Here is a 57,671-nt window from a genome sequence, read left to right as displayed (position 1 = left end):
AAGGCAAACACACACCCGAACAGCGGCTTTAAAATTGCTCGCTGGTATACAGGGTGAGAAAAGCATGCCGCTGCTTGTGAGCGCGGCCGGCGACGTTGACCCCGAATACCGTGCTGCTGCGCTGCGTTTCGCTGCTCCCTATGTTACCCCCGCCACAACCGCTATGCTGGTAAAAGAGCAAAAGAGAGCGAGTGCAGCCGTGCGGGCTGACATCATCACGATGCTTGGAGACAACAGAGCAACGGCAGCTTTGCCTACAGTTAACAGAGCTCTGCGGAACAGGAATGATGAGATAAGACTAGCAGCTGTTGCAGCAGCAGGTAAAATCGGGCAGGAAGAGGCACTCCCCCAACTGCTCAGAGTCATGAGAAAAGGCAATAAGGAGGACGCCATTGCCGTAAAAAACGCTTTGCTTATTATGAAAGGCGATGGTATGACAGACAAGGTAGCTGATGCCCTGCCAAAAATGCCAGCTGTAGCCCAGGCAGAACTGCTGACGGTATTAGGTGCCCGCGCTGCGCATAACCGGATAGATGATGTGTTCTCCTATGCGGAAAATAAAAACCCGGCCGTGCGCCTGGCCGCCATGTCGGCACTTGGGCAGATGGCCCGGAAAGAAAACCTTCCCCGCTTATATACCTTGCTGAACAATACTTCCCAGCCGGAAGAGCTGAAGGCAGCGCAGCAGGCCGTTATAGCGGCCGTACGGGAGTATGAGTCGCAGCAACAGCAGGCTGAGCTGGTACTGGAGCAAATGGAGAAAGTGCCTGCTGAGAAGAAGCCTGCTTATTTTGATGTGCTGGCGGGTATCGGCGGTGAGCAGGCGCTTGGCGCAGTTGCAGAAGCCTTTCATTCCGGAGATGCAGCCACCAAACAGGCTGCCATCACGGCTTTGTCATCTTGGTCTGACGTAAGCGCGGCTAAAGAGCTGTACCGCATCAGCCAGGACCCTGCCAACGCAGCCTACCTGGATCCGGCACTCAAAGGATACATCCGCACAGTGAGTCTCTCTCAGTATCCTGCTGACCAGAAGCTGCTGCTGTTGCGCAATGGCATGGAACTCGCTAAAACCCCTGAGCAAAAGAAGCTGATACTGCAGCAGGTAGAAAGAAACAGAACCTTCCCAGCCCTGGTCTTCGCGGCGAAGTACCTGGATGACCCTGCTTTGCAGCAGGAAGCGGCTATTGCAGTAATGAATATAGGACTGTCGAACAAAGAATTCTACGGTGATGTGGTGCGGGAGCACCTGAACAAGACAGCACAGGTACTGAAAGGGCCAGACAGTGAATACCAGAAGGAGTCTATTAACAAGTTTCTGGCTGAAATGCCGGAAGGCCCGGGTATTGTGTCACTGTTCAATGGCAAGGACCTAACGGGCTGGAAAGGTCTGGTGGAAGATCCCATCAAGCGCGCGAAGATGGATGCAAAGACGCTGGCCCAGAAGCAGGCGGCGGCCGATGAGGAAATGAGAAGGGACTGGAAAGTAGAAAATGGAGAGATAGTATTTGTCGGAAAGGGCTACAACAACCTCACGACAGAGAAGAAGTACGGCGACTTTGAGATGTTCGTGGACTGGAAGATATATGATGACGGAAGCGGGGAGGGAGACGCCGGTATTTATCTGCGTGGCACCCCCCAGGTGCAGATGTGGGATACCTCCCGCGTGGATGCCGGGGCACAGGTAGGCTCAGGTGGCTTGTATAACAACAAGGTGAACCCAAGCAAGCCGCTGAAGGTAGCAGACAACCCACTGGGCGAGTGGAACAACTTCCGAATACTGATGCAGGGCGACCGCGTGACGGTGTGCTTGAACGGTGAACTGGTGACGGACAACGTGATGCTGGAGAATTACTGGGACAGAGGCATGCCTATCTTCCCTGAAGAGCAGCTGGAGTTGCAGGCACATGGTTCCCCGGTGGCTTACCGGGACCTTTACATCCGGGAGATACCACGAGAGGAACCTTTTGAACTGAGTGCCGCTGAGAAAAAAGAAGGATTCAAGGTGCTGTTTGACGGCACCAACATGCACAGCTGGCAGGGCAATACGGCAGACTACGTAATTGAGAACGGGGAATTGGTGGTGCGGGAGCCGAAGTTCGGCAGCGGGGGCAACCTCTATACCAAGGAGGAGTATGGCGACTTTGTGTTCCGATTCGAGTTCAAGCTGACGCCTGGCGCCAACAACGGGCTGGGTATCCGAACGCCGTTGGAAGGCGATGCCGCCTATGAGGGTATGGAAATTCAGATCCTGGATAACGACGCTGATATTTACAGGAACCTGAAAGAGTACCAATACCATGGCTCCGTATACGGTGTGATTCCAGCCAAACGTGGCTATCTGAAGCCGGTAGGGGAGTGGAACTATGAGGAAGTAATCGTGCAGGGAGACAAAGTAAAAGTAATTTTGAACGGAACGACTATCCTGGACGGAGACATCGCCGAGGCCAGCAAAAACGGCACATTAGATGGCGAAAATCACCCTGGCCTGAAGCGGGACAAAGGGCATATCGGCTTCCTTGGCCACGGGTCCACTGTCTGGTTCAGAAATATACGGGTAAAGGACTTGAGTAAAAAGCAAAAGAGCATCTAGGCAGCGCCAGTACTTGGTGCACCTCAAAAAGCTGAAGCCGGGGCAGTTTTACCTGCTCCGGCTTCAGTATTTAGGAAAGTCAACTTTAACTAAACAGCCACAAACTCAGCCGCCAGAAACTCTTCAACTTTATCTACCATATCAGGTGAACCAATAACTAAAGGGCAACGCTGATGCAGTTCCGTTGGAGTCTTGTCCAGGATACGCTCAGAACCATCAGTTGCCTTGCCACCCGCTTGCTCAATGATCATGGCCAGGGCATTGCACTCATACACGAGGCGCAACTTTCCATTAGGTGATTTGGCTGTTGGCGGGTAAAGGTAAACACCACCTTTCAGCAGGTTACGGTGGAAATCTGCTACTAGTGAGCCGATGTAGCGGGCAGAATAGTGCTGCTCTTTACAGTAGTTCAGGTAAGCTTTAATTCCATCTGGAAAGCTGTTTACATTACCCTCATTGCAGGAGTAAATTTTACCATCCTGTGGCGTCTTGATGTTCGGGTGAGACAGGAAGAACTCACCGAGCGACGGCTCATAAGTAAAGCCGTTTACGCCGCAGCCGGTAGTATAAACCAGCATGGTAGAGGAACCATAGATGATGTAGCCGGCTGCCACCTGCTTGGTTCCGTCCTGTAGGCAATCCTCCAGCGTGCCGTCTTCTCCGTTGTCAGAGAGCCTTCTGTAGATAGAGAAAATGGTGCCTATGGCTACATTTACGTCAATGTTAGAAGAACCATCAAGGGGATCCATGGCAACAACGTACTTGCCCTTGGTATTGCCTGTCTGGATAATACCTTCTTCCTCTTCCGATATAATGGTGCATACCTCTCCACCATTGCGCAGTGCTCTGATGAAACGGATGTTAGCAATCACATCCAGCTTTTGCTGTTCTTCTCCCTGTACGTTCTGTTGCCCAAAAGTACCCGTAACACCTAGCAAACCAGCGCGGTTTATCTCACGGTTCACGATTTTAGTTGCGAGAGCAATGTCCCGAAGTAACTGCGACAGTTCGCCGGAAGCAAACGGGAATTCCTCTTGTTTTCGCATAATAAACCTGTCGAGGGTTGTTCCTACAGGCAATGCCAGTTGATCATCCATAAGTTGTTTTTTTTGAGCTATCTACAAGTTATTAAAAAGCACAGTGCTTAAAGTATTACAGGGTTTGCTGTGTTGCCGGGTATATTGCCTTCGGCAGCAGGTATCAGGAAATTTTCAGGATAGTTACAAACTCTTGAATTAGCCATTAATGTTGATTCTATACTCTTATTATAAGAATAAAGATTCTTGAAAATTAACTAAAGAGAAATACCTCTTTTCCAGGGTATAAAATCATCCTGCCCCAACTGCACCGCTTTTGGCTGAACCTGGCCACTGGCTACTTCTATAATTAAATCCAGCATCTCAGCGCCCATTTCCGCTATGTTCTTTTCACCTGCAATCACAGGGCCTGTATCAATATCAATGATATCAGGCATACGCTGCGCCAACTTCGTATTAGACGACACTTTGATAACCGGTGTAACAGGGTTGCCCGTTGGTGTGCCTAACCCTGTGGTAAACAGAATGATGTTGGCACCGGAACCTGCCATCGCGGTAGTGCTTTCCACATCGTTTCCGGGAGTGCAGAGAAGCGTTAGCCCCGGTTTTGTGGCATATTCACCGTAATCCAGCACATCTGCCACAGGGGAAGTGCCTCCTTTCTTGGCTGCGCCAGCTGATTTAATAGCATCCGTAATTAAGCCGTCTTTGATGTTACCCGGGCTTGGGTTCATATCAAAGCCGGAGCCTACTGCCTCTGCGGCATAGGCATAAGCCCGCATCAGCTGAACAAACCGATCTGCTGTTTTTTCGTCCACACAGCGGTTTATTAGTTCCTGCTCTACGCCGCACAGTTCCGGAAACTCGGAGAGCATGGACTTGCCTCCCAAAGCCACCACCAAATCAGAGGCATGGCCCACGGCCGGGTTAGCGGATATACCAGAGAAGCCGTCGGAGCCGCCACACTCCAAACCTACCACCAGCTTACTAAGAGGAGCAGGTTGGCGCTTCTGCTTGTCTGCTTCCACAAGGGCAAGAAAAGTCTGTTTAATAGCCTTGGCCAATAGCTCATGTTCCGTCCCTTCTTTTTGCTGTTCCAGCATGATCAGGGGCTTTGTGAAATTCGGGTTGAGAGCTTTCAGTTTTTCCTCCAAAAGGCTTGCCTGCGCGTTTTGGCAACCCAGGCTCAAGACGGTGGCTCCTGCCACGTTAGGGTTGTGGATATAGCCGGCTAGCAAAGCGCAAAGTGCCTCAGAGTCTTGTCGTATACCGCCACAACCTCCTTCATGTGTCAGGAATTTGATGCCGTCGATGTTCTCGAAGATGCGTTTGTGCCCGTTGGATGCGTGGTTCTGGAGTGGCAACTGTGCGATAGCGGCTGTGTTGCCTGCTTGATACAGCTCCACCATCTGCTGCACATAGGACTTGTAAATGTCCTGGCGGCCAAAGCCCAGTTCTTCCAGAAAGGCCTGTTTTATAATATTTACATTTCTGTTTTCACAGAATACCAGTGGTATCACCAGCCAGTAGTTGGCGGTGCCTACTTGTCCGTCGGTGCGGTGGTAGCCCTGAAAGGTTTTATCTGCCCACCTCGATACATCCGGTGCCTGCCAGCCTGTGGTTTTGGTTTTTCCGGTGAAGGCAGAGGCCTGGTGCTTGACGTTTTCTGTAGATATTCTGCCTCCTGCAGGGATCGCCGTTACTGTTTTTCCTACAAGAGAACCATACATGATAATTTCCTGCTCCGGCAGCAACTCCTGCTGGGTAAACTTGTGCTTGGCAGGCACATCCTCCACAAGTGTGATAGTAAGATCCTGATAGGCTATTGTAGCGCCTGCAGGCAAATCCGTAAGTGCAACCAGCACATTATCATCGGGATGTATTTTTAGAATCTTCTGAGACATATTATATCCTTTCAATCTGCGCAATCGATTGCGCAGAAGCAATAAACAAAATTTATTTGTAAAATAAGAAAATATTCATGATTATTTACAAAGGTAAGTAAGTCCTTAGTTACAGCTTGCCATGAGAACAATATATGTTCCACCTCACGAGCAGGAGGATAGTGCTTGAGTATGGGAGGCTTCATATAAATAATGTATCTATATATAACTTTGCTATATAAAAGCCGTATAAGAACGCAATTCTTTAGTTTGTTAGGTTAGTTGAATTTGGTTTACTAAAAAGACCCTGGTAGTGAACGGCCAGGGTCTTTTGTTTATACTTACCTTTTGCTCTCTAGCATACTTCAGCATAGCGATATTGCCGGAATTTAGAGAAGCCTGGAAATATTTTGGCCATGGGATCGAAAGCAACGGGATGCAGGGTAGAAGCAATTATACAGTAAAAGGATAGCCGCGGCTATCCTTTTACTGTATAATTGCTGTTAATCTAAGGGAGGTTACGGCGTGACAGTGCCCTGCAGCAAGGTGCTGGTAATAAACTTGAGCTGCGTTTCTGCTGCTTTCGCTTCATACTGTATGTCTGTTAATCGGTTGGAGGCAACAAGCTCGTTCCGCTGTGCTTCACGCAGTTCGATGGCGGTGAGCAGGCCCAGGCGGTATCGTTCCAGCGCGATGGCTGCGTTCTCTTCTGCCAGACGTACATTCGACTCCTCAAGTTGCAGCAACTGCAGGCGGTTGCTGTATATGTTATAAGCACGCGCCACTTCCGACTGCAGCCTGTTCTGCTCCTGCTGGTAGGCAAGGTTGCTGGACTCCATCGCTATTCTGGCATTCTGTAGTTGCCGCCTTATCTCGAAGCCATTGAAGATGGGCATGATTACGCTTGCACCGTAACTAAAGCCTACAGACTCCCGTACGTTTGTTCCTATTTGCTGGGCCACAATAGCAGGGTTCTGTTCTGACTGGTTTTTGCTGTAGCTGCCGTTCAGGTTTACAAAGGGAAGGCGCAGGTTCCGAGCTGCTTTCATGTTAAGAAGAGCAATCTCTCTGTCTAACTGAAGGCGCTGCAGGTTAAGGTTGGCAGCCATTCCAGTACTTATCTGATCATACTGAATGGTAGGATCCACCACAATAGAATCAGTTGGCACAAGCAGAATATCGGGATCGCGGCCAAGCAGTTGGTTTAGAATAATTATAGCGTTTTGCAGTGCTTCCTGCTGCAGCAGAAATTCCGAACGGTCTGTATTATAGTCTACCTGGGCACGCAAAATCTCAACCTTCGCACTCACCCCCACATCATATTGTGCCTGCGTTATCTCTACCCGCTGTTCTGATATGGCGATGGCATCCTCAAGCGCCTTGATTATACGGGCCTGCCGCACTACCTCAAAATACGCATTGCTGATGTCAGCTAAAGAAGCCTCTATTGTAGCCTTTGTAAACAGTTCACCTGACGCTTCAAGTGCTTGTAGGCGGTCATATGCGATGAACATGCCAAAGCCATCAAAAATAGTCCAGTTCAGGAACACCCCCATGTTGGTTTGTTGTGTTTTGAGGTTGTTGATTTCACGAGGCTCGTTGTTACTGAACTGGTCACGGGTATCGTTCCGGTTATAGTTTCTGGTAATGCGGCCATCTACAGTAGGGTAAAAACCCGCATTGCCCAAGGTCACGTTGTTTTCAAGTATCTGCTGCTCTGTAGTTGCAACTTTAATATCAAAATTATTTTCTAAACCAATACGCAGCGCCTGCTCATAAGACAGTTGCTCCTGGCTTAATGCTTTGCCCGGTAGTAAGAGTGCTGCAAAAGAAAGAAGCAGCACTGTAGCTTTTATGGAAGACATAAAAATTTTATGTGTTTAAATGGAGGCTTATGATTTATCTACTCGCCAAGTACTGGCTCTGGCTTTCTTACACGTGGCATCATCTCTTCCTCATGGTCATCATCCTGCTTATGCGCTATATTGGCCTCTGCCGATGAGAAGTATGAATAGATGGCTGGGATGATGTACAGGGTCAGGCCGGTTGCAAAGATAAGGCCTCCTACCACAGCAATACCCATCGAAGCGCGGGTTTCGGCACCTGCTCCTAAGGCCAGGGCTATCGGCAAAGTACCTAAGATGGTAGATAAACTGGTCATCAGGATGGGGCGGAAACGAGATACCGCTGAGTCTACGGCAGCCTCCAGTTTTGTCAGGCCCTGCTCTTTGCGCTGATTGGCGAACTCCACCAGCAGGATACCGTTCTTGGTTACCAGACCTACCAACATAATCATACCGATCTGACTGAAGATGTTCATCGTTTCGTCGAAATACCAAAGGCTGAGCAGTGCACCTGCCAGGGCCAGCGGTACAGTGAACATGATAATAACGGGGTCACGGAAACTTTCGAATTGGGCAGACAGTGCCAGGTAAATAAGGCCCAGTGCCAGCAGGAACGCAAACATCAAACTACCCGAGCTTTCAGAAAAGTCTCTTGACTGGCCCGTCAGAGCCGTCTGGAACGTTTCGTCCAGTACCTGGTCTGCAATGGCATCCATCGCGTCCACACCATCGCCAACTGTCTTACCCTTCGCTAAAGAGGCGCTGAAGGTAGCGGCTGCAAAACGGTTAAAGCGGTAAACCTCCGGCGAGGCACTCTCTTCTGTCAATTCAATCAGATTATCTAACTGGATGATTTCGCCTGTGTTACTCTTCACATACAGACTGCGCAGGTCGAGTGGCTCGCTGCGGTTTTCTCGTGCCACCTGGCCTAGTATCTGGTATTGTTTTCCTCCTTTTACAAAGTAACCGAAACGCTGTCCGCTTAAGCCTAATTGAATCGTTTGTGCTATATCGCGTATATCCACACCCAACGACAAAGCTTTCTCCCGGTTGATTTCTACCCGCAGTTCTGGCTTGTTGAATTTCAGGTTTACATCCACAAAGTTGAACGTGGGGTCAGCTTGTGCCGCCGCCAGAAAGGCTGGGATAACCTCCCGTAGCTTGTCCATACTCTGCGACTGCACCACGAACTGCACAGGCTGGCCGGAACCACGCCCGCCACCGAGGCCCTTGTCTCCAGATGCAAAGGCTCTCGCTCCAGGTATTCTGTTTATTAGTTCCGGTAGTTCGTCTACAATCTGCTGCTGTGATTTAGTACGTTGATCGGGATCTACTAAGCGTAGACGGACAAAGCCGGAATTCGAATTACGCGTCATAGAAGTAATGCTGTTGATGCCTTGCACGGAGTCATTTGCCAAAGCTGTCAACTCATTCATATACTCGTCCATGAACTCAAATGAGGCTCCTTCCGGGCCAGTGGCACTTATTCTAAGCCCACTTCTGTCTTCGTCCGGCGTGAGTTCCGACTGCAGTGTAGTTACCTGCCACCAGATAACTCCCGCCGAGGCAGCTACCAGTAAAAAGGCGACCCAACGCACCTGCATAAAGCTTTCGAGGCTGCTGCGGTAACCATCCGTAAGCGATGTAAAGAACGGTTCTGTCTTTCTGTAAAACCAGTTTGGCCTTTCCCTGTGCTTCAGTATGCGTGAAGACATCATAGGGGTAAGTGTTAGAGACACGAACGAAGAGATAATAACAGAACCGGCCACCACAATACCAAACTCCCGGAAAAGACGACCTGTGGTATCCTCAAGAAAGGCCACAGGCATAAATACCGCTGCCAGGGCAACGGTGGTGGATATGATGGCAAAGTAAATTTCCGCAGAGCCTTTCTTGGCCGCTTTCATTGGCTGCTCACCCCGCTCAATACGGGTATATATATTTTCAAGCATTACGATGGCATCGTCCACCACCAGACCAATGGCCAGCACGATTGCCAATAGCGTGAGCACGTTGATGGAGAAGTCCATCACATACATGATAAAGAAGGAGCCTATTAGTGATACCGGAATAGCCACCACAGGTATAAGGGTAGATCGCCAGTCGCGCAGGAACAGGAAGATGATAACGACCACGAGCCCGAAAGCTACGAAGATGGTTTCCTTCACTTCTGCAATAGAAGCTTTTACATACTGAGAGTTGTCAAAACCAATGATAAGCTCAATATCGTCCGGAACATCTTTTTTAATGCGCTCCAGGCGGCGGTAAAATTCATCTGCAATTTCTACCTGGTTAGAACCTGGTTGCGGCACAAGCACCACACCTATCATGGGTATACCGTTGTAACGTAATACCGTTTTTTCGTTTTCAGGGGAGAGCTGTGCAAAGCCAATGTCACGGAAGCGAATCAGTCGGTTTGCATCCTCCCGTACAACCATGTTGTTGAACTCTTCCACGGTGGAAATACGGCCCATTGTTCTGACAGAAAGCTCTGTGGCAGATCCCTCAATGCTGCCGGAGGGCAATTCCACGTTCTGGCGTGCCAGCGCATTCTGTACCTCCACGGGCGTAACCTGTAAGGCAGAGAGCCTGTCCGGGTCCATCCAGAGACGCATTGAATAGCGTTTGTCGCCCCATATCATCACTTCGCTGACACCTGGTATCGTTTGCAGTTGCTCTTTAAAGACGTTCAGGCCCATGTCCGATAGTTCCAGGAGTGTCCGGGTTTCGCTCTTCACACCCAACATAATTATGGGATTAGCATCGGCATCGGCTTTTGAAACAGTAGGCGGTTCCGCATCCTCTGGCAAGCGACGCTGCGCCCTTGCCACGCGGTCGCGCACATCATTGGCTGCCGTTTCCAGATCTATGTCCAGGTTGAATTCAACTGTGATATTACTGCTACCCTCGCTGCTGGTGGAGGTAAGGGTTCTGATACCGGCTATACCGTTAATGGATTCCTCCAGCGGCTCGGTAATCTCAGACTCAATTGTCTCGGCATTTGCCCCTGTATAAGAAGTTCTGACGTTGACGATAGGAGGGTCTACGCTCGGATATTCCCGCACCCCTAAATAGGTGATGCCGATAAACCCGAACACCATAATCGTGATACCCATCACGATAGCCAGCACAGGGCGCTTTATACTTATATTCGATAAGCTTGCCATATATTCTTGTAGTTTATAGAGGAGGCCTCTACCGTTTCTATATTCGTTTTGCCAGCCAGGTTACCTGCCGCATCACAGGTATTTAACATATCAACCATTTTATTGCTGCTTTGTCTTTACAATACAACCAATATTTTACAAATGGTACGGGAAGTGCTCGCACAGGGAAAGCGGCTGTTTTAAAGCCATTCATAGTGTTGCCACCCGTGCAGCATACCTGTCGCGGTTTACAAGGCTAGTTCCTCAGAAGCCCTTACGTTCCGTATGCTCAGGTCAGAGCCCGGGCGCACCTGCAGTATACCAGAGCGAATGATGGTATCGCCCGGCGCAATGCCTTCAATAATCTGGATAAGGCTTTCAGAGCGCTGCCCAATTTTTACCATCTGAGGTACAGCTTTGCCACCTTTAGCCAAAAACACTTTCTGCCCTGATGCTTCCGGTATAATGGCCTCTGTAGGAATAAGTATCGCCTGTTCCACCTCTTTAAGTGGTAGGTCAATCTTCACAAAAGCACCTGGCTTCACATCTTCATTATTATTATCGTACAGGGCACGCACCTGCATGGTGCGGGTTGCCGGGTCAATGTTTGGTTGTATGGCGTAAATTTTGGCTTTATATTGCTCTGCTACACCTTCTGAGCTAAAAATGATTTCATCACCTACCTTCACCATCTGGCTATAACGGCCTGGTACCGCGAATTCTATTTTAACCGGGTTGATATCGACTATGCGGGCGATAGGGGTGGTGGCAGAAACATAACTGCCTTCGCTTACCTGGCGTAAACCAATTACACCGTCAAACGGCGCATGCACATATGCCTTGTTAAGCGTAGCTTTCAGAGCTTGGATGTCTGCGGTGGCCGTGGCCAGTTGATTGCTTACCTGGTCGTACTCTTGTCTGCTGATGTAATCTTTCTCCAGCAGGGTACGCTGGCGCTCTTCCATGTCGCTGTAGAGCTTCTGGTTAGACTGCAGTTTCTGCAACTGGGCACGCATGTCGGCATCGTTCACTGTAAGCAGCAGCTGGCCTTTTTTTACGCGGGCACCTTCTTTAAAATTAATATTCGTTACCCGGCCGGCAATCTCGCTGCGCAGCTCCACGTCTTCGTTCGGGAGCACCGTGCCGGTAGAGGTAATTCTGTTCTGGTAGGCAGTAGGCGAAACAACAAATACGTCCACAGCTACATTTTGAGCCATCGGGCCGCCTGCCATATTATTAGGTGCTTCTTCCCCTGTAAGTGCTTTATTGACAATGAGGTAGGTGACAGCCGCCAGAGCCGCCAGAATCAGGAGGATTTTAACAGTTTTATTCATGTATGTTTAAACACGGGTTTGGAAAGAATCTGCAATAATATTGAATAAACAGGCTGCTGCAGCTTAAGTTCCTGCTGTAGCAGCTTTAAAATTACGTCCTTTGCAGAATTATTAAAATATTGCGCACAGAATATCTGCAAACAGGCGCTTAGGTAAGACAGAAAGCCTGTTTAAAGGTTTAATCGGTGCAAAAAGATTTTTTTGTATGACAGAGAAACCAGAGAAAAGGAATTTTTTCCAGGATGTGTATGAGGTTGTAGAGCAGATACCAACCGGCCGCGTAACGTCCTATGGTGCCATCGCCAGCTACTTAGGTTCAAAAGGCTCCGCACGCATGGTGGGTTGGGCACTTATTGCCTCGCACCCGGCTACAAAAATTCCGGCCCACCGGGTGGTGAACCGTATAGGCATGCTGACGGGGAGCCAGCATTTTGATGCCCCCAACGCGATGCAGGAGCGCCTGGAGCAGGAGGGGGTAAAAGTGGAGAACAATCAGGTGGTGGATTTCCAAAAGTTGTTCTGGGACCCCGCAAATGAACTGCTGTAGTACGACCAGGATAAATACTAAGGTGCATTGCGCGTGGTCGTATGGGCCACATGCAATGCACCTGTTGCTGTTGTAAATAAAAGTGTGTTTGTCATAGTGTTGCTACACTTGGATGGGAGTAATGATCCTGAGAAATAATAATGCAATTGCCATGCTTGTCAAATGTGCGGGTAAGTCTCATAAACGTACCATCGAGCTTGAATATATACAGGCACTGCAGGTTAGGGTCAATTTTGTTGCTCCACTGTCCCTCTCCTCTCACCGGTTTAAAAGCCAGTGTATCGTATTTTTTGGACCACTTGCCTACCATCATAATAATGCTTTTGCCTCTTTTATCTAGTTGCACATACTCGTACCGATCCAGTGCATCAGAGTATCTAATAAAGCTTTCGCCTTGTATGCTGCTGCCATCAGGCTGGCTGAGATTAAACTGCTCGTGCACATAGTCACCCTGGAAGGCCTTGCTGAATTTAGTATTGCCTTTTGTTTCTATGAGATTATTTGTGCCGGCTTGTCTCACGTAATGGCTTACCTGCCAATTCCCCACAATTCTTCCTAGCAACTGGTTAGCTGCTGCTTGCTTAGGGGTGAAGATATTGTTTTTCTGAGCCTGGCTAGCAGGCGCTGCTCCTATCAGCAGGATTGCTGCCAATAAGAATGTCATTAGTTTTTTCATGGTTTTATTTTGTTAGGTTGATAATAGAATAATGTTCTGCTTGTAAATGATGTAACAGAACATTACAAGTATAATCACTTTTTAAAAGCGCATTTTGGCTTTTAGACCAACATAGCCTAGAAGTAGCCATAGCGATAGTTTGTTTGTACTAATATGGCTGAACACCAGGCTTTTCTCGACGAATATGAGGCAAAGGTGTCTTTAAAGCAGGAAGAGGGGGTGTAGGAGCAGAATATCCGGAGGGTAGGCTGGCAGGAAATGTGGAACAGGAGAGAGGTAAAACAGAATTGACTAGGGGAGATTTTCCAAGTACTTTCTTTGGTAGAGCTGCTATTAATAAAGAAAAACGGGGCACAGTGCCGGTATATATACCACGCACTGTGCCCCGTTTCTTAATGAAGAATGTAACTTACAATTTGGCTACACCCGGTAAAGAAAAGTGATATTGTGAAGTAGCTGTGAGGTTGCCGTTTTTATCGATTGTGCGGTTTATTTTCATAAAAGTACCATCGTGCTTGAATATGTACAGGCAGTGCATGGACGGGTCAATTTTGCTGCTCCATTGTTCCTCTCCTTTCACAGGTGTAAAGGCCAATGTGTTGTACTTAGGTAACCACTTGCCTAACATCAGCACAATGCTTTTACCATTCTTGTCGAGTTGAACAAGTTCAAACTGGTTTTGCTCTTCGGAATATCTTATGAAGCCATCACCTTGAATTACGCTGCCATCGGGCTGTAGCAGCTCAAGCTGCTCATGCACATAATTATCTTTAGAGTCCCTGCTAAAGCTTGCAGTGCCTTTTGTCTCTACAAGTTTTCCTCTTTCAGAATCGTACTGGTTAACCTGCCAGCTTCCTACAATTCGCTGAAGTAATTTATCTGCCTCTTTAGAGGTGAGGGCTCTGTTTCCCTGAGCCTGTGTAACAGGCGCTGCTCCTATCAACAGCACTGCCGCCAATAAGAATGTCATTAGTTTTTTCATGGTTTTATTTTTTTATAGTATTGGGTTTGCTTTTGTTCTTTGGCTTATGTGCTTGAGGAACAGAACAAAGATACTACGGGCAGCAGAGAGGTTGCAGGGGAACTAGACGAAGCGCAACAAAAGATAGCTTTATAGTGATATTGTATATATAAATATGATAGCTATAAAAAGCTTTATCGACGAACATGAAGCCTACCCTGCTGTACAGGGTAGGAATGGTTGAAGCGCGAAAAATTCTGTTTTCTTCCTTTGGATATCAAGGCAAAGGTTTTGAAGAATCTAGAGTGTGATGTATAGAGTAGGCGTTACACTTGATAGTTACCACTTTTAACTTGTGAGTTTGCGCCTGTACGAATTTAGTGCTACGGTTACAGCCTTTTGTTTGGGAGGACATAAGCAAACTGAACGCCCGCTGCAGGATAAACCTGACTCTGATTAAAATCGAAGTCATGGGCAATTCCTAAGCCTATGTGCGTATTGAAAATAAATTTTTGCCCCATAGGCCTTTGTATGCCCCAGTGCACTTCGTTCAGTAATGCTCTGTTCAGAATGTCACCCCCATATTCGTAATATGCAGGGCTTCCAAATACTCTTCTGGTAGTGTACTTTGTCTGGAAAGCAACGTAGTTGCCCGCATTGTTCAGCACAGACTTAGATTTGGAAAGCCTTTTACTGCGGTTATAGGTGTACTTAAACTCCGACCTGAAGTATGCAACAGGATCGTTGATGATAAGGGTGCTTTTGAATTCGTTGCCCCAAACGTAATACCCTCCGCCTAAGCCTGCACTCAAGTTTGCAGACCATTTCTTGCTAAATGGCAGTTCATATGCCAGCCCAATTCCATGAAGCCCTAACTCAACCTTAGCCAAACGCGCCAACCCGGCAGATTCAATTTCTTCGGATAAAATAGGCTCATTTGTTTGCGCAATGGCATGAAAGCTAAAAATAAAGCAGGCAAGCAAGAGTAAGTTCGTTTTCATGTGTGGCTTTTTAGGAGTTGATTTTGGCTTTGATGCAGGTTATAGATTATAATTGATAGTTTGCTTTTTTGTAGCTGATTGTACCTTGAAGATGCCAGACCATAGCCTTTCTCATACATCTATACACCAGGGTATGAATATAGTATTATTTGTTATAATGTCTTCTGCTTTCTGTAGCAAAGTGAAACATTACGGCTTCACTGCCAGCGTAACAGCATTGTAGCCGGCAAAGAGGCCAAAGCCATTCTGGATATTGTTAGTGACCTGCGTCGGAAAATTCCCGAAATCATCTCTGCCCGCCTGCCTGTCCAGCGTCCGGACGTACTCGTAATATTCTTTCGTGATATGCACCACCTGCACGTATGTGGTCTTCTCCGGGTTGTTCTCCAGGTTCAGCGTCAGGGGCAACTGTCGGCCGTTAAAAAGCCGGTCGCTGAAAAAGTGGCGATTCTCCATCCTAAACTCCCTTTCAATTGGTGCGGTAAAGCGAAAGCTTACGTACCTGTTGTAAGGCTGATTATTCAAAAAGCTTGTGTCTGGTGTGTATGCTTCTATATAGTAAAAGCTCTCCTGCTCTGCCACATCATCCAGCTTAAAAGAGAGAATTGTCTGTATACCCCAGTTAGGGTCATAGAGTGCCTTTTCGGCTTCAACATGGGTTATGACAGGCGCGGCAGGTATATAACTGGTAGCACTGGCGCTCGGGAAGCCTGGCGCACTCACCTGCAGCTCATAGTGCTGCAAAGCTTGTGGTTTTGTATCTGATTTATAGATGCCGTTGCCCATATGCTGCAGGTCGAACAGGACCTGCCCTGCCTGGTGCACCTGCACTTTAGCATCGGTAAGTTGCTGAAAAGGTTCATTGGAGAAAGGGCTCCGGCTGGCGCTGACATCCACAGTAAATAAACTGTCGGGGTTGATGACGGCGTTTAAAACCAGCTGCGGCTCGTGTGCAGGCAGGTCCAGTTCCACCACTGTTTCGCAACTGCTTAGCAGCAGGCTCAGCATTAAAGAGTATATATAATTTATCTCTTTCATCATCTTTTAAAATTTAAAGCCATAGCTGAACGAAGGCAGCACCGGGAACAGGGAGACCTGGTAGAGGTCGCGAGTTGGACTGCCTGACGCATTGTAGCCCAACGGCCTGCTTAACCGCAGGAAGAAAGGATTTTTGCGGTTGTAGGCGTTGTAAATAGAGATGTTCCAGCTGCGCTCGCCCCACTTCTTTTTCTTCGTGTGCGTCAGGCTTAGGTCGAGGCGGTGGTAAGCAGGCATACGATAGTTATTGCGCTCTCCGAGATAATCTACATTTTCAATGTAGGGCCATGAGGCTCCTGCATGAAAATTCACTTCGTTATAGGATTTGTAACTGGCGGAGGGTAGTGTGGTCACAAAGCCGGTGTGGTACTGCCAACTGCCGCCAATGCTGAGTTTTTGAGTGAACTGGTGGTTAGCAACTAATGAGATGCTGTGGCGGCTGTCGTAGGTATATGGGTACTTCTGCCCGATGTTAACGCTGTCTAGCTGCCGCCACGACCAGGCGAGGGTATAACCGAGCCAGCCGGTTGTTTTGCCAGTTCGCTTGCGCAGCATCCATTCGGAACCATAGCTCCAGCCTTTGCCACTCACGAGGCGCGTCTCGTAGGGCGGCGATACAAAATTGGCAAAGTTGACTTCCGGGCCTGCACTCAGAAAGTCGTTGATAAAGTTCGCGCCTTCCCTGAACTCCGCCACGTCCTGCATCTCTTTATAGTATAGGTCGGAAGTTAGTTCCCAATGCGGGGCCAGCACCGTAGCCGCGCCCAGTGTGGCCTGCCACGAGCGCTGCGGCTTCACCTTATCAGTGGCGGGCACCCAGATATCGGTGGGAGTGCCTGTGGAGGTGTTGCTGACCAGGTGGAGGTACTGGGCCATGGTGGCGTAGGAGGCACGCACGCTTATACCCGTAGCCGAGGTATAGCCCAGGCCCAGGCGCGGCTGCAGCGAAGAGTAGAGTTTCCCGTTCACATCAAACCCCGACAAGTGCAGCCCTGCATTGGCCTGCAGGCGTTCACTCAACTGGATGCGGTCTTCGGCATAGATATAAAACTCCTGCGCCCGGATTCTGGAGAAAGAGTCAGTGGTAAGGGTGAGCGTGTCTGCCTGCAACGTAACAGACTCCGGACTGAAGCGGTGGTGGGTATAGCTGGCCCCGAACCGGATGCTGTGCCTGGGGTTCAGCAGAAAATCAAAATCAGCCTTGGCACCCCAATCTTTAATGCTGGAGCTGTAGTCGGTAGAGCGAAACAAACTTTGTTCGTTCTCCTGCTGTTTCGCCTCGCTTCGCTGGCTGAAGCCGTAGCGGGTGTGGGTAAGGGTGAGGTTGCTGAACAGCCGGGGCCCGAACACGTGGTTCCAGCGGAGGGAACTGGTGCTGTTACCCCAGCGCATGTCGAAGTTTTCCTCCTCCTCCAGGGTTGAAGTCTGATATTCCTGCTTGTCCGAGAACTTGTCCTGCCCGGCATACAGGCTCAGGTATAGCCTGTCGGTGGGGGAGAAGGTATGATTTAATTTGGCGTTGAGGTCGTAAAAATTGTAATTGCTGATGGTTTCGCCGCTCATCGCGGCCACCGCTCCCGCCAGCAGGTCAAAGTAGGTGCGCCGCGCCGCTATCAGAAACGATGTTTTCTCGTTTTTGATAGGCCCCTCTAAAAGCAGTTTCGACGATATCAGCCCCACGGCACCTTCCCCGGAAAACTCCTGAGTATTGCCTTCCTTCAATTGCACATCCACCACCGATGACAAGCGGCCACCATAAGGAGCCGGAAAACCGCCTTTAATCAGGTCCACAGTTTTGATGGCATCCGGATTAAATACAGAAAACAGGCCCAGCAAATGCGACACATTATAAACTGGCACGCCATCCAGCAGAATAAGGTTCTGGTCCGGGCTTCCGCCGCGCACAACTAAATCTGATGAGCCTTCGAGCCCTGCCTGCACTCCGGGCATCAGCTGGATAACTTTGATGGCATCGGCCTCACCCATGAGTCGCGGAAGTTGCTTTACCTCACTGCCGTGCATCGTCAGGCGGTTAGCCTGCCGCAAATCCGTTACCTTCTCTGCCACCACACTTACTTCCTGAATTTCATTTGAGAGCGGCTGCAGCTGCAAAATCAGGGTGGTGTCCTGAGATATAGATGGAATGTGCAGCTCCAGCGGCTTGTAGCCCAAATAGCGCACCTGCACCGTCGTACCACTAGGAATGCTGAGGCTGTAGAAGCCATAGGTATTGGTGGCGGTGCCCGCTGTTCCACTTGATACGGTGGCTCCAGCCAGATTCTCTCCAGAGGCCGCATCCCGCACATGCCCGCTCATGGTAAAGCGCTCTTTCTCTTTCCTGCTGATTGGTTTCCGGTTTGGTTCTAGGATAATTTGGTTCCCGATAAGGCTGTAGCGGGTGTTGGTGCCGCGAAGCACTTCGTCGAGCACCTGCCGCAGCGGCTTTTGCTCAGCTTGCACACTCACCTTATGCTGCAGCGGCACCAGGTCGTTGCTGTACGAGAAGGTAAGGCTGTAGGCGCTGGTAAGCTCCGCTAGCACCTCTTTTAGGGTTGTATTGTCTTTATGCAGGGAAACCTTTTGGTCCAGTAGCGAGGTTTGAGCCCATACTGTAAAGGTAAAAGCCAGCCAACCAATGCCGAAGCACAGTAACCGTTTGCTCATTTGTTGTTTGTTTTCAGGGTGATATATGTTACTGACAACCTTCGCCGCTCAGGGTATAGGTATTGTTGTTTTGCTTTCTGTATTCCAGCTGCAAGGTAACTTGCAGCACCTGCAGCACCTCCTCCAGGGCTGCACCCGCAAAGCTGCCGGTAAAGCGGCAGTTGGCCAGTGCTTCGCTCTGCAGTTGCAGCCCCACGCCATAATAGCGCTCCAGCTCCTGCACTACCTCTGCCAAAGGCTGCCCTTCAAATCGCAACCTGCCCGACTGCCACGCCCATGCATTCTGGTTTGTTATTGCGTATTGTGTTATCTCATTGCTTTGCCTGTTCAAAGCTGCCGCAAAACCGGGTGTTAAGATTGCCTCAGCGTTGGCTTCAGTGGCACGAAAAGCGACTTTACCTGTTGCCACAGTTAAAATCACCGTTTCCTCCGCCGGGTAAGCTCGGAAATTGAAGGAGGTGCCCAGCACACGGGCGTCTGCCGCCTCCGCCTGTACAAGGAACGGCCTCAGCGGATTCCGCTGCACCTCAAAAAAAGCCTCTCCCTCTAAATCTACCACGCGCTCGTCACCGTCAAAATCAGGATCATAGGCAAGCAGGCTGTTTCTGTTCAACCATACCTGGCTGCTGTCGGGCAGCATAGCTGCAAGGGTGCCGTTTCCTGACCTCACGACCTGCATGCCGTAATAAGGGAAGAAGTAAAGTTTAATCATCCAAGTCAGACCTATCAGCAGAACCACCGAAGCCGCTACACGCAGCAGCGTACGGTACATTGGGATAACTTTTGGCTCCGGCTTCTCCGGTGCTGTCTGCAAACGACCTTTTACTTTTTGCCACGCAAAGGCTGTGTCAACCTCTATCAGAGCGACAGGAGGCGTCAGGTCCCACAGCCGCTGCTGCGCCTGGAATTGCTCCGCATGCGTTGGGTCCTGTGCCAGCCACTGGCGCAGCGCTTCCTGCTCGACAGGAGAGGCCTTGCCTTGCAGCTGTTTGGCGGCAAGGTCCCAGTACTTGCTATCCATGGCAGGCGTGGTTTAAAGAATTAAGTTTGAGAATAGCCTGGAGGCTTTCGCCGAAGGCACCAGTTTTTTTTATGACGTTCTTATACATGACAAGTGAAAGCAGCCTGACCGCTACGCCATCAGGGAAAAAAATCTAAAATAATTTTGAAGAGCACCAGCAGCAGGCTCAGCAGTACTTTGCGCAGCACGGAAAGCGCTTTTTTGATGTGGTTGTCCACGGTGTTGGTGGAGATGCTGAGAAATGCAGCAATTTCCTTATGGCTCATTTCCTCGTACCGGCTGAGCAGGAACACTTTCTGGCACATGGATGGCAGCTTTTCAATGGCTTGCTGTACTTTCTGCTGTGTTTCCTGCAGCTGAACGTCCAGTTCGGTGCTGTTCAATGCAAGTGACTGCTCTTCCCGGTATTGCGCGTCTAGTTCTGTTCTGCGCTTCTGGCTGCTGACGTAGTTCAGTGCTTTGTTGATGGCGGCTCTATACAGGTAGGCTTCGGGGGTTGCAAGATGCGGCCGCTGTTCGCTGTTCCAGAAGCCCACGAAAACATCCTGTACAATGTCCTCCGCTGCATCGGCATCGCGGGTAATGCGGTGCACACGCTGGCAAAGGCGCTGATAATTGCGCCTGAACAATTCCTCATAAATCTAGAGTTCTTCCTGTTCGTCAGGCATAAGGGCGGGCGAAGTGATAAGTAAAAGTATAAAACTTTAAGTGAAAGTATAACGCTGTTCCAGCCGCCGCTGACAGGTGTCCCTGATTACCCGGAGGTGCGGCACCCACAATTATCTACACATATCACTATTTTCGTGATACCTGATACAAGTATTGTGATTCGTGCCCACAAAATGCTGTTGTAATCTTTTTGAACTTGAAGCTGTTGAGGGTGAAGAAGGAGTTGTTGAGGAGACTAAGACAGACAGTTGTCTAAAAGAAAAGGGAGCAGGTTTAAGTCAGCCTCAGAAATCGTAGATTTACAACATGGAAGCTAATTTGAGTCCGGCAGGCACGTTGGGTGCGGGCAATGCCCTGAGCCTGCCAGAGGTGCGGAACATTACCCAGAACCGGTTGCTGCTGCACTTGGTTTTCTGGACCGTGTATGTCGTTTTCTTTGGCTTGCTGTACGGTAGCTATATTGATGATTACTACAACGCCTTTATGGTGGAGTTGGTGGAGCTGCCGTTCAAAATGGGACTGGTATACTTTAATATGTACTACCTGATGCCCCGCTACCTGCTGCAGAAGCGCTACCTCGAGTTTTTTGTGTATTTGCTATTGTTGATGGGGTTGATAGGTGCCCTGATGCAGTTCGTCCTGATTCCTTTCCTGATTCACCCTCTTTTTTGCCCTACCACTTACGCAGAAGATAACCTGACATTTTACCGTTTTACCAGGAACATAGTCAACATCAATTACGTGGTGGCGATTACGGCGGTGATTGCTTTGCTCAAGAACTGGTACAGCCACCAGCAGGCAGCACAAAACCTGGCCCAGGATAAGCTGGAAGCAGAACTGAAGTTCCTCAAGGTGCAGATTCACCCGCACTTTCTTTTCAATACACTCAACAGCCTGTACTCGCTCACGCTCAAAAAGTCTGATAATGCGCCGGAGGTGGTGCTGAAGCTCTCGAGCCTGATGGATTATATGCTGTATGATGCCAATGCGGCGACGGTGCCGCTCCAGAAAGAGCTGGACTACATCCAGAACTATATTTCCCTGGAGCGCATACGCTACGGGGAGCGGGTTGATGTCAGCTTTATCCAGTCCGGAAGCGTGGCAGGCAAGCAGATTGCACCGATGATACTGCTTCCCTTTGTAGAGAATGCATTCAAACACGGCGTGAGCACCGAAACGAAAAATGCCTGGGTGCGCATTGATGTGAAGGTAACTGACGAAAAGTTGGTGCTGCTGGTAGAGAATTGTAAGTGTGGTGACCGCGCCAGCAAAAGTCCCCGCGATATGGCCTCCGGCATCGGCTTGAAGAACCTGCAGCGCCGCCTCGAGTTACTCTATGAAGGCTACTATAAACTGGAGATTGAGAATGAGGCAGACAGCTATGCGGCACGCCTCGAGCTGGATCTGGCAAACGATAAAATAAACGCCAGGTAAAGCTGGAGTAGGTCTTGACAGCCTGAACTTGCTTTCAGGTTTTAGTTTTCAAAAAATTTGTATTATTTGAAAGGTGGGAGCGTTACATCTGTATCTTTAATCCAGTTTCTCTGGTCAGGAGGACTTTCGTCAGGTAGTCCTTTGTAAAAACTAAAAGCAGTATGAAATTACGATGCATGATTGTGGATGATGAGCCGTTAGCACTGGATGTGCTGGAAACGTTTATCGAACGCCTGGATAGCCTGGAACTGGTGTGCCGCTGCCACAATGCGGTGGAAGCGTACGATTGCCTCCAAAATGAGCACATTGACCTGATGTTCCTGGATATCCAGATGCCAAAGCTCACCGGCATTGATTTCCTGAAGTCCCTCGCGCATCCCCCAAAGGTCATCTTCACCACAGCCTACCGCGACTATGCTGTCGAGGGCTTTGAGCTGAATGTGGTGGATTACCTGCTCAAGCCCATCGCCTTTGAGCGCTTTCTAAAAGCAGTCTCTAAAGTGTCTGCTGCAGAGCAACCTGTACCCGTTGCCCCAGCCGTTCCTCCTGTATCTGTGCCCGCTGTTGCTGCCAACTCTACCTCAGACTATAAAGAAGCTTTCATCTATCTGAAAGCCGATAAGAAAATGGTGAAGGTGATGCTGTCAGATATTCTTTACATCGAAAGTTTAAAAGATTATATCCGGGTGAAGACGGAGGCGAAGGAGATTATCTCTTACCAGAAAATCAGCTTTCTGGAGGAAAAGCTACCAACAGATAAGTTTCTACGCATTCACCGATCTTTTATTGTGGCGCTGGATAAAATCCAGGCTTTCTCCGCCAGCGCTGTCGACATAGGCAAATCCGAAATCCCGATTGGCAGATTCTACAAAAACGAGGTGCTGCAGATACTGAACCAGAACAACCTGCTGGAAGCCTGATGGCTTCATTTCGTAATAAAATTTGAACAGGCGTATCACTAGAGTCCCAGCGGGACGACCTGTTGATAGAAAAAGAGTCACACTATTCTTTAGCTCCAGCGGAGCGGTCTGGTGAGGATATATTAATAGGCCGCTCCGCTGGAGTTAACGGTAGTTTCTCGCTATTAGGCTATTAACAGGTCGTCCCGCTGGGACTAAAAACCGAATAAGCCGGAATTCTGTTTACATCCATCACGAATTATGAATTAGAAGTAAAAAATCAGAAATCGTGGAAGATGCATCCAGGTGGCTTTTCAAAGCTGCTTAAGCTGACAGATTACTAATTAAGTTGGCCCAGGCACACACATTCATAATTCATAACTTATAATTCCTAATTCTCCCAAAAAGTGTACATCTCCAGGAAGAAGTTTTTCTACCCCATCTCTAAACGCTTGCGGAAGTACCTGCACCACTACGACCGCGAGACTAGGCTGCCTTTGCGGTATGAGGATTTGCTTCATTACGCCGATGCTTATCCGTACTTCGATAAAAAAGGAAAGGACACACTTTGGGAATCGGCGGTGTACGACCAGCATCAGCAGCAGGAACTGAAAAATGGTCTTGCCATGATCTATGCGTTACTGAAGACGGATGGGGATATGTCGGTGATGGAGCATGTGTACGTGTCGCGGATCGATTACTGCACCTTTGGCAACTCCAACCCTTTCCGGGTGCAGGTCATGAACCACCTGAACGACAATTACGACTACTTTTATGTAAAGCGCGCCGATGCGTCGCGGGTGTATGGCCTGGAATTGGAGCACATTCTCTCGCCAAGCCGTATCAATTACCTGGCAGATGGCGACACGCTAATAGAGGAGCACATCGCCGGTATACCCGGAGATGTGTTCATCAAAGAGTACCTGGACAGGCCAGCATCTAATAAAGTGCGGATTGCCAAGGAGTTTGTGAAGTTTAACGAGCGCTGCTTTATGCGGCTGCTCGGCGATATGCGCTCGTACAACTACGTGATTGACGTAACCCCCGACTTTGAGGACGAGCAGTACCGGGTGCGGCCCATTGACTTTGACCAGCAGTCTTACGAAGGCCGGAAAAGGATGTACCTGCCACAGTTCTTCAAAGATAATAACAGCATGGTGGCGCTGGTGCAAAAGCTGTTAAAGCCGGAAGCTATCATACAATACCAGAATGAGGAACGCACGCTCATGTTCCGCCGCCTGCGGGCTGCCCGATACCGCCTAAAAGACCTCATCGACTGCATGCGGCAGGATACAGTGTCTACCCCGGAGAAAATTGAGGAGTTGCGAACCGAACTGGCGGAGCATCATCAATTAAAGGAATTTCTGAGTTGCCGGAACATGGGCGATTTAGTGCGCCTCCACCTGAAAACCGTTATTACCAAAACACCCGGAACGGGCAGGGGCTGAGCCGTTCTAGAGTCGTTCCAAGTTAGTTCTGGTGTGCGCGCTGTTCTCCAAGTTGCCAGTGTTTATAGTGGAGGCGGGCTCAAACATCAGTACCTCAGCCTCTACGTTTGCTACCGGGCAATGCTCCACGCCACGCGGCACAATCAGAAACTCCCCCGGCTGCAGCGTCACCACTTTGTCGCGGAGGTGCATCTCAAACCTGCCCTTGATAACCATAAAGAATTCATCTTCGTGCTCGTGGTGGTGCCACTCAAACGGACCCAGAAACTTAGCCAGTTTTACCTGCTGGCCGTTTAACTCACCGGCAATGCGTGGGTTCCAGTGGTCGTCTATTGAGCTGAATTTCTCGGCAAGGTTAACTTTTTCTATTGCTGTCTTTTCCATTTTTAGGTGATATTAATCATTAGTTGAAAATGTGTTCTCTTTTTATTTGGACTTAGTCTAAATAGACTTTAGCTTTGTAATGTTCGTTAGAAGCTACAACAGCTAAGTTAGAATAGAAGATGCAAACAGCCACTCCATTAGCCGAAATAATCTCTTCAAAAGCAGGAGCCGTTTACCAGTGCGACCGCCGCAACCGTGTATTGGTTAATTTTGCCGGTCAGTTAACAGTGCTGAAAGTGGAGGCCTTCCTGCGACTGAAGCGGGCGGTGGATAGCATCGATTTAGAGGAAATGGCAGCCAGCACAGCCCGCTCTTCTGACTTTGAGCTTATATCGGTGTGCGGCTGCGACCGCTGTTATGTGCTTACCTTGCCGGAGCTGTATGTTTTTAAAGAACTTTTGGGCCAGGCAAAGTTTGCTATGTCGCTGAACAGCATGCTGCACGAGTGCCTTCATACTGAGTTAGCCTCATAGCCAGGCCGTTAGTTCCTTTGCATTTTCATCGAGCACAGCCCCCACGCTGTGCTTTTTTAATTTAGACTGTTTCCATATTTCGGCCTGTTATATACGATCTAGAGACAAAACTCGTAAATTAGATATGTAAAAGGGATGCCAACATAGCGCAGCTCCGCATTTTTAGACGAACCAATTAACACCCTATACCTAAATGAAGGATTTATTAAGACTAAGAACATCTCTCACCGAGGAGATTGAACAAATACTGAACGAACAGATAAAGATGGAGGCAGAAGCCTCGGCAATGTACCTGGCTATGTCGAGCTGGTGCGACCGGAATGGCTTTGACTTTAGCGCGGGCTATTTCAAAAAGCAGTCGGATGAGGAGCGGGAGCACATGCTGCGCCTGTTCAAGTACGTATCTGACATGGGCGGCCGCGCCGTTTCTCCAAGTGTGACAAACATTCCACTTGAGTTTGATTCTTTCAAAGGCGTTTTCGAGCAGGCACTGCAGCAGGAAATTGCTGTTACCCAATCGTTTAACCGCATTGCAGACCGATGCCAGAAACAAAAGGATTACGTGACCTTCTCCTTTATACAGTGGTTCCTGAACGAGCAGATTGAAGAAGAATATGTGGCCAGACGTGCGCTGGAGCTATTTGAACTGATAGGTGAGGATGGTACCGGCCGTTATGAGATTGACAAGCGCGTGCCAAAAATCACGTATGAAAATACTTATGAAGGATAAGTATAGAATATCATAGACACAAAAAAGCCTTTGGAGCACATCCAAAGGCTTTTTTGTGTTCAATGCCTTTCGTTTGGGGTAGCTCGTAGCACATGCTCCTGAAAAGCTTCCTGTGCCTTTGCCTCATTCATTTGCGGCATCCAGGCATTGTCTGGCTGCATACAGACAACAGGGGCATAGTCGCAGCGGTCGGTGCATTCAGTTTTTACTATCTCCACCTGACCCTTCAGGCCCATGTCTTTAATCATACCTCTAAAAAACTTGCCTAGATCTTTGCCGCCTTTCTTTTTGCACTTGCTGCCGGTGCACACATAAATTACTTTATCGGGGGTGTTAAAATGTTTACTCATGTAAGGGTTTACGGTTTTATAAATAGCTAACGCCGATTCTCGGAGAAATAGTTTAGTTATCTCTGGTTGAATATGAACAAAGATAATAAGGCTGAAGAGTTTAACAGAGAGCAGCAAGTATATAGAGTAAAATCCTAATACATCTAAGGCTGCAGGTAGTGTTTAATATAAATTACAACTGGTACACCTCCCGCGCGGGGTCCTGCTGTAGCAATGCAGCCAATGCCCGGTATAGGTCTGGATGGTGACTGCTGAAATCATGCGGGCGCTCAAAGAACGACTCTGCACTTACGGCAAAAAACTCGTGTGCATTGTGGCAGGCCTGCAGGCGAAGAAAGCCCTCTGGCTGTTGCTGCCTCAACTGCATTTCCTGTGTTGCCAGGTTATTCCATTTCGCGAGGTGTTCCTGGTCCAGGAAGCTGTGTTCATTGTTTTGAATGATATTTTCAAGGTGAAGCGCGTGTGCCATTTCGTGCAAACCCAGGTTAAAGCCGTCGGTGTTGTTGCGGTAGCCAGCTTCAAAATCCTTCCAGGAGAGCACAATGTAGCCGCGTGCATTCACTTCGCCGCAGTGGTAGCGTTTGGAAATGGTAGAGTAGTAGCGGTCGGGGTAAAGGAGTATTTTGCTGAAATGAGAGAGGTAGACAGGCTCCAGCCCGAACGTAAGTTGTACGGCAGCGGCAGCAACCTGCACTTTCATGGCTAAGGTCACTTCAAAGCTGGCTCCGCGAGGGATGAACGTCTTCCTGAGTAGGAAATTCGCCACGCGCTTCTCGAACCGGCGCTGAAGGTGCTGTGGTAAGGAAGCATAATAAGCCGATTGCTGGCTGCGTAACTCTTTTACAAAGGGGCGGAGGCGCAGTTGTTTTATACCATACTGCCCCAGTTGCATAAGGGCATACACCAGTACCACCATCAGGACAGCCTCTACAGGCGTTAACTCCGCCTGCGCCATAGTATGCGGGCGAGCTCCAAAAAGCACGCAAAGCGGCGGGTGCAACGGGCTTAAAGCAGAAGAAAGAGAGTGGATATTCAAGCAGGACCAGTTTAAACTACCTAAATATATATCTTTTTAGACCATAGACGTATCCTTAGCCATCCATTATCTTTTATCTACAAGAAAAAATTAGCAAGAGAACACGCTTGAAGCTGAGCATCATCATACCGACCTATAACGAGGAAGCTGCTATAGGGCCGTTGCTGCAGTATTTAAAGCAGCATATCAGTCCCGATACTGAGATTATAGTGGCCGATGGAGGAAGCCAGGATGCAACCTGTGCCACCGTGAAGCAGGAAGGGGTACAAGTGCTGCATTGCAAGCAGAAGGGGCGGGGCCCGCAGATGAATGCAGGGGCAGCTGCCAGTACAGGCGCTATACTTTACTTTCTGCATGCCGATACATTTCCTCCAGCAGCTTTCGAGGCACATATAAAAAAGGCGGTGCAGCAAGGGGTGGGTAGTGGCTGCTATCGGCTGCGCTTTGATTTCCCGCACTGGTTTCTGCGGCTCAATGCCTGGTTCACGAGATTTGATGTGGATGCTATCCGTTTCGGTGATCAGAGCCTTTTTGTGCGGCGGGATATCTTCTCCAAAGCAGGAGGCTTTAACGAACAACTGCTATTATTAGAGGACCAGGAGGTAATCGGCAGGCTGAGGAAGATAGCACCTTTTGCCGTGCTGCCCCGGCAGGTGGTTACCTCTGCCAGAAAGTATAAAGAGGTAGGCGTTTACCGGCTGCAGGGAGGGTATTTTCTGGTGTATAGCCTCTACCGCATGGGCGTTTCACAGGAGCGGCTGGTGCAGGTGTATAAATGGCTGATTAGGCGGTAACAGTGACTGGTGCTGCAGCTGCAGTCCTCTTTTGGTGAGATGGACACTTTGCAGGACAAAGAGAGACAGTAGCCATCAACTGCTTTTCTTGCTGCCTATGGCTGCTGTACTGTGCAATTTCACCTTATCTCTTTGTAACAGTATCCGTAAACATCAGGTGTAGTATTCATCTTAAATATCAGGATAGAATGAGCATCCTGAAATCTGGGACCAAAAAACAGTATGATGAAAAAAACATTTATATACCCTATTTCGGCAGTGCTTACAGGGCTGCTTCTGGGAGGATGCAGTCCTTCTGCCACTACGGAGAGCACTGTAACGGCAACAGAAACAGCTGAAATGAACATGGGCCGTGGCCTGGATCTGGCCAACATGGACACAACGGTAGACCCCTGCACTGACTTTTACCAGTATGCCAACGGAGGCTGGGTAAAAAATAATCCAATTCCGGCTTCGGAAAGCCGCTGGGGATCTTTTAATGAGCTGACAGAGCGAAACAACGCTGTGTTGCGTGAACTGCTAGCCGAAGCAGCCTCTAACACCGTTGCTCCAAAAGGTTCTGCCACGCAACTGGTCGGGGATTTCTATGCAGCCGGTTTGGACTCCGTAGCGGCAAACGAGGCAGGTATTACACCCATCCAACCCGAGCTTGACAGGATTGCGGCTGCTAACTCTACAGCTGAATTAATTAATTCAGTAGCCGAACTGAAGACAAAAGGCATAAGCGGTTTCTTCAGCATGTATGTGTCGCAGGACGATAAGGTAAGCACTAAGTATGCGCTGCAGGCAGGGCAGGGAGGCCTGGGCTTACCTGACCGGGATTATTACCTGAAGGATGATGATCGCTCTAACACAATCCGAACTGAATATGTGAACCACCTGCAGAACATGTTCCAGTTGATGGGAAACGCAGCGGGGGTAGCACAGCAGAAGGCGCAGACAGTAATGAACATTGAAACAAAGCTGGCACAGGCATCAAGAGCCCGTGTGGACTTGCGGGACCCATACGCCAACTATAATAAGATGACGGTGCAGGAGTTCACCAACCAGAACCCGAACCTAAAAGTAAGCCAGCTGCTGGAAGGTATGGGAGCGCAGGCGGCAGAGGAAATTATTATCGGGCAGCCAGACTTTTTCAAAGAGCTGAACACTATGCTGAAGAGTGTGCCGCTGGAAGATTGGAAGACATATGCGCAATGGCATGTAGCCCGAACGATGGCGCCTTACCTGAGCCATGATTTTGTGCAGGAGAATTTCAACTTCTATGGCAAAGTGCTGAGTGGTGCAAAAGAAATGCAGCCTCGCTGGAAGCGTGTCTTGCGTGCCACAGACAGCGCACTGGGAGAGGCACTGGGCCAGTTGTATGTGCAGGAAACGTTTTCGCCGGAGGCCAAGCAAAAGGCCATTAAGATGGTGGATAACCTGCAGGAAGCTTTCAGAGAGCACGTGCGCGACCTGGACTGGATGAGCGAAGAGACCAAAGCGCGCGCCCTGCAGAAGTTAGGTGCCTTCGCCGTGAAAATAGGATACCCTGACGATTGGGAAGATTACCAGGGGCTGGACATTAGCCGCGACTCTTACGCCGCAGATGTGATGCGTGCCAGCCAGTATGCTTTCCGCGATAACATTGGCAAAATTGGGCAGCCGATTAACCGGGAAGAGTGGTTTATGTCGCCGCCAACGGTTAACGCATATTATAACCCAAGCATGAATGAGATTGTGTTTCCAGCCGGCATTCTGCAGCCACCTTTCTTTGATCCGCAAGCTGACGATGCTGTAAACTACGGAGGAATGGGAGCCGTGATCGGACATGAGCTGACGCACGGATTCGATGATCAGGGTGCCAAGTATGATTTTGAAGGTAACCTGAAAGACTGGTGGTCAGAAGTGGATTTAGAGCAGTTCAGTGCCCGGGCCACCGCCGTAGCCGACCAATATGACCAGTACACGGTGCTCGACAACCTGCATGTAAATGGCAAACTAACCTTAGGCGAGAATATCGCAGATATCGGTGGATTAAATATAGCTTATACGGCTCTGCAGAAGTCACTGGAGCAGAACAACCCAGGCAAGATTGCCGGCTTTACGCCAGAGCAGCGGTTTTTTCTCGCCTGGGCTCAAATCTGGCGTGTGAACATGCGGGATGAGGCACAGAACCAGCAGATTCTGACAGACCCACACTCACCGGGCCGTTTTCGCACAAACGGGCCTGTTTCCAACATGCCGCAGTTCTACGAGGCTTTTGGCTGCGACCAGGGAGACCAGATGGTGCGAAACGAAGAGAACCGCATCAAAATCTGGTAAACCGTAAGAGCTTGTATTAATAATGATACACTTAAAAAGGCGCTGCAGTATTACCTGCAGCGCCTTTGCTTTTTCTATGAAGCTGCACTCTACTCGTTTACAATTTTAACCGTGTGTTTCACGACTTGCCTTGGCCAACTGGAACCATCTACAGGCTCCTGCTCTATTTTTTCGACTACATCCATACCTTCCACCACTTCACCAAAAACAGTGTATTCTGTGTCAAGGCCAGGTTCTCCGCCTTGCTCTAGATAAGTTTGTATCTGTTCAGGCGTATACTCCATCTCATGCTGTGCCTCAAATGCTCTCAGTTCTTCCTCCGTCACAGACTGGCCGGTCACAATATAAAAGTTATGAGAAGAGGATTCCTTATCCGGGTTGCGTTCGTCGCCGTAGCGGGCCATTGCCAGTGCACCTCGCTTGTGGAAGTAGTTTGGGTTAAGCTCCTGCGGAATTTTGTAAGCGCCCTGGCTCATCTCACGCTCATCTGAATCACCGCCCTGTATGGCAAAGTCTTTCACGACCCTGTAGAACTCTCCCTGGTCGTAGAAGCCGGCTTTTGTAAGGCGAACAAAGTTGGCGCGGTGCAGCGGCGTGTCTTTATACAGTCGCACTTTAATGTCTCCGTGGCGCGTGCTGATAACTGCAAGGCTGTCCTCGTGCTGTTCTTCATAAGCTGACAGCACCTCCACTGCATTTTCGGTGGTAAGTGGTTCCAATTGCCCGGAATCATCAGCTACCTCATTGGTTTCTCCTGTAGTGCTATCAGAGGTCTGATTACAGGAAACAACTGCCAGAAGGAAGGAAGCCAGCAGTAGCGTTCTCAGGTTTGAGATAGAGAAATAATGTAGTTTCATGTCTTTAGCTGTTTTGCGTTTCCATTAAATATACGAATCTGAAAGAGATACTCCAATCAAAAAGTTAACTCAGAATTAATTTTATTAAATTTTGGATTAATTTTATAAATCACTTTTTTGCATATCCACAGTCAGATGCATTTGCGTATAGCCCTGACTACCATTTCAAAATTGCTAGGGAATGCTGCTTTGACAATACAAGCAGCCAAATTGTCAACTAGCCTGAATGTATAGCAAGTGTAAGTTTAACTGTAACATAACAGTAGGTGCAGTTGTGCCTTTCAAAAAGGGCCTTCTTAAAATGTTGATAAATAAAAATATTTAATATATTGCTTTGTTAGATTTTAAATAATAGTTTAGGATTACGTTACTTAGAATATTTTAATTATTTACTTGTCACTTAACCCCTTTAACGTTTATGAAGAATACTTTACACTTTCGTGGTTTGATGCGCTCGCTTATGTTTGGTGCTGCAGTTACTACAGCTGCATGCACCTTTACAGCATGTGATAACGAAGCAGGAGATACCATTGAGCCGCAGGCTGTTGTACAGGCAGATAGCCAGAATGGTGCTATTATTGAGGGCCAGTACATTGTTGTACTTAAAAAGGATGAGAACCTGCGTATCAGCTCAAGCGCCACATATGCGCAACGAACAGAGATGGTACGCGAAATCGGCCAGAACATCATGGCCGAAAACGGCATTAAAAATTATCAGATACAGCAGGCTTATGGCCAGGCCGTAACAGGTATAGCCGTAAAAATGTCAGCCGATGAAGTTGCCGTATTGCGCAGAGACTCCCGGGTGGATTATGTAGAGCCAGACCGTATTGTAATGCTTGCCAAACCAGGAACCGGTGGAGGTGGCTCTACAGGCCAGGAAGTGCCTTACGGTATCAGCCGCGTGGGCTATGCCGATGGCACAGGAAAAACTGCTTGGGTAATTGACACCGGTATTGACTTAGACCACCCGGACCTGAACGTAGACGTAGCCCGCAGTGTAACTATGTTTACAAGCGGAAGAGATGCCAGCTCAGCTGACGACGGAAACGGGCATGGCTCGCATGTGGCAGGTACGATTGCAGCGAAAAACAATTCCACAGGTGTATTAGGTGTAGCTTACGATGCCACTGTGGTAGCTGTAAAAGTGTTGGATTCGAGGGGTAGCGGTTCTTACTCTGGTGTAATTGCCGGTGTGGATTATGTAGCCAGCGCAGGTAAGGCTGGTGACGTGGCCAACATGAGTTTAGGTGGTCCTGTATCACAGGCATTGGATGATGCTGTGGTAGCTGCAGCAAGTAAAGGTATCTTCTTCGCTTTGGCGGCAGGTAATGATGGTGCTGATGCCAACAATTCTTCTCCAGCCCGTGCAAACCATGCCAACGTGTATACTGTGTCTGCTATGGGCACCGGCGATAAGTGGGCTTCTTTCTCCAACTATGGCAACCCGCCTGTAGACTATTGCGCACCGGGTGTTAGCATCAAGTCTACCTGGAAAGATGGTGCATATAACACGATTAGCGGTACGTCTATGGCGTCTCCGCACGTGGCAGGTTTGCTATTGTTAGGCGCTGTAAATACCGACGGTAACGTAATAGGCGACCCAGACGGAAATGCAGATCCAATTGCACACAGATAATTGAAAGTTTAAAGTGAGTATATAAAAGAGGGCGGCCGTTTGGCTGCCCTTTTCTTTTGAAGCAGGTTAGCTCAGAGTTCTTTGCGCATCACATAATCGTTCATCCAATAGGGCCCGATGGGTATATCTTCCTGCTGGTGCACCTGGTAACCGCAGCGCTCGTAGAATTGCTTTGCCTTATTGTAGCGGTTCACGTTCAAGTCTAAAACACTGGCGCCGTGTCGTTTCACTTCCTCTTCTGCGGCTATGAGAAGGGCTTTACCGTATCCTTTACCTTGCTCGCCCGGCAACAGGTAAATTTTATTCAGTTTATAGATACCTGCTGTCTTATCCTTCACCGAATAAGAAGCAAAACCTACGGGTTTGTCTTGCTCAAATAGCAGCAGGAAAGTTTGCCCTTCCTCCATTTGCTTCGCCAGAGTCTCTTCCAGGTAAATCACCTCAAACATATAATCAACTTGCTCTTTGCTCAGGATGCTGCTGTAGGTAGGTGCCCAGGTGGCTTCAGCGAGTTGCTGTATGGTCTTTATGTCTGCCTCGGTGGCCTGTCTTATACTATAGCTCCTGTTCATAAAGTATATGTTATCCTGGCGAAAGTTAAGAGCTATGATGTGAAATGCAAACCCTCTCCCCACAAGCTTGGTATAGCTGTTACAGATACTTTACTTTTGTATTCGCTTGAACTTAAAAGATATCAATGAAAGCAGTTATTTTAAAAGAAATAGGAAAACCACTTGAAATAGTAGATAGAGAAAAACCACGACCCGGAGAGGGAGAGGTGCTGGTTCAGGTAAAAGCCGCTGCCCTCAACCACCGCGATGTCTGGATTCAGCACGGGCAGTATGCCAATATTCAGCTTCCTGTCTTACCAGGCTCTGATGGAGCCGGCGTGGTGACTGAAGTAGGATCTGGCGTTAAAGAAAGTTGGATAGGAAAGGAAGTTATAATAGATCCTTCCACAGGCTGGGGAATTAACCCGCGGGCACAGGGCCGTGACTTCAAAATCCTGGGTATGCCGCAGGAAGGTACTTTTGCCGAATATGTAAAAGTGCCTGCTGCTAATTTATATAAAAAGCCGGAGCACCTGAGCTTCGAAGAGGCGGCTGCCATTCCCTTAGGAGGCGTTACGGCCTATCGCGCGCTGTTCACACGGTGTGATCTACTAAAAGGCGAGCGCGTGCTGGTGACAGGTGCCGGTGGCGGTGTAGCCATTTTCGCTGTGCAGTTTGCAGTGGCGGCAGGAGCCGAAGTTTGGGTCACCTCCAGTTCCGAAGAGAAAATAGCACGAGCCAAAGAGTTTGGCGCCAGAGGCGGCGTGAATTATAAGTCGCAAGACTGGGGAAAACAGCTGAAAGAACAGGCTGGTGGTGGTTTCGACGTGATGATAGATTCTGCAGGAGGAGAAGGCTTTGCGCAACTTATCCGGCTGTCTAACCCAGGGGCCCGCATTGGCAACTACGGTCGCACGGCAGGCACTATAAAAGAACTGAACCCGGCTGAGATTTTCTGGAAGCAAATTTCCATCAACGGCACCACCATGGGCACGGCTAAGGATTTTGCTGCTATGGTCGCATTCATAAAGGAGAGAAAGATAAAGCCTGTAGTAGACAAAGTCTTTCCCTTAGAAGAAGCAGAGCAGGCTTTTCGGCGCATGGACGAAGGCAAGCAGTTCGGTAAGATTGTGCTGAAGGTTAATTGACAGTTGATTGTCAGTTGTTGATTGTTTATCCTTATGATGTAGAAATTGCTGCGTTACGTGCTGTTACTGGCGCGGGTATTTGACCCGTAACATTGGGTGGAAAAGAGTCTCCGGACTCGCTTTGCAGTTGATGTAATATCTTAATGTATGAAATCTCTGCTCCGAGATATAGGCAAGTTGTAAACCAGAAAGCAATAATAAGAAGAGGCAGGCTGTTAAGCCCGCCTCTTCTTATACTAAGAATTGTTTTAAAAGCAATAACAACTAACAATCATCAATTAACGATTACTGGTTCTGCTCCAGAAAATTTAGCAGGAAAGCATACTGCAGGGCTGTTTCCTTGTAGCGCTCAAAACGGCCGGAGGCTCCGCCGTGGCCGGCAACCATATTTGTGTGCAGTAGCAGCATATTATCATCCGTTTTCATGTCGCGGAGTTTGGCTACCCACTTAGCTGGCTCCCAGTACTGCACCTGCGAGTCGTGTAGGCCGGTTGTCACGAGCATGTTCGGGTAATCCTTGGCTTCCACGTTGTCGTAAGGCGAGTAAGACAGCATGTAATCGTAATACTGCTTCTCGGCTGGATTGCCCCACTCGTCAAATTCGCCTGTTGTGAGCGGAATGCTGGTGTCAAGCATGGTGGTGATTACATCCACAAACGGCACGGCCGCGAGTATACCCTTAAACAGTTCCGGGCGCATGTTCACCACGGCACCCATGAGCAAACCTCCGGCGCTTCCGCCTTGCGCAAACAGCTTGTCGGGGTTCGTATACTTCTGGTCGACCAGGAACTCGGCGGCATCTATAAAGTCAGTGAAGGTGTTTTTCTTCTTTAACAGCTTGCCGTTCTCATACCACTGGCGGCCCATTTCCTGGCCTCCGCGAATGTGGGCAATGGCAAATACAAAGCCCCGGTCCAGCAGGCTGAGGCGCACGGAACTGAACGTCGGGTTGGTGCTGTAGCCGTAGGAACCATAGGCATAGAGCAGCGTCGGGTTGTTGCCATTCAACTGCAGCCCTTTTCGATACACCAGCGACACCGGAATCTTTGTACCGTCGTCGGCAGTTGCGTAGACGCGCTTTGCCTCATAATTCTTTGGATTAAAGTCGCCTACCACTTCCTGGCGCTTCAGCAGTTCCCGCTCCTTTGTCACCATGTTATAATCGTAGGTGGAGCTTGGGGTAGTGAGGGAACTGTAGTCGTAGCGCAATTCTTTGCTGTCGAAGTCAGGGTTGGTGCCGATGTAGGCGGTGTAAGCTTCTTCTCCGAAATCAATGTAATAATCTGCCTTCGGGTCGTTCCACTTCTTCACGCGTATCTGAGAGAGGCCATTCTTCCGTTCCTGCAGCGTCAGGTAATCCTTGAAAATCTCGATACCCTCTAGCAGTACGTCTTCACGATGTGGCACCACTTCTTTCCAGTTGGCTTTGCCGGGCTGGCGCACCGGGGTCTGCATCAGCTTAAAGTTGGTGGCGCCGTCCTTGTTTGTCACGATGTAAAACTTATCGCCGAAGTGGTCTACGCTGTACTCCAGCCCCCGCTCACGCGGCTGTATTACCTTGAATTCACCGTTTGGTTTATTGGCATCCAGGAAGCGGTACTCGTTTGATAAGGTGCTGCCACTTCCGATAATAATGTAATCATCAGACTTGGTTTTGTAAACGAAGGTGCTGAATGTCTCATCGGCTTCGTGGTATACTTCCTTGTCCTGAGCGGTAGGTGTGCCCAAGGTGTGCTTAAATATCTTGAACGAACGCAGTGCCGAGTCCTTCATGGTATAGAACACCGTTTTGTTGTCGTTCCCCCATACAGCGCCGCCGGTAGTGTTCGGAATGGCGTCCGGTAAAAACTCACCTGTATTCAGGTCTTTAAAGCGGATGGTATACTTGCGGCGGCTGACGGTGTCTTCGCCAAACGCCAGCAGCTGATTGTTCGGGCTCACGTTAATGCCGGCGGCGGAGTAGTAACTTTGGCCTTCTGCACGCTCGTTCGCGTTCACCATCACTTCCTCAGGTGCTTCCAGGGTACCTTTCTTTCGGGCGTAAATCGGGTATTCTTTGCCTTCTTCGTAGCGGGTATAGTACCAGTAGCCATCATCTTTAAACGGCACAGACTCATCGTCCTGCTTTATTCGGTCTACTATCTCTTTAAACAGTTTTTCCTGGAGTGCCTCCGTGTGCGCCAGCCGCTGCTCCGTGTATTCGTTCTCGGCGTTCAGGTACGCAATTACTTCCGGATCTTCGCGCTGGTTCAGCCAATAATAGTTGTCGATGCGCGTATCGCCGTGCATGGTAAGCTCTTTCGGTGCTTTTTTGGCCACGGGAGGTTCAGGCGCCTGTGTGGAAGTTTGTGCGGAGGGAGTGGGCGTAGCGGCCTGTTCTATTGTGGCGGTGCTGCTGCTACCGGTGGAGGTATTGCTGGAGGAGCAGCCGGTTCCGATTGCCAAACATGCTGTAAGTAAGGTGGCTGATGCAGCCACTCTCGGATTAAAGGTTTTCATAGTTCTTTTTTAAATGGCTGATGTGCCTGCTGCAACAGCGAAAAGGCTGGTACAGCACAGCTAAATTCCGGAAAAATCAGGAGGAAACATAATAGGTGTGATGTATGTATGCAGCTTAATTTTTGTTAATTTAACGCAGCACCAGTAAATTGTTAAGGTTAAAAAAAAATCAATGACATGGCTACACAAGCAGAATTTGAAAGCGCAGTAGAAAAATCAAAGACATTAACAGAGCGCCCGAGCAACAACGTGCTGCTGCAACTGTACGGCCTCTACAAGCAGGCAACAGACGGAGACGTAAACACCGAGCGGCCCGGCGGCTTCGACTTTAAGAACATTGCCAAGTGGGATGCATGGAAACAGCAGGAAGGAAAAAGCCAGGAGTCCGCGCGCGAGGAGTATGTGCAGCTGGTAAATAACTTGGCTGGCGAGTAAACACTGATTAGTAGGCCATAAAAAAGGAAGCCTCAAGAGGCTTCCTTTTTTATTTGGCTTTCCAGCGGTGGCCGCAGTTGTAGCATACAAATTTGCGGCTCATGAAAGGCAAGGGAAACCCCAGCAGCAGATAACTGATGGAGAAAACTGTCTTGTTGTACTTCTCCTCATTTACGTTGTCGGAACCGCAGTTGGGGCAGGTTCTGGCAGACACATGCTCCTGCATGGGAGGTGCCATTTCCAGATCATCGTTGTACAGGTACTCAGAAGTACCTCCATGTATTTTGGCCATGATAGCCTGTGCCTCTTCTGCGTCCTGGGCCGTTACCTTCAGTTTTACGCCTCCCACCGCCACAGAGTAAAACGGCTGTGCACCCACGATGTGCTCGTCGCCTAAAAAACAGAGAATACCCTCTGCCTCCAGGCGGCCTTTCACGATATGGGCCTCCGTTACATCATTAAAAGTGGCAATGGTTACGAAGCGATCTGCCATCAAAGGGTTTGTTTAGAGATTATTGCTTCTTTGGGGGCAGGTCAAAAGCCTCGGCTTCGTGCTCGAAATGGCCTTTGTGCGAGGCATCGCAGAAAGGCTTGTTTTTAGAAAGGCCACAGCGGCAGATGGATACCAGCTCGCGACCACCCAAACCATAGGTGTTACCGTTCTTGTCCACAATTTCAAAGTCGCCCTCTACACGTAGCGAGCCATTGTTGTTTACGGTTATTTTTGTTTTTGCCATTCTAATTAAATTTTTCAGTAGTAGAACAATGTCTGTAACAGCATAATAATCACAAGACCGTAAGCTACAGCTTGTGTATTTAGCATGTTACGGGAGTGTCATTAAGACTGCCCGCAATCCGGGTACCTATGAGCAAATATAATTAATTAGGCGGATAACTCTCAAGATGAGCGGCTGTTAAGTCTAATTAAAGCAAAATCGGCCCTGAGTAACAGACCCAGAGCCGATTTAAACCTAATGTAGTAGTTTGATTATTGGTTGCTGTATAAATAGTTATACGTTTCGCTTTTACCAGTGGGTGTCACTACTGTTTGTGTGAGCGGATACCCCTGCTCAGTATAAGTATAAGCGTAGGCGTATTTAAATGTCTTATTGCCGTCCTGTACCAGAGCCGACGATGCAATAAGATTATTCGGACTGCTGGCACTGCCGGGTTCTGCAAACTCATGAAGTGGGTTCTGGTTTGTGTCGTAAGAGTAAGTAGTGGTGGAGAATAGGCTGGCTTTTCCTTTTCCGTCAATCACATACTGCTTCTCTTCAGCATAGTTGCCATTCGGTAGTACCTCATAGGTAGTGTATGACTTTTGAATAGCTTCAGTTTCATCCTTTTCCCCCTTGTCGTCGTTACTTACCTCAAAAAGAGATTTTTTCTGAAGGTTATTCTTTTCATCGTAGTCAAAGGTAGCATAAGCGGTATACTCTATTTTACCTTCTTTGTGGTAGGCCATATCTATCTTAGCAAGAAGGCCCTTAGAGTTATAAGTGTATTTCTGCTCTGTTAGCAGCGCGTTGTCTGAAGTTGCATGCATGGAGGCTTTTGTAAGCTTTCCCGTACCATCGTACTCATACTTCTCAAAGGTTTCCGCTTCTCCGCTTTCTTTGTGGTAGTGATTTACCTGGCTAAGTTGTTTACCAGCAAAGCTGAACGAAGTTACTTTTGAAGAGTCTGCCAGAATTTGCGAAAGCATTCCCTGTGTGAACTCTGGATTAACAGATTCCTGCTCATTTTTGTCGCAAGAACTTAGTGCTACCACACCACAGAAAAGTAGGGCTGGCATCAATCTGTTTTTCAATTTCATTTGGCTAAAAGTTAATTGATAAAATATGTCCTGCCTGTGCAGGTTTAGGTCAAAACGGGTGGATTGAAGTGAAAATTGCACCAGAATACAAAGAAAATAAAAAGCAGCCTGACTTGAAGGCTGCTTTTTGCTGATTAACTACCTATAAATAAGTTTCTTATAATGAGTTAGAATAAGTTAAAAAAAATATTAAATATAATAATACCTATATTCAATTATAAAGACTTTTTGCTAGTTTAAGCTGGCGCTCTGGGCTATGTTCAGCAACTCATCCCCAGCATCAATATTATGCCGCAGCTCTTCTTTAAAGTTGATGGAAAGGCGCATTGCCTTCAGCCCTGGCACGCCTGGAAGCTCCTCTACATCCAGATACTCTATTTCTTCGCATATATAATTCTCTGATTGCAGAAACTCAATATAACGTTGGTATTCCTGCACCTCTCTCTGCTGTGTATACACAATGGCAATCTTACCTGGTTGCGTCAGGCGCTCTTCGGTGTCACGTACTGTTGCCTTGTCAATACGCTTTTTGATAATCTCATAGCGTATGTTATTGGCGCCATCTACATCAAACTTTTTCTCATCCATTCTGAATCGTATCGAGAGAGGGTCGCTGTGCACGAGTATGAGCTGCGTAATTTCTAACGGAAGCTTTAAGTTTGCCCGCAGCTTATAGATGCGCCGGGCAATCTCGCAGGTTAGCATCAGTTGCCACAGGCGCATGTTCTTCAGGTAGATGGATTGGTAATCGCCGTTGTTCAGCAGTGAGGAACCAATGTAAATGTTGTACTCCAGGCCATCCGTTTTGTATCGCTCGAAATAATGCGGAAAGATTTGCTGGGCTTTTTCCTCCTCCCGATCCAGAAAAGTAGAGATTGTTTCATTTATCATAAAAAGGCTTTCCTCATACGCCCGGCGCTTGTTATATACTGCCTTATAGGGGTTGCTGATAGCAAATTGGTACGCCTCTATTGCAGGGCGTGCTGTAGGTCGCTTCTTCAGGAAGTGGTCAAAGAGCGGCTCGATTTCGGAGCGCAGGAAGTCCAGTACCAGCACCTCATCCCCCGAACCAAGCTCACTCAGGATATCCTGAGAGTACTTGTCCATCTTATACACCAACTCATCCAGAATGGAAAGCGGCAGGCTGTCCTTCACGGCGAGCACCACCTCTTTTGCCAGCACCAGCTGTTCGATCAGGTCACCTTGTATGGCCTTGTTGCGCTCAGTGGCAGATCCGCGGATATCGGAAGAGCCATAGAGCGGGTATATATCCCGAAATACGATGGGTTCGATTTCAGAACTCGCGTTACGTTCCCTTTTATCCAGAAGGTTAACCGCTGCCTTGGTGAAGCGCCACTCCACAACGGGGTGAATGGCAGTATACTTTTCCTTGATAATGCTCTGAATATTGCTGCGTAATTCTTCCAGGCTGCGGTTCATGGCCAGTGCAAACAGGGGCAGTATCTCTTTCAGCTTGATAGTAGAGAGGGCATTCAGTTCTCCCGGTATAGGCGAGGCCAGCTCCATCAGGCCAATGGTTTTGCCATCATACTCAAGTGGTGCTATAATCAGGTTCCGGATTCCGGACTCAATTAGTTTCTGTTCTACCTTAGTCGGGTTCGGGAACACGCTCAAGTCTTCTACTACAATGGTATTCCCTCTTTTAAGCACAGGCTCGTAAATAGAGTTTTGCAGGTCCGGAAGTACAATATCACAGTCCTGTGTCAGGACCAGCCCATTCCAGATCTTGCGGGCATAGGTAGTGTCGAACTCCTGTAGTGCTGGGCAGGAGGCAAAGCCAAGCTTAATGCCGGGCAGGCCGAAAAGGATGCGCATCTTCTGCTGCAGGTTCAGAAAGCCCTCTGTTGTGCTCACAGCGCCTCTGTCTAGCAGGTCGAAACGCAGCGCGGAAATAGTTTCCTCGTTAGTGACCTCCGTAAAGTCATACACGGCAAAGCCCGAAAACTCAAAGTTATCCGGCGGTAATTTCATCATCCAGAGGTCAAGGTCGTTGTAGCGGTTAATGAGGAAGTTGATCTCCTGTGTCGTCAGCTCTTTTATTTCACCTCTTGCCTTCACCTCCATAAACTTCAAGTCGATGATGAGCTTATAGTGGCGCGGCAGGCCCGTGAATTTATCCTTCACAATAAAAATAAAGGGAACATCAATGTTGAAATTGGCATTGTAAAACTTTTCCAGTATCAGGGTATACGCTGACAGCGTGAGCCGGAAAAGCAGCGTTTTCAGGTCCAGGTTTAGCTTTTCAATGTAGTTGTCTCCTTCCAGCAGCTTTAGCTCCTCCAGCTTTGGCGTGGCGTAAAAACTCTCAAAACGGAAGGGTACAACCGCTGCCATCAACTCTTTTTCCCAGAGTGCACTCGGAAAAACATCCTCCATCAGTATATCAACGGTATCCACATACTGCTCTATAATGGTTGGGTTGTCGATGGGCCCTGCTAACTCGGGGGTGTTGCGCAGCAGGTCTGCCAGCTCACGCACCCGGGCAGCGTTGCAGCTGGGGTCGTTTTGCTCCTTGTTCTCCCAATACGTAATCAGAGGCGCCAGGCTAAGCGTCGTTTTAAACGGGAATTCATCCACACTCAGGAAAATATCATCCTGGTTTGATATGGAAACTACCGTCTCATGAAAGCTGGCTTTATGATGTTTTGTTTTACTCATGGTTCATATGATCTGTCGTAGCGGCGAGCTAAGGGTGTATACTATTCACCGCTTGTGGATAATAAACGAAGTTTACTTCCAAAAGATAGTACAATAACCGTTCTGTCTGTTTTAAGTTTGAGTAAAGTTTTGTCTGATGCCGCAAGATTTGTGTGTAGGGGATATATGCTTTGTATATTTGTGGCATAATTTTTACGGTGATAAGCTGTTATAGTTTAAGTTAAATAAGAACTACCTATGAAAAATGTCATGAAGTGGATGCTGACGCTTTTATTCGCAACTGCAACACTGGGAGCTGCGCAGGCACAGTCGGAGGTGGAGCAGGACCTAACTGAGCTGCGCGCCTGGATGCAACGCAGATCAAGCCAGGCGGACAGCACAATCAGGAAAGAGTGGCCAAGTGTGAAGGAGGAGTTTAAGAGCCTGACCTCAAGCCTCAACCGAAACACTCAAAGCCTGTCTGAGGAATCCAGAGAAGAGTATAACGACATAAAGCAACGCTACAAAAGCTGGGAGGAACGCAACGAAAGCACTGCTGTGGACCTTGAAGGAAAGGAGTTGGAGCGATGGGAACGGGAACTAACCGGTACTACTAATATTGACAGGATTAAACCCGCTAAAATGCGCGATGTCTATGCCAGGCTGTTGGAAAGAACGCGTGAGCAGCGCCGCAACTGGAGCCTTCGCGACTGGGAGTATGCTGAGTTTGTGCTTGGGGAGCTAAACAGCCGAAAGGCAGAAGTGCTGAATCAACTCAGCAGCGGTGATAAAATCAAGATTGCCGCTTTGCAGGTAGAATTTGCCTCCCTCAAAAGAAGCCGTGAAGCCAAAGACGCTTACGAACACATGATCGAAAGTAACCGCTAAGCTTAACTTTAGTCCAAACAAAGGGAACGCCTGGCAGCATGTATAGCTGCCAGGCGTTCCCTTTGTTTTAGTGGTCTGTAATTAAATAGCATTCTGGCCTTTGGTGCCGCCAGACTGATCTTCACCGGAGTTGCGCCCCTGGTCCGGGTCCTTATTTTGTTTCTTGTCCGTCAGGTGGCGGTTTTCTTTTATGTTGTCCGGATTCTTTGGTTTTGGATCGGTCTGCTTGTTTGCGTCCTGGTTATGTCCTTTTGTCATAGCTTTCAGATTTAGGTTATTACCTTTAGATGTACGGCCCTTGGACCATGGGGTTAAGAAGCAGGAGCTGCTCAGGGCGGGAATGTTGATAACCTCGTGGGGAACTTGTCTGAAGCGGGCCGGCTTCGTCTGTCAAAAAAGCCGTACTTTTGCTTCCCGATTTTTACTATAACCACAGATTACCATGCATATTGCAATCGTCGGCAACATTGGCGCTGGCAAAACCACCCTGGCAACGAAACTATCCCAGCACTTTAAATGGGATCTATACCTCGAGGCTGTGGAAAACAACCCCTACCTGAAGGACTTTTATGAAGACATGGAGCGCTGGGCTTTTCACCTGCAGGTGTACTTCCTGAACAGCCGCTTCAACCAGGTGCAGCAGATACAGGCAAAGACCAACGATGTGATTCAGGATCGTACAATCTATGAGGATGCCTTTATCTTTGCCAAAAACCTGCACCAGTCGGGCCTGATGAGCACCCGCGACTATGAGAACTACTTTTCGCTGTTCCAGTCCATGATCAGCATGGTGAAAGCCCCGGATCTGATGATTTACCTGAAAGCCGATCTGCCCAAACTAATCGGACAGATAGAGAAGCGGAACCGCGAATACGAGAGCAGCATCAGCATTAACTACCTCCGCAACCTGAACGAACATTATAATAACTGGATGAGCAGTTACGACCAGGGGAAGCAGTTGGTAATTGATGTGAATAACATGGACTTTGTGGCTAATCCTGAAGATCTAGGCTCTATTATTGAGAAGATACAGCGCGAACTTTTTGGTTTGTTTTAAGCCGTTATAGCGCTAAGGCTGATATTAGCATTGAGGAAAGGGAAAGGCTACGGTTTTTCCCTTTCCTCGTTTTGAGCAGGTTTGATGTCTCTTTTTTTTGCCCCTGCCTCAGTGCCACCCGCAGGTTTGCCACCACCTCAATTTTTACTATCTTCATCGCTGAAACAACCCTAAAAATATTACATGAAACCACAGCATATACTTTTTGCTTCGGCTATGGCGGCAGCCACCTTTGGTTGCACCAGCACAACCACCGAATCAGAAGAAACCACAGAAGCAGTGCAGACCGACGATAACCTGCAGCAGAAATTGGACATGTATACGAGCGTGCGCCTGACCGCTGACCTTGGCCACCTGAGTGCGCAGGAAAAGCAGATGATTCCGTTGCTGATACAAGCATCTGATATCATGAACAAGCTGTTCTGGTACGAAGCCTACGGGAAGCAGGACTCTCTTCTTGCTGCCCTGGACAATGAAAACGCGAAGCAGTTTGTAAGAATAAACTATGGCCCCTGGGACCGCCTGAACAATAATGAGCCCTTTATAGCTGGAGTAGGGCCAAAGCCCGAGGGAGCCAACTTTTACCCTCAGGACATGACGAAGGAGGAGTTTGAGCAGGCAAACCTGCCGGATAAAGATAGCCAGTATACGCTCCTGCGCCGCGATGCGAATGGGAACCTGATGACGGTGCCTTACCATGTGCAGTTTAAGGAAGAGGTGGAGCGCGCATCGGACCTGTTAAAGCAGGCTGCTGCTCTGGCAGAGGAACCTGGGCTAAAGAAGTATCTGAACCTGCGCGCTGAGGCACTCCTGACGGATAACTATCAGCCAAGCGACCTAGCCTGGATGGACATGAAAAACAACCGGATTGATGTGGTGATTGGACCAATCGAGACGTACGAAGACAAGCTTTTCGGCTACAAAGCCGCACACGAGGCTTATGTGCTGGTGAAGGACATGGAGTGGAGTGAGCGCCTTGAAAAATATGCCGCTTTCCTGCCTGAACTACAGCGCGGCCTACCGGTAGAGCCCAGGTTTAAGCAGGAAACACCCGGCACCGACTCTGACCTGAATGCCTACGATGTAGTGTACTATGCCGGCGACAGCAATGCGGGCAGTAAGACCATCGCCATCAACCTGCCGAACGATGAGGAGGTGCAACTCCAGAAGGGTACCCGCCGCCTGCAACTGAAAAACGCCATGCGCGCAAAGTTCGATAAGATCATGGAGCCTATTACGGACGAGCTGATTGTGGAAGACCAGCAGCAGCACGTTACTTTTGATGCGTTCTTTGCCAATACTATGTTCCACGAGGTGGCGCACGGACTGGGTATCAAGAACACTATAAATAACAAGGGAACTGTGCGTGAGGCGCTGAAAGAACATGCCTCCGCACTGGAAGAAGGCAAAGCTGATATACTTGGCCTGTACATGATAACGCAGCTACACGAGAAAGGCGAAGTAGAAGGCAGCCTGGAAGATTACTATACCACCTTTCTGGCTGGAATTTTCCGTTCTGTTCGTTTTGGCGCGGCCAGTGCTCATGGTAAGGCGAATATGGTGCGCTTCAACTTTTTTCAGGAGAATGGCGCTTTTGAGCGTGACGAGCAAACAGGCAAGTACCGGGTAAATTATGTAAAAATGCGGGAGGCTATGAACAAGCTGTCTGAAAAAATTCTGATACTGCAGGGCACTGGAGATTACGCAGGCGTAGGTGAGCTTCTGGATAAACAAGGTCAGGTAAGTTCTAAATTACAAGCTGATTTAGACCGTTTGGCTAAAGCGAACATACCAGTGGATATTGTCTTTGAGCAGGGTGCAAAAGTATTGAGTCTTAATTAGTTATAAATTATCTCTTAATATTAAAATAACTGTTTTAGTAGCTCAATAAGGTTGCCGTAAATACAAAAGAAAAATATATAATTGCTGAATATTAGCTAACCAGCTATACCAATTTGGTGTAGCTGGTTTATTTTTTAGTGAAGTTGCTGCTGATACTTAACTGATGGTGTTGAATGCCAAGTTGTTAACAACTTAATAATTCTTTAAGAGTATGTTAATCTGGCAATAATATGTAAATCAAATTTTTAAAAAAATTAAGTGCAACCATGAAAAGCTTTTATGACTTTAACAGAAACAACCCCGAAGAGCGGATGGAACAGTATCAGTTATTTCCTGAAATGGCTCTTTTTCATATAGCTCTCCGGGAAGAAATGGAAGAGGAAGAGTATCTGGAATTTTATCAGGCAGAGAAAGAGGCAGTCAAACGTATGGCACCAATGTTTTACCAACCCAAACGTGAATGGGCAACCGCATAAGCAAAAAGACCGAAACAAAGTAAGAGGCAAGCTGATTTATCCGGCTTGCCTCTTATCTTTAACGCACTTTTGTTAAGCAGTTATAGTGGCTGCTACTTTTGTCTTCAGCTTCTTTATAGCTCCCGCACCCTTCACAAAGGCATAGATAAAGACCGAGTTCAGCAGCAGACCGGATGCAGGGTAGCTGCCGGTGCCATTTTCAAGAACTGTTAAGATGCACAGGAACACAATGTCGAAAGCGAGAAGCGCAATCATGGCGTAGACAGCGAAAAGCGATAGGTGTTTAATTCCCCACGAAAGCGACAAATATGCCATACCCACAATAGCCGTTTCGAAACCAAAGCCCAGGTGCAGCAATAACTCTGACTGGACGGACTCAGCAAGCAGCCCTCCAATTATGTTCAGGATGCCTAAGAAGAAGGCCAGTTGATAATTGTTTTTTACCTGCCTGCGCAGGTCCGTATCACAGCCATGCATGGGCATCCCATCAAGAGACAGAACCAGGTCCGGCTCTTTCCGGCGGTTCAAGCGCACAGACAACAAACGACCATCCGGCATTACATATACCTGCCCTTCTGCCAGCTCTTCCTTCATAGTGAAAGAGCTAATTTCCTGATTCTGAAGGCGGAGCGTAAAATGCTGCCAGTTGTGCTTCCAACTGGCTGTCAGGCACTGCTGCTTTTCATCGTCAAGGTAAAAATAGCGCTGTGGCATATTATGGTAATTTTGGCTGGCCAACGCTACAATATAATATTTCTACACAGTTTTCATAAACATGTGAGGGAAAAAATGCTAAAATTTATACTTTCTCCAGTACGAGTGCTGCGCCCTCTTCTCCAACCAGGGAACCTATGGCAATGCCCATGCCACTGAGGCGGATGGCGCAGCTCACCCGTTCCGATACCTGCTGTACGAGAGTTGTCTTTTCGGCACCCATGCCCATAATGCCGCTCCAGCGATGTTCTACTTCAAACGGTGTATCCGGTAGAATGACCTTACGCAGCAAATCTTCTAATTTGTGCTGTACCAGCCCTGTTAAACCGAACTCCATTGTTTCTTCCGCCCTGAAGTCCAAGTTTCGGCCCCCGCCAAACAACACGCGGTTGCCGATGTTGCGGAAATAGTAATAGCCTTTGTCGTAGTGGAAAGTACCTTTAATTCTGAGGTGGGGTATAGGCTTCGTAATCAGGACCTGCGCCCGGGCCGGAACGATAGAAAGCTGTGGCAGCAGCTTTTGGGCAAAGCCGTTGGTGGCAACGAGAGCTGCACGCGCTTTTATCGTGATATCCTGTGTTGTGGTGGCCGTTACGTGCGTGCCGTCGTCCTGCAGTTCCTGCACCTCCAGGCCATTCAGCACTAGTACGCCCAGCGCTTGTACCTTTTGCGTCAGGGCCAGAATCATTTTGCCTGTATCTATCTGGCCTTCGGCAGTGCTCTCTATCAGGTGGCTTACCTGCTTAAAGCCGAAGGTGCTGATTTTGCTATCGGCTGAGCGGTAAATATCTGGTTCGCCAATTAGGGGCAGCAGCTGTTTGTTTAGGTAAGGGAGGCGTTCCATACATGCTTCATATAGGTCTGCCTGATGTGGCTCGAACAGCTCATAGCCGCCCCAACGGTGATAATCAATGGCAGTGTCGCCCAGGTTCTGGCGCAGGCGCTGTAGTCCTTTCCAGCGGCGTTCCACCAGGTTGAACACCGTCTCCTCCGGGTGATGCGCAAGGTCATCTAAAAGCTCTGAGGGGCTGCCGAAGCAGGCAAATCCAGCATTTTTGGAACTGGCACCCGTCGGCAAAAGGCCCCGTTCCACCACCATCACTTTTAACTTTGGCTGAGCGTTTTTCAGGTGCAGGGCCGCGTTAAGGCCAACAATGCCGCTGCCCACGATTAACACATCAATGTTACTGAAGTAGGTGTCTTTCTCCCAGAAGCTTAGTTGCATGGGCTATTCGTCTTCGCGGAAGTAAGGGTGGTTATAGTTGCGGGCGGATGCTTCGTCCATTCGCTCGAAATGCGTCAGCATAATTTCACGCTCGCCTCTGTTCAGGCCTTTTACAAAGTTACCTTCCGGCGTTTCGTAGATGGCGTAGTTATGTTCTCCGAAAGGGTAGAGGTTATTGCTTTTCAGGATGACGGCTTGCGTAAGGTCCACCTGCTGCTCGTCAGGGGTTGTCACGATGTATTTGCTCTTGCTCATTCGTTCTCTAAAATTTTTTTCAAGATAGCACTAATTTCGCCGGGCTGTTGCAGCACCATCAAATGTTCGCCTCCAGGCACCTTAATAAGACCTGGACGATCGTAGAGCGGCAGCACCCGGTCAGCAGTGCCATGGATGTGCACCAGCCCCGGCAGCACTTCCTCCTGTTGCCAGTCCAGCAACTGCCCTAGCGACCAGCGCAGAAATAATTCATCAATGTCCAGAATAACTTCTTTCAAAAGCTTCTTATTATAGCGGCTGTGAGCTCCGAAGAACCAGGGCGCAAAAGGCAAAGCACTTTGCAGTACTTTCAGCGGCACCCAATGGTGCAGCTTCATCTTACCCAATGCTCGGTAATACCAAGGCAAGCCGTGGCGGGTATCCAGGCTGGAGATGATGATTGTTTTACGTGGCTGCAGGACTTTAGCCAACTCTATGGCTATTACACCGCCATACGATAGCCCGATGAGTATAGGATCAGGGTCTGTTATTTCCTGTTTCAGGCGCCTTACATAATCAGGCAGGGCCTCATCTACATGTTCGGGCGCTATCCAATCCACATAGTGCTTCTCCAGGTGGTCCGGGAGTTTCAGGAACTGGAGCATGCGCCAATCGGCACCTAAGCCGCTTATAAGGTATACAGTGCTCATTTGTGGCTATACTGGGAACAGGAAACTAGAAGCATTTTCAGTATTATAATTCAAAGTAAGCGATTTTTGCTTTTCTATGCTTGGCTACCAGGCCTCCAGTAGGTGAAGGATACAGATTTAAAAAAGCCTGGCAGCTACTGCTGTAACCTTCTTTCTTCTCTCTGATGCCGCTTTATTCCTTCTTTACTCTCGTCACGAAATAACTGGTTTCGAAGATAAATCAGGAAAAAATAAAGGTACCATTCGTCTTGTTTAAAGCTTGGTTCGCGGATACAATTCGGTAGTTTGTATAGTACAGTAGTAATGTATGTAACAGTACTATGCATAACAAAGTACCTTATACTATATTTGCAATAACAAAATGATTTTAAACTTATAAAATTTACAACTATGAAAATCCTAATTCTTCTTTTCGCCTCATTTTTTGGTTTTGGTCTTGCTGTTCAGGACACAGTGCAAGTAGACGAGTCAGCCAAAGTAGTGCTGAATCACACAGAAGCCACCACCACTCCTGAGTTGGAGCAGCCTGTTATGGATGTTTTGCTGGATACAGTGGAAATTACAGTGGCAGCACCTGCCGCTGTGGCTCTAAACTAAGTAATCAGGGATAGGTGCAGGGCAACAGACGCAAGACCGACTGGACTTGTTAAGCCTTGTGTGTGTCTGTTAATGGCAGTAGCCTTGTCAGAAAAGTTTTTCGGGCACATGCAAAGTACCTGGTCAGTTTATGGCTCAATGGCTTCATCAGGAACGTAGTGCGAAAGTAGCCATGTTTCGGCGAGTGCCCGGTCGTTGAAGTCTTTTATCCAGATAATAGGTGTCATGCGCTGTATCAGGTCTCGGGAGGATAGTCTGCTGAACATGTTGGTAGAGTAGACATAAGCAATAGCATGCAACCCGGCCTGAATGGCTTTAGGCAGCCATTCGAACTCGAGCCAGTCGTTTGCCTCTGTCCAGTCGCCTGTGGCATCTGTTTTATCATTCAATAACCTTGCTCTAGGCGTTTTGTGCAACAGGGAGAGGTAAACTTTAGCGGCTGTTACTACATTGTCTGCCGTAACATGACCACTCCATCGGGCTTCTATATGGTTTTGATAAATAGAGATCGTTACAAATACCTCTCCCCCGGGATGTGTAAGCTGCACTGGCGCTGGCCATGTTGCCAACAAATCTGCATATTCCGTTTTATCTGGTGCCATAGGTGCTTGCTAATGTCAGGTGCAGAGCGTTTTATATCATTAAGCCTGTAAAGGTGCCATCATAGTGTACAAATAAAAGGATACGGTTTTCAGGTGCAGTTGACTAGCAGAAAGGGGGAATTTATGCTAATGGACATTAATAGTCCACGCGCATGGCTTTGGCATAACCCTGCACCGGCTTTGTTTTCGTGATGCCATCCTCAAGCCAGGCCTGCACCTCGTGCCCTTCACGCAGTTGCTCTAGCTTCAGCTCTTCACCTGTTGTGTCCTCAATCAATGTGTTTTCGTCTATTCTTAAGCTGGCTAGAGGATGGTTGGCCTCTAAACCCTCGATCGACTTCACCATGATAACTGCTTTGGCCGCACTTCCATTGTTGGCAGTGCGCTTTATATCGCCGATGTAGCCGTGCACATCGGGCAAGGTGTCGGGTATGCGCTTGGGCTCATTCCCGCAACTGCTGGAGAGGCATAGCAGCAGGGCGATGTAGATAAAGTGTAGCGTGTTATTTCTTTTCACTTATTTTCAGTTATAGATCTGTTCAGAAATTGGTGTAATGGTAGAACCTGCCTGTACAGGGGCAGTAAACGTGCTATGAAATCAGGGGCACACACTTCCTCATCTGTGAAATAATGCAACACCTGAAAACTGTTATGCTTCAGTAAAGCTATCTCCTGGTGCGCTTTATCGTAGCCTTTCGGGGGGAGTTTTCGCTTTTCTCCCTGCAGTCCTCCAAAAGCAGCTTTAAACCCTGGTTCCTGCAGTATACCCTGCAGTTCTCCGGGGCTGTAGTCAATCTCCTCCCGTATCAGCTCCAGTTGCTTAGAAGTAGGTTTTCGTATTCCACCTCCGGCTCTGGACTTTCCGTTCGGCTCCAGCACCAGCACATAATTGGCAGAAGGCGAATGACGCCCTCCCGGCGACATGCCTGCACCAAAATGCCCTTTATACGGAGATTCTCCCTTTTTGGAGAAATCATTCTTGTTTATTCTGAAGATGCACTCTTTTGCTGTTACTCCATGTAAGTCATTGTCAAACTGTTGCAGTGCCTCCAGTAGGTGGTTTACAAGTGCAGTAAAAAGAGATTTTGCCTGTTGATACTCATCCCTGTGGCTGTCCATCCACAGCTTGCTGTTGTTCTGCTGAAGTTTCTGCAAAAATTTAAGCACCGTGCATGTGTCCATTTGAGAGGGGCTGCCTTTAATGTTTCGGTGTTTTTGACTTAAACCAAATGACACCAATTATGATTGCTATTGCCAGTATTATCAATAAAATCAAAGTCATAATTTTTTTATATTAAGTTTGTTGAGGTCTGGGATGCTACCCTATAGTACTAAAGACAAAGCCCTCTTGTTGCAAATAATTGTGCAACAAGAGGGCGAATGCAATTAAACTGGTATAACGGGTAAGCTAAGCCACGCGAAGAAAAGAGTCTCCCAGTAAGGCTTTCCGGATGCGCGCCTCAGATTCATAATGCGATAGGAAATCTCCCCGGCGGCAGGTTTGTGTTTGGGGCTCCTGCATCAGCACTACTTTTGCCCGCTTACCCACTGTTATAACACCGACTCCGTGGCGCTGGCAGACAGACAGCAAGTGCTTTGCCATGTCGTTGTTTCGAAAAACTAGGCTGCTGATAGAAATACCTAACCACCGCTCATCAGCGTGAAGGTGCAAAATATCATCGAGCAGATGCTCTACTTTAGTCTTCAGGCGCTTCTTCTCCAGCATGGTCGAAAGAACAAAGCCTGCAAAGGCTGCTACAATGGGCACTACATATAGAATGGCCCAATGCGATGCTTTTAAGCCAATGTATAAAGTGGCTGCAAATAACAAAAGCGCTACTACATAGCGTCTTATACTTAGCCCTTTCTTTTTATAACCTGTTAATAATGAGCTTATTTTTGAAGAGTTCCTGGTGCTTAGAGAAGCAATAAAAAGTCTTTTATCCGAGTTCTTATAAGAGAAGAACCCATCAGCCACATAACCTTGCCTGGTGCGCTCAGCTTTGTCTACAAATATTGTTTTTGCACCTGTACGTGTTGTGTAGTAAGACTGAATATAGTCGAATGCGAAATCCTCTATATTGCTTTCTCTCTGGTTTGGCATATTTTACGCGTTGTATATTTTAAGTATGGGGTGAATTCGCATAAGCCTTTCATTTACAGAACAAAGGCTGCTTACGAGGTATCAAGCTAAATCATTCAAAACAAAGTATAAACACTGAAAAGAGAATGCCTGCACAGACTACTGGTGCTGAACAAACATAGATTAAATCTAATATATATGCAATAAATATATGCTTTTTTAATAAGAATATATTTAGGCTTGCATACATTTTTAAGCTGTTATAAGTTTTAAGCCTTAATCTGGCACTAACACGTTTGTAGATTTCTTTCTGTTGTTTATAGGAGCTTTCTATCTTTCTATCACAAACGGAAATGGCAGCTGTATTTTAGCTCAACTTAATTTTATAGCTTTACAGAACGGGCTAATCTGGAGCGATTGCTCACATCAGCTTGTTGAACATAAGAAATTATAATGATAAGACACACGGACTACCGCCAAAGCTTCCTGCTGCTACTGGCGATGTTACTTGCAGTGCCTGCCGCATGGGCACAGGCTCCCGCCAAACCCTCTGCTGCAAAGGTACTGCAAGACCTGAAAAAGCTGAATGTGCTCGGCTCTGTGCTGTACTTGGCGGCGCACCCTGATGATGAGAACACCCGCCTGATTGCTTACCTCTCAAACGAAAAGCTATACAATACCGGCTATCTGGCTGTTACACGTGGGGATGGGGGGCAGAACCTTATTGGGCCAGAGATTAGAGAGGGATTGGGGATTATCAGGACACAGGAGTTGCTGCAGGCGCGTCGCACTGACGGTGGACAGCAGTTCTTTACCCGCGCCAACGATTTCGGCTTTTCTAAAGACCAACAGGAGACCTTCACCATCTGGGACAAAGAGCAGGTGCTGGCCGACATGGTGTATGTTATTCGCAAATTCAGGCCGGATGTGATGGTAACCCGCTTCTCGCCGGAACCTTCCGGAACGCACGGGCATCATACTGGTTCGGCTATTCTGGCATCAGAGGCATTTGAGGCTGCTGCAGACCCGAATCGATTTCCGGAGCAGCTGAAATATGTGGAGGTATGGCAGCCAAAGCGCCTGTTGTGGAACACGGGTATATGGTCGTTCGGTAACCAGGCAGAGTTTGATAAATATGTAAAAGAACTGCTGACAATAGATGTGGGCGTTTATAACCCGCTGCTAGGAAAATCATACGGTGAAATTGCCGCAGAAAGCCGCAGCATGCACAAGAGCCAGGGCTTTGGAGCCACAGGTTCGCGTGGTGCTGCCTTAGAGTATCTGAAGCATATGAAAGGTGCCAGAGCAGAGAAAGAACTGTTTGAAGGTGTGAATACCAGCTGGAGCCGGGTGAAGGGAGGCGAGAAAGTGGAGAAGCTGATTCAGAAAGCCATCGACACGTATAACCCTGCGGTGCCAGCAGCTGTCGTGCCTACCCTGATTGCCGCTAAAAAGGAGCTGGAGAAGCTACCGGAAGGCTACTGGAAACGCGTAAAGCAGGAAGAGCTGCAGGATGTGATACAAGCTACCATGGGCTTGTACCTCGAAGTAACGGCTGATGATTTCGCCGCAGCCCCCGGCCAGCCTGTAAAACTGCAGGTGGAAGCCATCAATCGTTCTGCCGTGCCTGTTACCCTACAGCGCATCAGTTACGGATTTGCCTCCAAAGACACCACACTCAACAAGCAACTACAAAACAATGAGCCACTCAGGTACGATGCCACTGCCACACTGCCGCAAAGCATAACCTACTCTCAACCCTATTGGCTTCGCAAGCCGGGCACCGTGGGCATGTTTGCTGTAGAGAACCAGCAGGAGGTGGGGATGCCGGAGAATGCGCCTGCCGCACAGGCTGTTTTTTCTCTTCAGGTAGCTGGCCAGCCGCTGCAGGTAAGCGTACCGGTGGTTTATAAGCGCACAGATCCTGTGGAGGGTGAAGTGTACAGGCCCTTTGTGGTAACGCCTCCGGTTTTTGTGAACGTTTCGGAGAGTGTGTATATGTTTGCCAGCCAGGAGCCAAAGCAGGTGCAAGTGCTGGTAAAATCGGGCAAAGACAACATAGCAGGCAATGTAAAACTGCAATTGCCACAGGGCTGGCGTGCAGAACCTGCCTCCATCCCCTTTAACCTGAAAAGTAAAGGAGCCGAGTTGCCCGTCGCTTTTACCGTATACCCGCCACAGGGGCAGCAGGAAACAACACTGCTGGCAGTGGCTACAATAGATGGTAAAAATTATACCCAGGGCCTCAATGTTATCAACTACAGCCATATTCCGGCGCAGGTCACTTTCCCGGATGCCACAGCTAAAATTGTGAAACTGGACTTGCAGAAGAAAGGGCAGAAGGTAGGCTACGTAATGGGCGCCGGAGACGATATCCCAATAAGCCTGCAGCAGATTGGATATGATGTCACGCTGCTGAAAGAAGAGGACATGCGCCTGAGCAACCTGCAGCAGTTCGACGCCATCATCATGGGAGTACGTGCTTATAATACTGTAGACCGCCTGAAGTTCTACCAGCCAACACTGCTGCAATATGTTGAGAACGGCGGTAACCTAATTGTGCAGTATAATACCAACCACAGCCTTGTTGTGCCTGATATCGCGCCATATCCGCTCAAGCTGTCCCGTGACCGGGTTGCCGTGGAGGATGCAGAGGTACGTATTTTGCAGCCAAACCACCCGGTGCTGAACACACCGAATAAAATCACACAAAAAGATTTTGAAGGCTGGGTGCAGGAGCGGGGCTTATACTTCCCGAATGAGTGGAGCGATGACTATCAGGCTATACTTTCTTCTAACGATCCGGGCGAACCTGCTCGGGATGGTGGCCTGCTGATTGCGCCGTATGGCAAAGGAAACTACATTTATACCGGGTACTCCTGGTTCAGGGAACTCCCTGCCGGTGTGGCTGGTGCATATCGGCTTTTTGCCAACCTGATTTCTTTAGGCAGTAATGCCGGCAGAGCTGGCGGCGAGGCAAAATCAAGCACAAACAATTAAGGGCAGCAGGCCAAAGAACTACCTTTCCTGGGGTTGCACTTTGGCCTGCTGCTTCTCTCCAACCTACCCTTTCTATGAAAGATAAGAAGCACCCCCCTGTCGACACAGAGAAACCTATTGAAAAACCACCCTTCTTCAGCAGCTGGTCCGGTATGTATTGGCTGGTAATTGGCAACCTCGCTTTCCTGATTATCCTGTTTTACATCATCACCGGGATTTATTCATGAGGCCACTTGATTGGATTGTGCTGCTGGGCACATTGGGCTTCATCGTAAGCTATGGCGTCTGGAAAACGCGTGGAAGCAAAGACATAGAAGGTTACCTGAAAGGCGACAACAGTATGAAGTGGTGGACCATCGGCCTGTCAGTTATGGCGACACAGGCAAGCGCCATCACCTTTCTTTCCACACCGGGGCAGGCGTACGAGGATGGGATGCGCTTCGTGCAGTTTTATTTCGGACTGCCAATCGCCATGGTGATTATCTCCATCACTGTTATCCCCATCTTTTATAGGCTGAATGTATACACGGCTTATGAGTTCCTGGAGAACCGCTTCGACCTGAAAACACGTTCCCTGGCTGCGCTGCTTTTCCTGGTGCAGCGCGGATTGGCAGCCGGCATCACCATTTATGCACCTGCCATCATTCTTTCCACTATGTTGGGCTGGAGCCTAACAGTAACCATCCTCATCATCGGAGTGCTTGTTATCCTGTACACTGTGTCGGGAGGTTCTAAGGCAGTGAGCGTGACACAGAAGCAGCAGATGGCCGTGATGATGGGGGGAATGATTGTAGCCGGGTTTGTGGTGGTCAGCTACCTGCCCGATAATGTCAGCTTTGGCGAGGCGGTGAGCGTGGCAGGAAAAATGGGAAAGATGAATGTGGTAGACTTCTCCTTTAACTGGGACGACCGCTACAACTTCTGGTCCGGAATAACAGGAGGGCTCTTCCTGGCACTATCCTACTTCGGCACTGACCAAAGCCAGGTAGGGCGTTATTTAGGCGGTAAATCCGTTGCAGAAAGCCGCTTGGGGCTCTTGTTTAACGGGCTGCTGAAGATACCGATGCAGTTCCTGATACTGTTTATCGGGATTATGGTGTTCGTGTTTTACCAGTTTAACCAGCCACCTGTATTCTTTAATGAAGTAGCCAAAAGCAACGTATATGCGACACCTTACGCCGATGACCTTCGTGCGTTGGAGCAGACGTATACTGGTGTTTTTGAGCAGAAGCAGGAGGCCGTACACCGCTTAGTGGCAGCAATAAAAGCAGAGGACAAAGCCGCTATAGAGACGGCGCAAGTCAGCGTGAATGTGCTGACTGAGGCCTCGAAAGAAATTCGGGAAGAAGTGAAAGACCTTGTAAGGCTGGCTACGCCTGATGCAGAAGTAAAAGACACTGACTATGTTTTTATCTCTTTTGTGATGAAGTACCTGCCGGCAGGCTTAGTCGGCCTGCTGCTGGCGGTCATCTTCTCAGCGGCTATGTCGTCCTCGGCAGCGGAACTGAATGCGCTGGCTTCTACCACGGTAGTTGACATCTATAAGCGCTCCATGAACCAGTTGGCAAGCGACAGGCATTACCTCAACGCCTCCAGGTTCTTTACTATTTTATGGGGAGCCATCGCGATTCTCTTTGCCATGTTTGCCTCTATGCTTGATAACCTGATTGAGGCAGTGAATATCATTGGTTCGATTTTCTATGGCACTATCCTGGGTATCTTCCTGGTGGCCTTCTACGTCCATTATATCCGGGGAAATGCCGTATTTATTGCCGCTGTGCTGGCCGAACTGGTGGTGCTGTACTGCCATTACTTCACAGACATCGCTTTTCTGTGGTTTAACGTAATAGGCTGCGCCTGTGTGGTTGTGTTTGGTTTTATACTGCAAACAATGATGGGAGGGAAGCGGCGGCTAAAAAATACAAATTATCGAAAACACTAGCAGGAACTGTGTGCGCTATGATGCCTAATTTATACTATAATTAGCTTTAAGTGGCCTTGGTACGTGATACGAGCGTCACTATACTTACCTCGGTTTCTGCGCGGCAATAATATAAACTAGGCTGCCACCTGCTGAGACGTACTCCTCATTCTGTAGTTTTTGCTTTAGCGTTACTTTGTTGAAAAGCAGGGTTTGCCAGTAAGCATCGAACTTTTCTTTCTGGCCGCCGCCTGCCATATAATAGTTCAGGTTGTCCTGGTAGTCATAGCCCATGGCCTCCGACTCTACCCACTGCAGCATCTGTTCCACGCGCAGCATTTTCTCCTGCGTGTCGTAAGGCGGAATAATGGAAAGAGCCTTGTCAGAAATCCATACTTTTATATCCCGCAAACCGGCTTTCAAAAAAAGGTCCGGTATTACGTCGCCCAGCGAGTTAAAGCCTTCACCAAGCTGCTTTTTCCCTTTCTCTATTCG

Annotated in this window: 53 protein-coding genes (2 of these 53 only partly in view); 20 read left to right on the top strand and 33 right to left on the bottom strand. The window is 48.5% G+C overall.

Translation table 11 applies throughout. The features are described from left to right. Positions 1-2,590, top strand: the 3' portion of a protein-coding gene (locus tag E1919_RS04365; protein WP_162052106.1) for a DUF1080 domain-containing protein. The gene continues 842 nt to the left of window position 1, outside the view; 2,590 of the gene's 3,432 nt are visible here — the last part of the coding sequence; its start codon lies off the left edge, out of view; its stop codon occupies positions 2,588-2,590. Positions 2,591-2,679: 89 nt separating this feature from the next. Here E1919_RS04365 and fbp read toward each other — a convergent pair whose 3' ends face one another. From fbp to E1919_RS04340, 5 genes are all read right to left on the bottom strand, one after another. Further along, the gene (gene fbp / locus E1919_RS04360) at positions 2,680-3,687 is read right to left on the bottom strand and encodes a class 1 fructose-bisphosphatase (protein WP_162052104.1); all 1,008 of its coding nucleotides are present in this window, start codon (positions 3,685-3,687) and stop codon (positions 2,680-2,682) included. Positions 3,688-3,884: 197 nt separating this feature from the next. Next, positions 3,885-5,531, bottom strand: a complete 1,647-nt coding sequence (locus tag E1919_RS04355) for a UxaA family hydrolase (RefSeq protein WP_162052103.1) — start codon at positions 5,529-5,531, stop codon at positions 3,885-3,887. Between the two features lie 497 nt (positions 5,532-6,028). Further along, positions 6,029-7,375 (bottom strand): TolC family protein, encoded by a 1,347-nt coding sequence (locus E1919_RS04350; RefSeq protein WP_162052102.1) that lies wholly within the window; start codon positions 7,373-7,375, stop codon positions 6,029-6,031. A 38-nt stretch (positions 7,376-7,413) separates the two neighbouring features. Further along, complete coding sequence (locus tag E1919_RS04345) at positions 7,414-10,521, bottom strand: efflux RND transporter permease subunit (protein ID WP_162052101.1); 3,108 nt, start codon at positions 10,519-10,521, stop codon at positions 7,414-7,416. Positions 10,522-10,748: 227 nt separating this feature from the next. Beyond that, a complete protein-coding gene (locus E1919_RS04340) occupies positions 10,749-11,834 on the bottom strand; it encodes an efflux RND transporter periplasmic adaptor subunit (RefSeq protein ID WP_162052100.1) in 1,086 nt (361 codons plus the stop codon). A gap of 205 nt (positions 11,835-12,039) precedes the next feature. On the opposite strand from E1919_RS04340, the gene E1919_RS04335 reads away from it, so the two are divergent. Further along, positions 12,040-12,381 (top strand): MGMT family protein, encoded by a 342-nt coding sequence (locus E1919_RS04335; RefSeq protein WP_162052099.1) that lies wholly within the window; start codon positions 12,040-12,042, stop codon positions 12,379-12,381. Between the two features lie 91 nt (positions 12,382-12,472). On the opposite strand, the gene E1919_RS04330 is transcribed toward E1919_RS04335, so the two are convergent. The 7 genes from E1919_RS04330 to E1919_RS04300 form a co-directional block, all read right to left on the bottom strand. Then, entirely contained in the window at positions 12,473-13,057 is a 585-nt protein-coding gene (locus E1919_RS04330; protein WP_162052098.1) for a DUF1579 family protein, read from the bottom strand. A 409-nt stretch (positions 13,058-13,466) separates the two neighbouring features. Further along, a complete protein-coding gene (locus tag E1919_RS04325; protein ID WP_162052097.1) occupies positions 13,467-14,039 on the bottom strand; it encodes a DUF1579 family protein in 573 nt (190 codons plus the stop codon). 368 nt (positions 14,040-14,407) lie between these two features. Then, positions 14,408-15,019, bottom strand: a complete 612-nt coding sequence (locus E1919_RS04320) for a hypothetical protein (RefSeq protein WP_162052096.1) — start codon at positions 15,017-15,019, stop codon at positions 14,408-14,410. A 189-nt stretch (positions 15,020-15,208) separates the two neighbouring features. After that, positions 15,209-16,060 (bottom strand): DUF4249 domain-containing protein, encoded by an 852-nt coding sequence (locus E1919_RS04315; protein ID WP_162052095.1) that lies wholly within the window; start codon positions 16,058-16,060, stop codon positions 15,209-15,211. 3 nt (positions 16,061-16,063) lie between these two features. Further along, on the bottom strand, positions 16,064-18,721 hold the full coding sequence (locus E1919_RS04310; protein ID WP_162052094.1) for a TonB-dependent receptor: 2,658 nt from the start codon (positions 18,719-18,721) through the stop codon (positions 16,064-16,066). A 28-nt stretch (positions 18,722-18,749) separates the two neighbouring features. Further along, the gene (locus tag E1919_RS04305) at positions 18,750-19,742 is read right to left on the bottom strand and encodes a FecR family protein (RefSeq protein ID WP_162052093.1); all 993 of its coding nucleotides are present in this window, start codon (positions 19,740-19,742) and stop codon (positions 18,750-18,752) included. 119 nt (positions 19,743-19,861) lie between these two features. Continuing rightward, complete coding sequence (locus tag E1919_RS04300) at positions 19,862-20,371, bottom strand: RNA polymerase sigma-70 factor (protein WP_162052092.1); 510 nt, start codon at positions 20,369-20,371, stop codon at positions 19,862-19,864. Between the two features lie 346 nt (positions 20,372-20,717). Here E1919_RS04300 and E1919_RS04295 point away from each other — a divergent pair, with 346 nt between their 5' ends. The 3 genes from E1919_RS04295 (at position 20,718) to E1919_RS04285 (ending at position 24,192) form a co-directional block, all read left to right on the top strand. Next, positions 20,718-21,845, top strand: a complete 1,128-nt coding sequence (locus E1919_RS04295) for a sensor histidine kinase (protein ID WP_162052091.1) — start codon at positions 20,718-20,720, stop codon at positions 21,843-21,845. Between the two features lie 161 nt (positions 21,846-22,006). Then, on the top strand, positions 22,007-22,765 hold the full coding sequence (locus E1919_RS04290) for a LytR/AlgR family response regulator transcription factor (protein WP_162052090.1): 759 nt from the start codon (positions 22,007-22,009) through the stop codon (positions 22,763-22,765). A gap of 431 nt (positions 22,766-23,196) precedes the next feature. Then, entirely contained in the window at positions 23,197-24,192 is a 996-nt protein-coding gene (locus E1919_RS04285) for a hypothetical protein (protein ID WP_237143989.1), read from the top strand. Between the two features lie 6 nt (positions 24,193-24,198). On the opposite strand, the gene E1919_RS04280 is transcribed toward E1919_RS04285, so the two are convergent. Further along, entirely contained in the window at positions 24,199-24,576 is a 378-nt protein-coding gene (locus E1919_RS04280; protein ID WP_202915837.1) for a cupin domain-containing protein, read from the bottom strand. 119 nt (positions 24,577-24,695) lie between these two features. On the opposite strand from E1919_RS04280, the gene E1919_RS04275 reads away from it, so the two are divergent. Both E1919_RS04275 and E1919_RS04270 read left to right on the top strand, forming a co-directional pair. Continuing rightward, complete coding sequence (locus tag E1919_RS04275) at positions 24,696-25,049, top strand: hypothetical protein (protein WP_162052088.1); 354 nt, start codon at positions 24,696-24,698, stop codon at positions 25,047-25,049. A 193-nt stretch (positions 25,050-25,242) separates the two neighbouring features. Next, positions 25,243-25,779 (top strand): ferritin, encoded by a 537-nt coding sequence (locus E1919_RS04270; protein ID WP_162052087.1) that lies wholly within the window; start codon positions 25,243-25,245, stop codon positions 25,777-25,779. A 59-nt stretch (positions 25,780-25,838) separates the two neighbouring features. On the opposite strand, the gene E1919_RS04265 is transcribed toward E1919_RS04270, so the two are convergent. Both E1919_RS04265 and E1919_RS04260 read right to left on the bottom strand, forming a co-directional pair. Further along, positions 25,839-26,246: a (2Fe-2S) ferredoxin domain-containing protein gene (locus E1919_RS04265; RefSeq protein WP_394351744.1), complete on the bottom strand. Its 408-nt coding sequence runs from the start codon at positions 26,244-26,246 to the stop codon at positions 25,839-25,841. 55 nt (positions 26,247-26,301) lie between these two features. After that, complete coding sequence (locus E1919_RS04260) at positions 26,302-27,165, bottom strand: zinc-dependent peptidase (protein ID WP_162052085.1); 864 nt, start codon at positions 27,163-27,165, stop codon at positions 26,302-26,304. A gap of 107 nt (positions 27,166-27,272) precedes the next feature. Here E1919_RS04260 and E1919_RS04255 point away from each other — a divergent pair, with 107 nt between their 5' ends. Next, entirely contained in the window at positions 27,273-27,959 is a 687-nt protein-coding gene (locus tag E1919_RS04255; RefSeq protein ID WP_202915836.1) for a TIGR04283 family arsenosugar biosynthesis glycosyltransferase, read from the top strand. Between the two features lie 222 nt (positions 27,960-28,181). Beyond that, the gene (locus E1919_RS04250) at positions 28,182-30,263 is read left to right on the top strand and encodes a M13 family metallopeptidase (protein ID WP_202915835.1); all 2,082 of its coding nucleotides are present in this window, start codon (positions 28,182-28,184) and stop codon (positions 30,261-30,263) included. Between the two features lie 89 nt (positions 30,264-30,352). On the opposite strand, the gene E1919_RS04245 is transcribed toward E1919_RS04250, so the two are convergent. After that, positions 30,353-31,120, bottom strand: coding sequence for a peptidylprolyl isomerase (locus tag E1919_RS04245; protein WP_162052084.1), 768 nt, complete (start codon positions 31,118-31,120; stop codon positions 30,353-30,355). Positions 31,121-31,538: 418 nt separating this feature from the next. On the opposite strand from E1919_RS04245, the gene E1919_RS04240 reads away from it, so the two are divergent. After that, a complete protein-coding gene (locus tag E1919_RS04240) occupies positions 31,539-32,759 on the top strand; it encodes a S8 family serine peptidase (protein WP_162052083.1) in 1,221 nt (406 codons plus the stop codon). Positions 32,760-32,830: 71 nt separating this feature from the next. Here the strand turns inward: E1919_RS04240 and E1919_RS04235 are convergent, their stop codons facing one another. Then, positions 32,831-33,331, bottom strand: coding sequence for a GNAT family N-acetyltransferase (locus tag E1919_RS04235; protein ID WP_162052082.1), 501 nt, complete (start codon positions 33,329-33,331; stop codon positions 32,831-32,833). Between the two features lie 125 nt (positions 33,332-33,456). Here E1919_RS04235 and E1919_RS04230 point away from each other — a divergent pair, with 125 nt between their 5' ends. Then, positions 33,457-34,458 carry a quinone oxidoreductase family protein gene (locus E1919_RS04230; protein WP_162052081.1) on the top strand — a complete coding sequence of 334 codons (1,002 nt, stop codon included), beginning with the start codon at positions 33,457-33,459 and terminating at the stop codon, positions 34,456-34,458. Between the two features lie 285 nt (positions 34,459-34,743). Here the strand turns inward: E1919_RS04230 and E1919_RS04225 are convergent, their stop codons facing one another. Beyond that, complete coding sequence (locus E1919_RS04225) at positions 34,744-36,957, bottom strand: S9 family peptidase (RefSeq protein ID WP_162052080.1); 2,214 nt, start codon at positions 36,955-36,957, stop codon at positions 34,744-34,746. Positions 36,958-37,134: 177 nt separating this feature from the next. Between E1919_RS04225 and E1919_RS04220 the strand changes: the two genes are divergently transcribed. Continuing rightward, positions 37,135-37,392, top strand: coding sequence for an acyl-CoA-binding protein (locus tag E1919_RS04220; RefSeq protein WP_162052079.1), 258 nt, complete (start codon positions 37,135-37,137; stop codon positions 37,390-37,392). A gap of 49 nt (positions 37,393-37,441) precedes the next feature. Here the strand turns inward: E1919_RS04220 and E1919_RS04215 are convergent, their stop codons facing one another. The 4 genes from E1919_RS04215 to E1919_RS04200 form a co-directional block, all read right to left on the bottom strand. Continuing rightward, positions 37,442-37,885, bottom strand: coding sequence for a putative signal transducing protein (locus E1919_RS04215; RefSeq protein WP_162052078.1), 444 nt, complete (start codon positions 37,883-37,885; stop codon positions 37,442-37,444). Positions 37,886-37,904: 19 nt separating this feature from the next. Beyond that, complete coding sequence (locus tag E1919_RS04210) at positions 37,905-38,129, bottom strand: CDGSH iron-sulfur domain-containing protein (RefSeq protein WP_115567266.1); 225 nt, start codon at positions 38,127-38,129, stop codon at positions 37,905-37,907. Positions 38,130-38,380: 251 nt separating this feature from the next. Further along, a complete protein-coding gene (locus E1919_RS04205) occupies positions 38,381-39,187 on the bottom strand; it encodes a hypothetical protein (protein WP_162052077.1) in 807 nt (268 codons plus the stop codon). A 252-nt stretch (positions 39,188-39,439) separates the two neighbouring features. Next, positions 39,440-41,887 (bottom strand): GAF domain-containing protein, encoded by a 2,448-nt coding sequence (locus E1919_RS04200; protein WP_162052076.1) that lies wholly within the window; start codon positions 41,885-41,887, stop codon positions 39,440-39,442. A gap of 237 nt (positions 41,888-42,124) precedes the next feature. On the opposite strand from E1919_RS04200, the gene E1919_RS04195 reads away from it, so the two are divergent. After that, positions 42,125-42,754: a hypothetical protein gene (locus tag E1919_RS04195; protein WP_162052075.1), complete on the top strand. Its 630-nt coding sequence runs from the start codon at positions 42,125-42,127 to the stop codon at positions 42,752-42,754. 81 nt (positions 42,755-42,835) lie between these two features. Here E1919_RS04195 and E1919_RS27270 read toward each other — a convergent pair whose 3' ends face one another. Beyond that, complete coding sequence (locus tag E1919_RS27270) at positions 42,836-43,012, bottom strand: hypothetical protein (RefSeq protein ID WP_202915834.1); 177 nt, start codon at positions 43,010-43,012, stop codon at positions 42,836-42,838. A 184-nt stretch (positions 43,013-43,196) separates the two neighbouring features. On the opposite strand from E1919_RS27270, the gene E1919_RS04190 reads away from it, so the two are divergent. Next, complete coding sequence (locus E1919_RS04190; RefSeq protein WP_162052074.1) at positions 43,197-43,811, top strand: deoxynucleoside kinase; 615 nt, start codon at positions 43,197-43,199, stop codon at positions 43,809-43,811. A gap of 4 nt (positions 43,812-43,815) precedes the next feature. Here E1919_RS04190 and E1919_RS04185 read toward each other — a convergent pair whose 3' ends face one another. Next, a complete protein-coding gene (locus E1919_RS04185; RefSeq protein WP_162052073.1) occupies positions 43,816-43,968 on the bottom strand; it encodes a hypothetical protein in 153 nt (50 codons plus the stop codon). A 26-nt stretch (positions 43,969-43,994) separates the two neighbouring features. Here E1919_RS04185 and E1919_RS04180 point away from each other — a divergent pair, with 26 nt between their 5' ends. Together E1919_RS04180 and E1919_RS04175 are read left to right on the top strand one after the other, a co-directional pair. Next, positions 43,995-45,653, top strand: coding sequence for a dipeptidyl-peptidase 3 family protein (locus tag E1919_RS04180; RefSeq protein WP_162052072.1), 1,659 nt, complete (start codon positions 43,995-43,997; stop codon positions 45,651-45,653). Between the two features lie 266 nt (positions 45,654-45,919). Beyond that, the gene (locus tag E1919_RS04175) at positions 45,920-46,129 is read left to right on the top strand and encodes a hypothetical protein (RefSeq protein WP_162052071.1); all 210 of its coding nucleotides are present in this window, start codon (positions 45,920-45,922) and stop codon (positions 46,127-46,129) included. Positions 46,130-46,201: 72 nt separating this feature from the next. On the opposite strand, the gene E1919_RS04170 is transcribed toward E1919_RS04175, so the two are convergent. From E1919_RS04170 to E1919_RS04155, 4 genes are all read right to left on the bottom strand, one after another. Further along, positions 46,202-46,843, bottom strand: a complete 642-nt coding sequence (locus E1919_RS04170; RefSeq protein ID WP_162052070.1) for a hypothetical protein — start codon at positions 46,841-46,843, stop codon at positions 46,202-46,204. Positions 46,844-46,928: 85 nt separating this feature from the next. Beyond that, a complete protein-coding gene (locus E1919_RS04165) occupies positions 46,929-48,068 on the bottom strand; it encodes an NAD(P)/FAD-dependent oxidoreductase (RefSeq protein WP_162052069.1) in 1,140 nt (379 codons plus the stop codon). A 3-nt stretch (positions 48,069-48,071) separates the two neighbouring features. Then, positions 48,072-48,323 carry a hypothetical protein gene (locus E1919_RS04160; protein ID WP_162052068.1) on the bottom strand — a complete coding sequence of 84 codons (252 nt, stop codon included), beginning with the start codon at positions 48,321-48,323 and terminating at the stop codon, positions 48,072-48,074. Then, positions 48,320-48,973: an alpha/beta hydrolase gene (locus tag E1919_RS04155; protein WP_162052067.1), complete on the bottom strand. Its 654-nt coding sequence runs from the start codon at positions 48,971-48,973 to the stop codon at positions 48,320-48,322. Before E1919_RS04155 ends, E1919_RS04160 begins: the two co-directional genes overlap by 4 nt. Before the next feature lie 390 nt (positions 48,974-49,363). On the opposite strand from E1919_RS04155, the gene E1919_RS04150 reads away from it, so the two are divergent. Beyond that, positions 49,364-49,570 (top strand): hypothetical protein, encoded by a 207-nt coding sequence (locus tag E1919_RS04150; RefSeq protein WP_162052066.1) that lies wholly within the window; start codon positions 49,364-49,366, stop codon positions 49,568-49,570. 128 nt (positions 49,571-49,698) lie between these two features. Here the strand turns inward: E1919_RS04150 and E1919_RS04145 are convergent, their stop codons facing one another. The 4 genes from E1919_RS04145 to E1919_RS04130 form a co-directional block, all read right to left on the bottom strand. Beyond that, the gene (locus E1919_RS04145; RefSeq protein ID WP_237143987.1) at positions 49,699-50,172 is read right to left on the bottom strand and encodes a hypothetical protein; all 474 of its coding nucleotides are present in this window, start codon (positions 50,170-50,172) and stop codon (positions 49,699-49,701) included. Between the two features lie 136 nt (positions 50,173-50,308). Continuing rightward, on the bottom strand, positions 50,309-50,689 hold the full coding sequence (locus tag E1919_RS04140) for a DUF3221 domain-containing protein (protein ID WP_162052065.1): 381 nt from the start codon (positions 50,687-50,689) through the stop codon (positions 50,309-50,311). Further along, positions 50,686-51,354: a DUF2461 domain-containing protein gene (locus tag E1919_RS04135; RefSeq protein ID WP_262888688.1), complete on the bottom strand. Its 669-nt coding sequence runs from the start codon at positions 51,352-51,354 to the stop codon at positions 50,686-50,688. The genes E1919_RS04140 and E1919_RS04135 overlap by 4 nt, the downstream gene beginning before the upstream one ends. Positions 51,355-51,580: 226 nt before the next feature. Then, the gene (locus tag E1919_RS04130; protein ID WP_162052063.1) at positions 51,581-52,276 is read right to left on the bottom strand and encodes a hypothetical protein; all 696 of its coding nucleotides are present in this window, start codon (positions 52,274-52,276) and stop codon (positions 51,581-51,583) included. A 432-nt stretch (positions 52,277-52,708) separates the two neighbouring features. Between E1919_RS04130 and E1919_RS04125 the strand changes: the two genes are divergently transcribed. The 3 genes from E1919_RS04125 (at position 52,709) to E1919_RS04120 (ending at position 57,197) form a co-directional block, all read left to right on the top strand. After that, entirely contained in the window at positions 52,709-55,255 is a 2,547-nt protein-coding gene (locus E1919_RS04125; protein WP_162052062.1) for a PIG-L family deacetylase, read from the top strand. 74 nt (positions 55,256-55,329) lie between these two features. Beyond that, on the top strand, positions 55,330-55,482 hold the full coding sequence (locus E1919_RS27265; protein ID WP_202915833.1) for a hypothetical protein: 153 nt from the start codon (positions 55,330-55,332) through the stop codon (positions 55,480-55,482). Further along, positions 55,479-57,197: a sodium:solute symporter family protein gene (locus tag E1919_RS04120; RefSeq protein ID WP_162052061.1), complete on the top strand. Its 1,719-nt coding sequence runs from the start codon at positions 55,479-55,481 to the stop codon at positions 57,195-57,197. Before E1919_RS27265 ends, E1919_RS04120 begins: the two co-directional genes overlap by 4 nt. A gap of 84 nt (positions 57,198-57,281) precedes the next feature. Here E1919_RS04120 and E1919_RS04115 read toward each other — a convergent pair whose 3' ends face one another. Beyond that, a protein-coding gene (locus E1919_RS04115; protein WP_162052060.1) for a class I SAM-dependent methyltransferase crosses the window boundary here: on the bottom strand, positions 57,282-57,671 show its final stretch. It continues 528 nt past the right edge of the window; only the last 390 of its 918 coding nucleotides appear in the window; its start codon lies beyond the right edge, outside the window; the stop codon is at positions 57,282-57,284.

The sequence above is a fragment of the Pontibacter pamirensis genome (genome assembly GCF_010015475.1).
In the GTDB taxonomy this organism is placed as follows: domain Bacteria; phylum Bacteroidota; class Bacteroidia; order Cytophagales; family Hymenobacteraceae; genus Pontibacter; species Pontibacter pamirensis.
The sequence above is the reverse complement of the archived record's forward strand: the minus strand, read 5'-3'. Positions and strand labels throughout refer to the sequence as shown.

Excerpts from the sequence above, each read along its gene's own strand:
- fbp (WP_162052104.1), bottom strand. The coding sequence starts at position 3,687 with ATGGATGATCAACTGGCATTGCCTGTAGGAACAACCCTCGACAGGTTT.
- E1919_RS04355 (WP_162052103.1), bottom strand. The coding sequence starts at position 5,531 with ATGTCTCAGAAGATTCTAAAAATACATCCCGATGATAATGTGCTGGTT.
- E1919_RS04350 (WP_162052102.1), bottom strand. The coding sequence starts at position 7,375 with ATGTCTTCCATAAAAGCTACAGTGCTGCTTCTTTCTTTTGCAGCACTC.
- E1919_RS04345 (WP_162052101.1), bottom strand. The coding sequence starts at position 10,521 with ATGGCAAGCTTATCGAATATAAGTATAAAGCGCCCTGTGCTGGCTATC.
- E1919_RS04340 (WP_162052100.1), bottom strand. The coding sequence starts at position 11,834 with ATGAATAAAACTGTTAAAATCCTCCTGATTCTGGCGGCTCTGGCGGCT.
- E1919_RS04335 (WP_162052099.1), top strand. The coding sequence starts at position 12,040 with ATGACAGAGAAACCAGAGAAAAGGAATTTTTTCCAGGATGTGTATGAG.
- E1919_RS04330 (WP_162052098.1), bottom strand. The coding sequence starts at position 13,057 with ATGAAAAAACTAATGACATTCTTATTGGCAGCAATCCTGCTGATAGGA.
- E1919_RS04325 (WP_162052097.1), bottom strand. The coding sequence starts at position 14,039 with ATGAAAAAACTAATGACATTCTTATTGGCGGCAGTGCTGTTGATAGGA.
- E1919_RS04320 (WP_162052096.1), bottom strand. The coding sequence starts at position 15,019 with ATGAAAACGAACTTACTCTTGCTTGCCTGCTTTATTTTTAGCTTTCAT.
- E1919_RS04315 (WP_162052095.1), bottom strand. The coding sequence starts at position 16,060 with ATGATGAAAGAGATAAATTATATATACTCTTTAATGCTGAGCCTGCTG.
- E1919_RS04310 (WP_162052094.1), bottom strand. The coding sequence starts at position 18,721 with ATGAGCAAACGGTTACTGTGCTTCGGCATTGGTTGGCTGGCTTTTACC.
- E1919_RS04305 (WP_162052093.1), bottom strand. The coding sequence starts at position 19,742 with ATGGATAGCAAGTACTGGGACCTTGCCGCCAAACAGCTGCAAGGCAAG.
- E1919_RS04295 (WP_162052091.1), top strand. The coding sequence starts at position 20,718 with ATGGAAGCTAATTTGAGTCCGGCAGGCACGTTGGGTGCGGGCAATGCC.
- E1919_RS04290 (WP_162052090.1), top strand. The coding sequence starts at position 22,007 with ATGAAATTACGATGCATGATTGTGGATGATGAGCCGTTAGCACTGGAT.
- E1919_RS04280 (WP_202915837.1), bottom strand. The coding sequence starts at position 24,576 with ATGGAAAAGACAGCAATAGAAAAAGTTAACCTTGCCGAGAAATTCAGC.
- E1919_RS04275 (WP_162052088.1), top strand. The coding sequence starts at position 24,696 with ATGCAAACAGCCACTCCATTAGCCGAAATAATCTCTTCAAAAGCAGGA.
- E1919_RS04270 (WP_162052087.1), top strand. The coding sequence starts at position 25,243 with ATGAAGGATTTATTAAGACTAAGAACATCTCTCACCGAGGAGATTGAA.
- E1919_RS04250 (WP_202915835.1), top strand. The coding sequence starts at position 28,182 with ATGATGAAAAAAACATTTATATACCCTATTTCGGCAGTGCTTACAGGG.
- E1919_RS04245 (WP_162052084.1), bottom strand. The coding sequence starts at position 31,120 with ATGAAACTACATTATTTCTCTATCTCAAACCTGAGAACGCTACTGCTG.
- E1919_RS04240 (WP_162052083.1), top strand. The coding sequence starts at position 31,539 with ATGAAGAATACTTTACACTTTCGTGGTTTGATGCGCTCGCTTATGTTT.
- E1919_RS04235 (WP_162052082.1), bottom strand. The coding sequence starts at position 33,331 with ATGAACAGGAGCTATAGTATAAGACAGGCCACCGAGGCAGACATAAAG.
- E1919_RS04230 (WP_162052081.1), top strand. The coding sequence starts at position 33,457 with ATGAAAGCAGTTATTTTAAAAGAAATAGGAAAACCACTTGAAATAGTA.
- E1919_RS04225 (WP_162052080.1), bottom strand. The coding sequence starts at position 36,957 with ATGAAAACCTTTAATCCGAGAGTGGCTGCATCAGCCACCTTACTTACA.
- E1919_RS04220 (WP_162052079.1), top strand. The coding sequence starts at position 37,135 with ATGGCTACACAAGCAGAATTTGAAAGCGCAGTAGAAAAATCAAAGACA.
- E1919_RS04215 (WP_162052078.1), bottom strand. The coding sequence starts at position 37,885 with ATGGCAGATCGCTTCGTAACCATTGCCACTTTTAATGATGTAACGGAG.
- E1919_RS04210 (WP_115567266.1), bottom strand. The coding sequence starts at position 38,129 with ATGGCAAAAACAAAAATAACCGTAAACAACAATGGCTCGCTACGTGTA.
- E1919_RS04205 (WP_162052077.1), bottom strand. The coding sequence starts at position 39,187 with ATGCCAGCCCTACTTTTCTGTGGTGTGGTAGCACTAAGTTCTTGCGAC.
- E1919_RS04200 (WP_162052076.1), bottom strand. The coding sequence starts at position 41,887 with ATGAGTAAAACAAAACATCATAAAGCCAGCTTTCATGAGACGGTAGTT.
- E1919_RS04195 (WP_162052075.1), top strand. The coding sequence starts at position 42,125 with ATGAAAAATGTCATGAAGTGGATGCTGACGCTTTTATTCGCAACTGCA.
- E1919_RS27270 (WP_202915834.1), bottom strand. The coding sequence starts at position 43,012 with ATGACAAAAGGACATAACCAGGACGCAAACAAGCAGACCGATCCAAAA.
- E1919_RS04190 (WP_162052074.1), top strand. The coding sequence starts at position 43,197 with ATGCATATTGCAATCGTCGGCAACATTGGCGCTGGCAAAACCACCCTG.
- E1919_RS04185 (WP_162052073.1), bottom strand. The coding sequence starts at position 43,968 with ATGAAGATAGTAAAAATTGAGGTGGTGGCAAACCTGCGGGTGGCACTG.
- E1919_RS04180 (WP_162052072.1), top strand. The coding sequence starts at position 43,995 with ATGAAACCACAGCATATACTTTTTGCTTCGGCTATGGCGGCAGCCACC.
- E1919_RS04175 (WP_162052071.1), top strand. The coding sequence starts at position 45,920 with ATGAAAAGCTTTTATGACTTTAACAGAAACAACCCCGAAGAGCGGATG.
- E1919_RS04170 (WP_162052070.1), bottom strand. The coding sequence starts at position 46,843 with ATGCCACAGCGCTATTTTTACCTTGACGATGAAAAGCAGCAGTGCCTG.
- E1919_RS04165 (WP_162052069.1), bottom strand. The coding sequence starts at position 48,068 with ATGCAACTAAGCTTCTGGGAGAAAGACACCTACTTCAGTAACATTGAT.
- E1919_RS04160 (WP_162052068.1), bottom strand. The coding sequence starts at position 48,323 with ATGAGCAAGAGCAAATACATCGTGACAACCCCTGACGAGCAGCAGGTG.
- E1919_RS04155 (WP_162052067.1), bottom strand. The coding sequence starts at position 48,973 with ATGAGCACTGTATACCTTATAAGCGGCTTAGGTGCCGATTGGCGCATG.
- E1919_RS04150 (WP_162052066.1), top strand. The coding sequence starts at position 49,364 with ATGAAAATCCTAATTCTTCTTTTCGCCTCATTTTTTGGTTTTGGTCTT.
- E1919_RS04145 (WP_237143987.1), bottom strand. The coding sequence starts at position 50,172 with ATGGCACCAGATAAAACGGAATATGCAGATTTGTTGGCAACATGGCCA.
- E1919_RS04135 (WP_262888688.1), bottom strand. The coding sequence starts at position 51,354 with ATGGACACATGCACGGTGCTTAAATTTTTGCAGAAACTTCAGCAGAAC.
- E1919_RS04130 (WP_162052063.1), bottom strand. The coding sequence starts at position 52,276 with ATGCCAAACCAGAGAGAAAGCAATATAGAGGATTTCGCATTCGACTAT.
- E1919_RS04125 (WP_162052062.1), top strand. The coding sequence starts at position 52,709 with ATGATAAGACACACGGACTACCGCCAAAGCTTCCTGCTGCTACTGGCG.
- E1919_RS27265 (WP_202915833.1), top strand. The coding sequence starts at position 55,330 with ATGAAAGATAAGAAGCACCCCCCTGTCGACACAGAGAAACCTATTGAA.
- E1919_RS04120 (WP_162052061.1), top strand. The coding sequence starts at position 55,479 with ATGAGGCCACTTGATTGGATTGTGCTGCTGGGCACATTGGGCTTCATC.